Source organism: Streptomyces humicola (assembly GCF_024436035.1).
GTDB classification, from domain to species: domain Bacteria; phylum Actinomycetota; class Actinomycetes; order Streptomycetales; family Streptomycetaceae; genus Streptantibioticus_B; species Streptantibioticus_B humicola.
On the sequence record NZ_JANFNG010000024.1, the window covers coordinates 1 to 57,157 of the forward strand.

47 protein-coding genes and 5 pseudogenes (1 of these 52 cut by a window edge) are annotated in these 57,157 nt (G+C 69.7%); 29 read left to right on the forward strand and 23 right to left on the reverse strand.

All coding sequences use genetic code 11. The annotated features are described in order from the left end of the window. Window positions 1-294: 294 nt before the first annotated feature. Both NGB36_RS24360 and pntB read left to right on the forward strand, forming a co-directional pair. Window positions 295-1,854, forward strand: coding sequence for a Re/Si-specific NAD(P)(+) transhydrogenase subunit alpha (locus tag NGB36_RS24360; RefSeq protein ID WP_255922604.1), 1,560 nt, complete (start codon window positions 295-297; stop codon window positions 1,852-1,854). A gap of 6 nt (window positions 1,855-1,860) precedes the next feature. Then, window positions 1,861-3,324, forward strand: coding sequence for a Re/Si-specific NAD(P)(+) transhydrogenase subunit beta (gene pntB / locus NGB36_RS24365; RefSeq protein WP_255922605.1), 1,464 nt, complete (start codon window positions 1,861-1,863; stop codon window positions 3,322-3,324). Window positions 3,325-3,438: 114 nt separating this feature from the next. On the opposite strand, the gene NGB36_RS24370 is transcribed toward pntB, so the two are convergent. Further along, window positions 3,439-3,588, reverse strand: coding sequence for a hypothetical protein (locus tag NGB36_RS24370; RefSeq protein WP_255922606.1), 150 nt, complete (start codon window positions 3,586-3,588; stop codon window positions 3,439-3,441). Next, window positions 3,585-3,818, reverse strand: coding sequence for a hypothetical protein (locus tag NGB36_RS24375; RefSeq protein ID WP_255922607.1), 234 nt, complete (start codon window positions 3,816-3,818; stop codon window positions 3,585-3,587). The genes NGB36_RS24370 and NGB36_RS24375 overlap by 4 nt, the downstream gene beginning before the upstream one ends. Before the next feature lie 314 nt (window positions 3,819-4,132). Between NGB36_RS24375 and NGB36_RS24380 the strand changes: the two genes are divergently transcribed. The 4 genes and pseudogenes from NGB36_RS24380 (at window position 4,133) to NGB36_RS24390 (ending at window position 9,990) form a co-directional block, all read left to right on the forward strand. Beyond that, window positions 4,133-4,501 carry a WXG100 family type VII secretion target gene (locus NGB36_RS24380; RefSeq protein ID WP_255922608.1) on the forward strand — a complete coding sequence of 123 codons (369 nt, stop codon included), beginning with the start codon at window positions 4,133-4,135 and terminating at the stop codon, window positions 4,499-4,501. A gap of 41 nt (window positions 4,502-4,542) precedes the next feature. Then, window positions 4,543-5,193: a hypothetical protein gene (locus tag NGB36_RS24385; RefSeq protein WP_255922690.1), complete on the forward strand. Its 651-nt coding sequence runs from the start codon at window positions 4,543-4,545 to the stop codon at window positions 5,191-5,193. 138 nt (window positions 5,194-5,331) lie between these two features. Continuing rightward, window positions 5,332-6,612 (forward strand): annotated as a pseudogene (locus NGB36_RS33885) (DUF6531 domain-containing protein); the annotation flags it as partial. Window positions 6,613-6,708: 96 nt separating this feature from the next. Continuing rightward, a complete protein-coding gene (locus NGB36_RS24390) occupies window positions 6,709-9,990 on the forward strand; it encodes an RHS repeat-associated core domain-containing protein (protein ID WP_505016749.1) in 3,282 nt (1,093 codons plus the stop codon). Between the two features lie 480 nt (window positions 9,991-10,470). Here the strand turns inward: NGB36_RS24390 and NGB36_RS24395 are convergent. After that, window positions 10,471-11,028: pseudogene (locus NGB36_RS24395) on the reverse strand (serine/threonine-protein phosphatase); the annotation flags it as partial. 240 nt (window positions 11,029-11,268) lie between these two features. Between NGB36_RS24395 and NGB36_RS24400 the strand changes: the two are divergent. From NGB36_RS24400 to NGB36_RS24410, 3 genes are all read left to right on the forward strand, one after another. Beyond that, complete coding sequence (locus NGB36_RS24400; protein WP_255922610.1) at window positions 11,269-12,549, forward strand: serine/threonine-protein kinase; 1,281 nt, start codon at window positions 11,269-11,271, stop codon at window positions 12,547-12,549. Between the two features lie 293 nt (window positions 12,550-12,842). Then, window positions 12,843-13,049, forward strand: a complete 207-nt coding sequence (locus NGB36_RS33210) for a hypothetical protein (RefSeq protein WP_269470540.1) — start codon at window positions 12,843-12,845, stop codon at window positions 13,047-13,049. Between the two features lie 82 nt (window positions 13,050-13,131). After that, window positions 13,132-13,908: a rhomboid family intramembrane serine protease gene (locus NGB36_RS24410; protein WP_255922611.1), complete on the forward strand. Its 777-nt coding sequence runs from the start codon at window positions 13,132-13,134 to the stop codon at window positions 13,906-13,908. Window positions 13,909-14,299: 391 nt separating this feature from the next. Here the strand turns inward: NGB36_RS24410 and NGB36_RS24415 are convergent, their stop codons facing one another. Next, the gene (locus NGB36_RS24415; protein ID WP_255922613.1) at window positions 14,300-15,241 is read right to left on the reverse strand and encodes a carbohydrate kinase family protein; all 942 of its coding nucleotides are present in this window, start codon (window positions 15,239-15,241) and stop codon (window positions 14,300-14,302) included. Window positions 15,242-15,271: 30 nt separating this feature from the next. Then, on the reverse strand, window positions 15,272-16,270 hold the full coding sequence (locus NGB36_RS24420; RefSeq protein ID WP_255922614.1) for a LacI family DNA-binding transcriptional regulator: 999 nt from the start codon (window positions 16,268-16,270) through the stop codon (window positions 15,272-15,274). Between the two features lie 135 nt (window positions 16,271-16,405). Between NGB36_RS24420 and NGB36_RS24425 the strand changes: the two genes are divergently transcribed. From NGB36_RS24425 to NGB36_RS24440, 4 genes are all read left to right on the forward strand, one after another. Continuing rightward, window positions 16,406-17,404 carry a zinc-dependent alcohol dehydrogenase family protein gene (locus tag NGB36_RS24425; RefSeq protein WP_255922616.1) on the forward strand — a complete coding sequence of 333 codons (999 nt, stop codon included), beginning with the start codon at window positions 16,406-16,408 and terminating at the stop codon, window positions 17,402-17,404. A 7-nt stretch (window positions 17,405-17,411) separates the two neighbouring features. Then, window positions 17,412-18,815: a sugar porter family MFS transporter gene (locus tag NGB36_RS24430; protein WP_255922618.1), complete on the forward strand. Its 1,404-nt coding sequence runs from the start codon at window positions 17,412-17,414 to the stop codon at window positions 18,813-18,815. Window positions 18,816-19,195: 380 nt separating this feature from the next. Further along, window positions 19,196-19,498, forward strand: coding sequence for a hypothetical protein (locus NGB36_RS24435; protein WP_255922619.1), 303 nt, complete (start codon window positions 19,196-19,198; stop codon window positions 19,496-19,498). Between the two features lie 120 nt (window positions 19,499-19,618). Beyond that, window positions 19,619-19,921, forward strand: coding sequence for an ArsR/SmtB family transcription factor (locus tag NGB36_RS24440; protein WP_255922691.1), 303 nt, complete (start codon window positions 19,619-19,621; stop codon window positions 19,919-19,921). A 411-nt stretch (window positions 19,922-20,332) separates the two neighbouring features. Here NGB36_RS24440 and NGB36_RS24445 read toward each other — a convergent pair whose 3' ends face one another. Further along, a complete protein-coding gene (locus tag NGB36_RS24445; RefSeq protein ID WP_255922621.1) occupies window positions 20,333-23,188 on the reverse strand; it encodes a helix-turn-helix transcriptional regulator in 2,856 nt (951 codons plus the stop codon). Between the two features lie 480 nt (window positions 23,189-23,668). Between NGB36_RS24445 and NGB36_RS33485 the strand changes: the two genes are divergently transcribed. The 7 genes from NGB36_RS33485 to NGB36_RS24480 all read left to right on the forward strand — a co-directional run bounded on the left by NGB36_RS33485 (window position 23,669) and on the right by NGB36_RS24480 (window position 31,892). Further along, window positions 23,669-25,306 carry a methyltransferase gene (locus NGB36_RS33485; protein WP_255922623.1) on the forward strand — a complete coding sequence of 546 codons (1,638 nt, stop codon included), beginning with the start codon at window positions 23,669-23,671 and terminating at the stop codon, window positions 25,304-25,306. A gap of 382 nt (window positions 25,307-25,688) precedes the next feature. Then, window positions 25,689-26,516 carry an AfsR/SARP family transcriptional regulator gene (locus tag NGB36_RS24455; RefSeq protein ID WP_255922625.1) on the forward strand — a complete coding sequence of 276 codons (828 nt, stop codon included), beginning with the start codon at window positions 25,689-25,691 and terminating at the stop codon, window positions 26,514-26,516. Between the two features lie 172 nt (window positions 26,517-26,688). Continuing rightward, the gene (locus NGB36_RS24460; RefSeq protein ID WP_255922627.1) at window positions 26,689-27,153 is read left to right on the forward strand and encodes a group II truncated hemoglobin; all 465 of its coding nucleotides are present in this window, start codon (window positions 26,689-26,691) and stop codon (window positions 27,151-27,153) included. A gap of 521 nt (window positions 27,154-27,674) precedes the next feature. Further along, window positions 27,675-28,901: an MFS transporter gene (locus NGB36_RS24465; RefSeq protein WP_255922628.1), complete on the forward strand. Its 1,227-nt coding sequence runs from the start codon at window positions 27,675-27,677 to the stop codon at window positions 28,899-28,901. A 148-nt stretch (window positions 28,902-29,049) separates the two neighbouring features. Next, the gene (locus tag NGB36_RS24470; protein WP_255922630.1) at window positions 29,050-29,799 is read left to right on the forward strand and encodes a methyltransferase; all 750 of its coding nucleotides are present in this window, start codon (window positions 29,050-29,052) and stop codon (window positions 29,797-29,799) included. 114 nt (window positions 29,800-29,913) lie between these two features. Next, the gene (locus tag NGB36_RS24475; RefSeq protein ID WP_255922692.1) at window positions 29,914-31,371 is read left to right on the forward strand and encodes an NAD(P)/FAD-dependent oxidoreductase; all 1,458 of its coding nucleotides are present in this window, start codon (window positions 29,914-29,916) and stop codon (window positions 31,369-31,371) included. Between the two features lie 113 nt (window positions 31,372-31,484). After that, complete coding sequence (locus NGB36_RS24480) at window positions 31,485-31,892, forward strand: RidA family protein (protein ID WP_255922632.1); 408 nt, start codon at window positions 31,485-31,487, stop codon at window positions 31,890-31,892. 169 nt (window positions 31,893-32,061) lie between these two features. On the opposite strand, the gene NGB36_RS24485 is transcribed toward NGB36_RS24480, so the two are convergent. Further along, window positions 32,062-32,655 (reverse strand): flavoprotein, encoded by a 594-nt coding sequence (locus NGB36_RS24485; RefSeq protein ID WP_255922633.1) that lies wholly within the window; start codon window positions 32,653-32,655, stop codon window positions 32,062-32,064. Between the two features lie 223 nt (window positions 32,656-32,878). Here NGB36_RS24485 and NGB36_RS24490 point away from each other — a divergent pair, with 223 nt between their 5' ends. From NGB36_RS24490 to NGB36_RS24510, 5 genes are all read left to right on the forward strand, one after another. Beyond that, window positions 32,879-36,157 (forward strand): non-ribosomal peptide synthetase, encoded by a 3,279-nt coding sequence (locus NGB36_RS24490; protein WP_255922634.1) that lies wholly within the window; start codon window positions 32,879-32,881, stop codon window positions 36,155-36,157. Further along, the gene (locus NGB36_RS33490) at window positions 36,154-37,830 is read left to right on the forward strand and encodes a GMC family oxidoreductase (protein WP_255922635.1); all 1,677 of its coding nucleotides are present in this window, start codon (window positions 36,154-36,156) and stop codon (window positions 37,828-37,830) included. Before NGB36_RS24490 ends, NGB36_RS33490 begins: the two co-directional genes overlap by 4 nt. Before the next feature lie 2 nt (window positions 37,831-37,832). After that, entirely contained in the window at window positions 37,833-38,582 is a 750-nt protein-coding gene (locus tag NGB36_RS24500; RefSeq protein ID WP_255922637.1) for a thioesterase II family protein, read from the forward strand. Between the two features lie 4 nt (window positions 38,583-38,586). Next, on the forward strand, window positions 38,587-39,729 hold the full coding sequence (locus NGB36_RS24505; RefSeq protein ID WP_255922639.1) for an acyl-CoA dehydrogenase family protein: 1,143 nt from the start codon (window positions 38,587-38,589) through the stop codon (window positions 39,727-39,729). A 204-nt stretch (window positions 39,730-39,933) separates the two neighbouring features. Next, a complete protein-coding gene (locus tag NGB36_RS24510; RefSeq protein ID WP_255922640.1) occupies window positions 39,934-40,536 on the forward strand; it encodes a helix-turn-helix domain-containing protein in 603 nt (200 codons plus the stop codon). A 549-nt stretch (window positions 40,537-41,085) separates the two neighbouring features. Here the strand turns inward: NGB36_RS24510 and NGB36_RS24515 are convergent. Together NGB36_RS24515 and NGB36_RS24520 are read right to left on the reverse strand one after the other, a co-directional pair. Next, a complete protein-coding gene (locus NGB36_RS24515; RefSeq protein ID WP_255922642.1) occupies window positions 41,086-42,072 on the reverse strand; it encodes an NAD(P)/FAD-dependent oxidoreductase in 987 nt (328 codons plus the stop codon). Between the two features lie 202 nt (window positions 42,073-42,274). Continuing rightward, window positions 42,275-42,586: an integrase core domain-containing protein gene (locus NGB36_RS24520; protein WP_255922643.1), complete on the reverse strand. Its 312-nt coding sequence runs from the start codon at window positions 42,584-42,586 to the stop codon at window positions 42,275-42,277. Window positions 42,587-42,715: 129 nt separating this feature from the next. Between NGB36_RS24520 and NGB36_RS24525 the strand changes: the two genes are divergently transcribed. After that, window positions 42,716-43,006 carry a hypothetical protein gene (locus NGB36_RS24525; RefSeq protein WP_372509516.1) on the forward strand — a complete coding sequence of 97 codons (291 nt, stop codon included), beginning with the start codon at window positions 42,716-42,718 and terminating at the stop codon, window positions 43,004-43,006. Here NGB36_RS24525 and NGB36_RS24530 read toward each other — a convergent pair. The 4 genes from NGB36_RS24530 to NGB36_RS24545 form a co-directional block, all read right to left on the reverse strand. Next, window positions 42,987-43,775 carry an ABC transporter permease gene (locus tag NGB36_RS24530; RefSeq protein ID WP_255922645.1) on the reverse strand — a complete coding sequence of 263 codons (789 nt, stop codon included), beginning with the start codon at window positions 43,773-43,775 and terminating at the stop codon, window positions 42,987-42,989. The two genes, NGB36_RS24525 and NGB36_RS24530, sit on opposite strands and share 20 nt — an antisense overlap. Continuing rightward, on the reverse strand, window positions 43,772-44,779 hold the full coding sequence (locus NGB36_RS24535; protein WP_255922647.1) for an ATP-binding cassette domain-containing protein: 1,008 nt from the start codon (window positions 44,777-44,779) through the stop codon (window positions 43,772-43,774). Before NGB36_RS24535 ends, NGB36_RS24530 begins: the two co-directional genes overlap by 4 nt. Window positions 44,780-44,851: 72 nt before the next feature. Further along, the gene (locus NGB36_RS24540) at window positions 44,852-45,700 is read right to left on the reverse strand and encodes a DUF4097 family beta strand repeat-containing protein (RefSeq protein ID WP_255922648.1); all 849 of its coding nucleotides are present in this window, start codon (window positions 45,698-45,700) and stop codon (window positions 44,852-44,854) included. Between the two features lie 80 nt (window positions 45,701-45,780). After that, window positions 45,781-46,299 (reverse strand): toxin-antitoxin system HicB family antitoxin, encoded by a 519-nt coding sequence (locus NGB36_RS24545; RefSeq protein ID WP_255922650.1) that lies wholly within the window; start codon window positions 46,297-46,299, stop codon window positions 45,781-45,783. Window positions 46,300-46,523: 224 nt separating this feature from the next. On the opposite strand from NGB36_RS24545, the gene NGB36_RS24550 reads away from it, so the two are divergent. Then, a complete protein-coding gene (locus tag NGB36_RS24550) occupies window positions 46,524-46,748 on the forward strand; it encodes a hypothetical protein (protein WP_255922651.1) in 225 nt (74 codons plus the stop codon). 34 nt (window positions 46,749-46,782) lie between these two features. Here NGB36_RS24550 and NGB36_RS24555 read toward each other — a convergent pair. From NGB36_RS24555 to NGB36_RS24570, 4 genes and pseudogenes are all read right to left on the reverse strand, one after another. Then, window positions 46,783-46,947, reverse strand: a pseudogene (locus NGB36_RS24555) (SAM-dependent methyltransferase); the annotation flags it as partial. 382 nt (window positions 46,948-47,329) lie between these two features. Then, a complete protein-coding gene (locus NGB36_RS24560) occupies window positions 47,330-47,677 on the reverse strand; it encodes an STAS domain-containing protein (RefSeq protein WP_255922653.1) in 348 nt (115 codons plus the stop codon). A gap of 112 nt (window positions 47,678-47,789) precedes the next feature. After that, the gene (locus NGB36_RS24565) at window positions 47,790-49,205 is read right to left on the reverse strand and encodes an alkaline phosphatase family protein (RefSeq protein ID WP_255922654.1); all 1,416 of its coding nucleotides are present in this window, start codon (window positions 49,203-49,205) and stop codon (window positions 47,790-47,792) included. 125 nt (window positions 49,206-49,330) lie between these two features. Beyond that, on the reverse strand, window positions 49,331-49,690 hold the full coding sequence (locus NGB36_RS24570; RefSeq protein WP_255922655.1) for an SH3 domain-containing protein: 360 nt from the start codon (window positions 49,688-49,690) through the stop codon (window positions 49,331-49,333). A gap of 538 nt (window positions 49,691-50,228) precedes the next feature. Between NGB36_RS24570 and NGB36_RS33890 the strand changes: the two genes are divergently transcribed. Beyond that, complete coding sequence (locus tag NGB36_RS33890; protein WP_255922656.1) at window positions 50,229-50,495, forward strand: DUF397 domain-containing protein; 267 nt, start codon at window positions 50,229-50,231, stop codon at window positions 50,493-50,495. Between the two features lie 266 nt (window positions 50,496-50,761). Here NGB36_RS33890 and nrfD read toward each other — a convergent pair whose 3' ends face one another. From nrfD to NGB36_RS24590, 3 genes and pseudogenes are all read right to left on the reverse strand, one after another. Continuing rightward, a complete protein-coding gene (gene nrfD, locus NGB36_RS24580; RefSeq protein WP_255922658.1) occupies window positions 50,762-51,814 on the reverse strand; it encodes an NrfD/PsrC family molybdoenzyme membrane anchor subunit in 1,053 nt (350 codons plus the stop codon). Continuing rightward, window positions 51,814-52,704 (reverse strand): 4Fe-4S dicluster domain-containing protein, encoded by an 891-nt coding sequence (locus NGB36_RS24585; protein ID WP_255922659.1) that lies wholly within the window; start codon window positions 52,702-52,704, stop codon window positions 51,814-51,816. Before NGB36_RS24585 ends, nrfD begins: the two co-directional genes overlap by 1 nt. Beyond that, a pseudogene (locus NGB36_RS24590) lies at window positions 52,701-54,303 on the reverse strand (molybdopterin dinucleotide binding domain-containing protein); the annotation flags it as partial. The pseudogene NGB36_RS24590 and the gene NGB36_RS24585, both read right to left, overlap by 4 nt. A 177-nt stretch (window positions 54,304-54,480) precedes the next feature. On the opposite strand from NGB36_RS24590, the gene NGB36_RS24595 reads away from it, so the two are divergent. Then, window positions 54,481-54,642 (forward strand): CDGSH iron-sulfur domain-containing protein, encoded by a 162-nt coding sequence (locus NGB36_RS24595; protein ID WP_269470545.1) that lies wholly within the window; start codon window positions 54,481-54,483, stop codon window positions 54,640-54,642. 19 nt (window positions 54,643-54,661) lie between these two features. On the opposite strand, the gene NGB36_RS24600 is transcribed toward NGB36_RS24595, so the two are convergent. The 3 genes and pseudogenes from NGB36_RS24600 to NGB36_RS24610 all read right to left on the reverse strand — a co-directional run. Further along, window positions 54,662-55,699, reverse strand: a complete 1,038-nt coding sequence (locus NGB36_RS24600) for an iron-containing redox enzyme family protein (protein ID WP_255922661.1) — start codon at window positions 55,697-55,699, stop codon at window positions 54,662-54,664. Window positions 55,700-55,721: 22 nt separating this feature from the next. After that, entirely contained in the window at window positions 55,722-56,867 is a 1,146-nt protein-coding gene (locus NGB36_RS24605) for a YbdK family carboxylate-amine ligase (RefSeq protein WP_308288920.1), read from the reverse strand. Further along, window positions 56,864-57,157 (reverse strand): annotated as a pseudogene (locus NGB36_RS24610) (Rieske 2Fe-2S domain-containing protein); its annotated part runs 15 nt beyond the window's last position; the annotation flags it as partial. The pseudogene NGB36_RS24610 and the gene NGB36_RS24605, both read right to left, overlap by 4 nt.

The window sequence follows — 57,157 nt, forward strand, 5'->3', positions numbered from 1 at the left end:
GGGCCGCAGCCAGCCCCGACGCCGTCGCATGACTGTCAGAACGTCGAAAGTCGAGTGAACGATCCTACTCGCTGCGCTACTCAAGTCAGGGCGAACCGGAACCTTTCCGAGCCCAGCAGGCAGGCAGAGCGACGCCCCGGTGACTGTCGTGCTCCGGGGCTGGAGTGAAACTTGTCACGGCGTTGCCCCATCGGCGTGCTGACGCGGGGCGTGTAGGTTCATGCGGCAGAGGGTGAGGATGTCCCTTCGATTGCAGATCCCCCGTCAACACCTCCTCGATGAGAGACGCGAGATATGTCTGCACAAGAACCCGTACACCGCCTGCCGCAGCGCATCGGTGTCGTCGCCGAGTCCACACCGGGGGAGACTCGTGTCGCGGCGACTCCTTCGACGGTTCGGTTGCTGCTTGGACTCGGCTATGAGGTCGTTGTCGAGTCGGAGGCCGGCGCTGCCTCTGGCTTCAGCGACGAGGCCTACACGGAGGCGGGGGCGAGTGTCGGCGAGGCCTGGGCGGCGGATGTCGTGTTGAAGGTCAATGCGCCGTCGACCGGGGAGATCGCCAGGCTGCGTGACGGCGCGACCCTGGTGGGCCTGATTGCCCCGGGGCAGCGGCCGGAGTTGCTGGAGGAGCTCTCCGCGCGTCCGGTCACCGTGCTCGCGCTCGACGCGGTGCCGCGGATCTCGCGGGCGCAGTCGATGGACGTGCTCAGTTCGATGGCGAACATCGCCGGGTATCGGGCGGTGATCGAGGCTGCCCACGTCTTCGGACGCTTCTTTACCGGGCAGGTCACCGCTGCGGGCAAGGTCCCTCCGGCGAAGGTCCTCATCGCCGGTGCCGGTGTCGCCGGGCTCGCCGCCATCGGGGCCGCGTCCAGTCTGGGCGCGATCGTGCGGGCCACCGACCCGCGGCCCGAGGTCGCCGACCAGGTGAGGTCCTTGGGCGGCGAGTATCTCGCGGTGAATGTCGCCCAGGAGGCGAGCACCGACGGCTATGCCAAGGCGACTTCCGACGACTACGACCGGGCTGCGGCCGAGCTCTACCACGAGCAGGCCCGGGACGTGGACATCATCATCACCACCGCGCTGATCCCCGGGCGTCCCGCCCCGCGTCTGGTGAGCGCCGCCGATGTGGCGGCGATGAAGCCCGGAAGCGTCATCGTCGACATGGCCGCCGCGCAGGGCGGCAACGTCGAGGGCACGGTGTCCGGTCGCGTCGTGGTCACCGACAACGGTGTGACCATCATCGGCTACACCGACCTGGCGTCCCGGCTGCCCGCCCAGGCCTCGCAGCTGTTCGGCACCAACCTGGTCAACCTGCTCAAGCTGATCACGCCCGGCAAGGACGGTCAGCTCGTCCTCGACTTCGACGACGTGGTGCAGCGAGCCGTCACCGTGGTCCGAGAGGGCGAGATCACCTGGCCGCCCCCGCCTGTCGCCGTGTCGGCCGCTCCGGCCGCCACCCAACCGACGGCCTCCACAGCGAAGCCGGAGCCCAAGCAGCCGAAGCTGACGCCTGCGGCCCGTTTCGGCCTGATTGGCCTCGGCATGCTGGCGACGTTCCTGCTGACTGCCTTCGCCCCAGCCCAACTCGCCGAGAATTTCACGGTGTTCGCGCTCGCGGTGGTCATCGGCTACTACGTCATCGGCAAGGTCCACCACGCCCTGCACACCCCGCTGATGTCGGTGACCAACGCCATCTCAGGGATCGTCGTGATCGGTGCCCTGCTGCAGATCGGGCATGAGAGCTCGATTGTCACCGCGCTGTCTTTCGTGGCGATCCTGCTGACGAGCGTGAACATCTTCGGAGGCTTCGCCGTCACCCGCCGCATGCTGTCCATGTTCTCGAAAGGCTGAGCCGAGATGACGTCCACGACAGCCTCCCACGCGGCCGACCTGGTCGCGGCCCTGCTGTTCATCCTCAGCCTCGCCGGTCTGTCCCAGCATCGGACCTCACGCGCCGGCGTCGTCTACGGCATTGCGGGGATGGCGCTCGCCCTGGCCGCCACGATCGTGGTCGCGACGCAGAGCATCACCGCCGGCGCGATCGCGCTGATCGTGCTCGCGATGGCGGCCGGCGCCGCGATCGGCCTGTGGCGGGCACGGCGCGTCGAGATGACGCAGATGCCCGAGCTCATCGCGGTTCTGCACAGCTTCGTCGGCCTCGCGGCCGTCTTCGTCGGCTGGAACAGCTACCTGGAAGTCGAGTCCCACGGCTCGGCGCAGACCCGGATCGCCGCCGACCTGCTCGGCATCCACCACGCCGAGGTGTTCATCGGCATCTTCATCGGCGCGGTCACCTTCACCGGCTCCATTGTCGCCTTCCTGAAGCTGTCCGCGCGGATCAACTCCCGGCCGCTGGTGCTGCCCGGCAAGAACGCCCTCAACCTCGGTGCGCTGACCGCCTTCGCGGCGCTGACGGTCTGGTTCACCATCAGCCCGAACCTCCCGCTGATGGTCGCGGTCACGGTCCTGGCGCTGGCGCTTGGCTGGCACCTGGTGGCCTCCATCGGCGGCGGCGACATGCCCGTCGTCGTCTCCATGCTCAACAGCTACTCCGGGTGGGCCGCGGCGGCAGCCGGGTTCCTGCTCGACAACAACCTGCTTATCGTCACCGGCGCACTGGTCGGCTCCTCCGGCGCCTACCTGTCCTACATCATGTGCAAGGCGATGAACCGCTCCTTCCTGTCCGTCATCGCGGGCGGTTTCGGCATCGAGGCCCCGTCGAGCGGCGCCGAGGAGCAGGGCGAGCACCGCGAGATCCGCGCCCAGTCGGCGGCCGATCTGCTCACACAGGCCCGGTCGGTGGTGATCACCCCCGGCTACGGCATGGCCGTGGCCCAGGCCCAGCACCCGGTCGCGGAGCTGACGCGGCAGCTGCGCGAGCGCGGCATCGAGGTCCGCTTCGGCGTTCACCCCGTCGCCGGGCGTCTGCCCGGCCACATGAACGTGCTGCTGGCCGAGGCGAAGGTCCCGTACGACATCGTCCTGGAGATGGACGAGATCAACGACGACTTCACGGACACGTCGGTCGTGCTGGTCATCGGTGCGAACGACACCGTCAACCCGGCGGCGACCGAGGACCCGGGCAGCCCGATCGCGGGTATGCCCGTGCTGCGGGTGTGGGAGGCGGAGCAGGTCATCGTCTTCAAGCGCTCCATGGCATCCGGTTACGCGGGCGTGCAGAACCCGCTGTTCTTCCGCGAGAACAGCAGCATGCTCTTCGGCGACGCCAAGCAGAGCGTCGAGGAGATCCTGCACGCCCTCAACACCGACGCCGAGCGCGGCTCCGCACCCGCCGCCCAGCAGGCGACAGTGGCGGGGTAGCTACTCGCCCCCGATAAAGGGTTCGGGCTTGTGTGAGGGTCGGTGTTGCACACGGTGCTGTGCCGCCTGCTTGCATGCCCCGGCCGACACCGGCACCGCAGCGAAACCTCCACATCAGCGGTCCAAATCCGGGTTTTTCACGCCGGACAGGCGCAGGGCGAGGATCTCCGTGTCCTTGTAGCGGTCGCTCATCGGTAGCAGCCGCAGCGCGGCGAACGCGTTGGTGACGGTCAGGTAGCGAGGCGAAGCAACACGAGTGCTCATCCTGCCGCACCACCGAACAAGCCCATGAGCTGTATGGATGACATTCTCGGCAGGCGCAGGGTTCGGGAAGGCGGGGGCCGGTCGGCGCAGAAGTTCTGGAAGCGGTAGCGAGCGGTGGAGATCGCGGCGCGGTCGGGGCCGACGTGGGCGTGCTTGGCAGTAGGGCGGAGCAGATCGCGCAGCAGTTCCTTGGCCTGCCGGGCTTGGTGGATCTGTCGGCCGCAGGTCACGTTGCTGGATCGACTTTCGTGACGTCATACTATAGGTGGGGCAGGCAGGCCAGTTGAACGTCTTAAGGGGGACTGTGCGAAGTGAAGCGGCATCGCCGCTGGCACAGTGTCCGCGGTGCCGGCACCACGGGTCGTCGGTGCCAGCACCGCAGCGGTCGCGGTGCCGATTCCTTTCGCGAGCCTTCCCGGCTGTCCGATCACTGCGTGAGGGGCGCTGTTGCCCATCGTGCTCGACTGGGCCTGCTGCGTGGACAAGAACCGGTAGCCATTCCTCTGGAATTGTCGACCGGCCAATCAGAACGGCGAATCGGACTATGACACAGGGGTCCACACCCGCTCCGAACGGGGGATCCGACCGGCTGAAGGTCGATCTTGACGGGCTGGAGCAGTTCGCCTCCACGCTGGAGTCCATCCGCAAGACGATGGACGGCACGCGGAAGCTGTTCGACGCCTACGCCGCCGACTTGGGATCAGCCAAGGTCGCAAGCGCGTTGGACGACTTCGACAGCAACTGGCACGACGGCCGCCAGGAGATCGACGGCAAGCTGCAGAGCCTGTCGAAGACAGCCGACAACGCCGTCAAACAGTTCCGCCAGACCGACACCAAACTGGGCAGCGAGGTGGAGAAATCCACACACCAGGAAGGCGGCAAGCAGAACGGTTCGGAAGGCGGCACGAAGTGACCTCGACGCCCCCTGCGACGCCTTCGCCCTCCGTGCGGGTGATGCCCGTCGAGCGCGGCGGCTTCACCATCACCGTGCCGATGTCGTGGTGGGAGTTCGACATCCACCCCGCCACCCGTGAAGCCTCCATCCGCCGCCTGATGGGCCAACGCGTCCGCGAGAACCCTGCCCTCGCCGAGCACCGCAGCACGCTCTCGAAGTTCCTGAACAGGGCCGCGCGTCAGGCCTACGACTCCGGCGCTGTCTACATCGGGTGCATGGCACAGAACTTCGGCGCGATACCGCTGACGGCGACCGTCACCGTCTCCGCAGTCGGCGCTCGGACGCCCGACGGCCAACTCCTGCCCACCGACCCGGCCTCCATCGCGGCCGGACTGCACGAGAAGACCGCCCGGCGCGAAGGCGACCCGTGGCGGAAGGTGACCGCCGTCGAGATCCCCGACGTCGGTCCCGCCGCGCGCACCCACGGGATCGAAGACGTCGAAGAGCCCGGGGGCGGCCGCGCCATGCGCACAGTGCTGATGCAGACGTTCATCCCCATCCCGGACCAGCCGGAACGGGTCGCGCTGGTGTCCTGCAGCAGCGGAGTCCTCGACCTGGCCGACTCCTTCTTCGATATCTTTGACGCGGTCACCTCAACGTTCCGCTTCACCCCCGCTACGGACCAGGGCCGGGGACGAACCCGGAGATGAGCCCGGGGACGAAGCCAGAACCGAGCGTGAGGACTGACGCGGCACACGTACCCGGCCACCGCCGGCACGTGGACATCGGTCCAGTCAGATTCGCCGTTTCGAAATGTCTGAACGGTAGTTGAACCACAAAGTCACGAGGGTGGGAACCGCATGGGTCGGCCGGCGGACTGGTACGCGTTGGACCTGGACAAGGACCCGGTACCGGGCGATCCCTACGAGGTCAAAACCCTGGCGAAAACCCTCGGCGACTTCGCCGACGACGTCGCTACCGCTCTGCGCTCCATACGCGGGCTGGCCGGGGACACCGCCCTGCTGGACTGGGTCGGACTGTCCGGCGACGCCTTCCGCAAGCAGTACGGGGACCTCCCCAAGGACCTCGACAAACTCGAGAGCTCCTACCGCATGGCCAGCGGCGCCCTCGGCAACTACTGGCCCCAGCTCCAACACGCCCAGTCCCAAGCCGACAAGGCCCTCGCCGACGCACAGGACGCCCGACAGCAACTGACCACTGCCAACTTCCAGTTGTCCACCGCGAACGACTGGGTCGCCCGGGCGAGTACCGAGTCGCAGCAGTACCAGCAGGGACCCAAGCCCAACACCCCGCCACCGGACCCCGGGAAGGTCCAGGCAGCCGCGCAGAACGCCGCCAACGCGGCGCAGGCAAAGACCACCGCGCAGAACGCCGTCAACTCCGCCCAGGACAAACTCAACGCCGCCAAGCAACTCGCCGCCGACGCAACCGCCCTGCGCGACCACGCCGCCGACACCTGCTCCCACGCCCTCGGCGAGGCGTCCAACGCCGGCATCCACAACAAGAGCTTCTGGCAGAAGCTCGCCGATTTCTTCGTCCACGCTTGGCACGAAATCGTCGCCATCTGCAAGGTCATCGTCGCCGTCCTCGGCGTCGTCGTCCTGATCATCGGCGGACCGCTGGCCTGGGTCGTCGCCGCCGCGGCTGTCGTCGTCCTCGCCGACACCGTCGTTAAATGCATCCAAGGCAAAGCCAGCCTCTTGGACGTCGCATTCTCCGCGCTCGACTGCATCCCCATGGTCAAGGGCCTCACCACCGTCGGCGGCCTGTTCAAGATGGCGAAACAGGCCCCCGGACTTCTGCACAGCGGCGGAGCGCTGGAGCACATGGCCAACGGCATTCGCGATGCGGGTGACTTCATGCGCCAGAGCGGCCGCGGCATCAAGAGCCTCTTCACCTGCGGCGACCCGATCGATGTCGCCACCGGCGAGATGATCATGTCGGCGACCGACGTCTTGCACGACGGCGTTCTTCCCCTTGTGCTGGAGCGGCACCACCGCTCGGCGTACCGTGGCGGCAAGCTGTTCGGCCCGTCGTGGGCGTCCACCCTCGACCAGCGGTTGTGGATCGACGACCAGGGCGTGCGGTTCACCACCGCCGATGGCATGGTGCTGTACTACCCGGTCCCGGAACCGGAGACGGACATTCTGCCGGTCGAAGGCCCGCGCTGGCCGCTGACCTGGGACGGCATCGCGGGTGGCACGATGACGGTGGTCCAGCCGGAGGCCGGCCGCACCCTGCACTTCGAGTCGCTGCCAGACCGCGGCCCCGCTCAGCTGTGGCTCGCGGCTGTCAGCGACCGCAACGGCAACCGCATCGCGTTCTCCTACGACGACGAGGGCAACCCGGCGCAGATCACCCACGGCGCTGGATACCGCGTGGGCGTGGAGGTTGTTGATCGACGGATCGCCTGCTTCCGGCTGCTCAGCGATCCCGGCGAGCCTGTCCTGATGCGGTACGGCTACGACAGCTCGGGGAACCTGAGCGAGATATCCGAGTCCTCCGGACCGCCGTCGAAGCTCACCTACGACGGGCGCCGCGTCACCTCGTGGGAGGACCGCAACGGCACGTGGTACCGCTACGAGTACGACGAGAACGGGCGGTGCGTCCGGACTCCGGGGACGGACCGGATCCTCGATTACACCTACGCCTACGACGAGGAGTCGCGCACCACCAGCGTCACCGACTCGCTGGGCAACACCAGTACCTACGAGTTCAACGACGCGTACCAGCTCATACGCCACACCGACCCGCTCGGCAACGTGACGGTACGCACCTGGGACCGCTACGACCGCCTGCAGTCGCTCACCGATCCGCTGGGGTACACCACGTGCTACACCTACGACGCCGACGGCAACGTGGTGGCGGTACGCGACCCGGACGGCAGCCTCACCTCGATCGAATACAACGACCTGCGACTTCCGGTGGGCATCACCCAGCCCGACGGCATGGTGTTCCGGCTCTCCTACGACGCCAACGGCAACTGCACGTCCGTCACCGACCCGCTCGGAGCCGTGACGTCGTATGCCTACGACGAGCGCGGAGCCCTCACCTCGGTGGTCGATGCGCTGGGCACCGTCCAGTGCACCGCGGTCAACGACGCGGCCGGGCGTCCCCTGGAGATGACCGAAGCGGGCGGTGCCACCATCCGCGTGGTACGCGACGCGTCCGGACGCATCGTGAAGACCACGGACGCGGCCGGCGCCAGCACGCGCGTCACCTGGACCGCCGCTGGTCGGATCGCGCGGCGTGAACTGCCGGATGGCACGGCCGAGACCTGGTCCTACGACGCCGAGGGCAACCCGGTCGAACACCGAGCTGCCGACGGCCGTGTGTCGAACTACGAGTACAACCCGTTCGACCTGTGCTCCGCCCGTACCGACCCGGACGGCACACGCTACGAGTTCGAGTACGATACCGAGCTGCGCCTGGTATCGGTCACCAACCCGCAAGGCGACCGCTGGAGCTACATCTACGACGCCGCGGGCCGGCTGGTCACCGAGACCGATTTCAACGGCAGAACGCTCCGCTACGCCTACGACGCCGTCGGCCGGCTGGTCGGACGCCGCAACGGTGCCGACGAAACGTTGAGCTTCACCCGGGACATCCTGGGCGCCGTCGTGGAACAACGCAGCGCCGACGAGGTGACCACCTACGCCTATGATGGTTCGGGGAGGTTGCTTCGTGCCTCCAACTCCCACACTGTCATGGAGTACGAGTACGACGGACTGGGCCGCACGACTCGCGAGTCGGTCAACGGCCGCAGCATGACGTACGCCTATGACGCCCTGGGGCGCGTCGTCGAGCGCCATACGCCGGGCGGAATCGTATCCACCTGGACCTACGACGCGGCTGGACGCCCCGAAGCGCTCTCCAGCGCCGGCTACGATCTCCACTTCGCCTACGACGCCAACGGCCGTGAGATCGCCCGGACTTTGAACTCGGGTGTCACTCTCACCCAGGCGTGGGATCGCACCAATCGCCTGACCGCGCAGTCGGTCACTCACGGACCGGACGCGGTGCGCCCACTCATCCAGCACCGTGAATACGCCTACGGCGCCGACGGCTTCATCACCGAAATCAAGGAACTCACCACCGGAACACGCCGGTACGACCTCGATGCCGCAGGTCGCGTCACGGCCGTTCACGCTCGTGACTGGAGCGAGACGTACGCCTACGACGCCGTGGGCAACCTCACCCGAGCAGTGACGCCCGACGCGAAGGCGGCCAACGCGGCAGACGCCGCTTCGACCGCTGACACATCGAGGGAATCGACCGGCACCCTGCTTCGCCGCGCGGGCCGGACCTCCTTCACATATGATGCCCAAGGCCGCGTCATCCGATCGACCAAACGTCTGCTGAACGGCCAGACTCGCACCCGGTCCTTCACCTGGAACGCGCAGGACCAGCTCGTTGGGACGGTCACTCCCGACGGCACACGCTGGCGCTACCTCTACGATCCCCTCGGCCGACGTATAGCCAAGCAGCGCCTCGGCGACGGCGACACGGTCACGGTGGAGCTTCGGTTCACCTGGGACGGCAGCCGCCTGGCCGAGCAGACATCGAGCGATGGACAGACCACAACCTGGGACTACGTCTTGGGCACGCACCGGCCGCTGACGCAGGTCGACCGAGATCTGAGCCAAGCCGAAGTGGACCTTCGGTTCCACGCCATCACCACCGACCTGGTCGGTACGCCAACTGAACTTGTCTCGGTCGAAGGCGAGTTGGCCTGGCATCACCGGACCACTCTCTGGGGCGCCCCAGCCCCCGATCCGACCGCGGATGCGGTCGACTGCCCTTTGCGCTTCCCCGGTCAATACGCCGATCCGGAAACCGGCTGGAACTACAACTACTTCCGGTATTACGACCCGAACACGGCCCGTTACGCCACGCCGGACCCACTCGGCCTCGTGCCCGCCCCCAACCACCACGCCTACGTCGAGAATCCCCTGGCGTGGATCGACCCCCTTGGACTCGCCCCCTGTACCAGCGTGAAGTACGGCACTTTGACCAATGGCGCCGGCAGCTCCATGAAAGCCGAACTGCACCCCAACTCCAACTTGAAGGGGTCGTCCCCGACGGTGAAGCCCTCCTGGTGGCCGACGGGGAGCGGGGCCACAGCGGCCTGGTTCCAGAAGTACATGGTGCAAGGACATCTGCTGAACGAAAAACTCGGCGGGCCGGGGAACACCCTGAGCAATCTGACCCCGTTGACGAAGACTGGAAACCTTAACCACCTCAACCTCGCCGAATGGAATGTGAAGAAGGAGATTGCGGCGGGCAACGTGGTGGAGTACGAGGTCGCGGCGCACTACGGGAAGGTCACCGGGGCGCAGTTGGGGGCCACTGGTCACGTTGCCGCCGACATCGATCAGAACTACTCGTCGCTGATTCCTGAGTTCCTCTCGTGCGACCTTCAGGTGTATGACAAGCAGGGCAAGTGGTTGTACGGCGAGAACTGGCAAGTGCACAACACGAAGTGACGCCAGTATCCGGACGCCGACGAGCACGACCTGGATGCCGGCGTCGCGCAGGATCTATCGAAGTTCCGGTCAAGCGCCTCCTCCAGGGCGCCGCCGCCGACCACGTCCTCAACCCGCGGCGGTCGACAACCCTGACCTGGTCGCCTACTTCGCCCGCCTGGGAGCCGAACGCCGTCGGCAGCACGCCCGCACTCCGTCCGCGGACGACGACTCTTGCCCCGGTGGGCAGGTGCCGACCCTCTGCCGCCCGCACACCGTCGAGGGCGTCTCTTGAACATCTCCGCCTGTCTGGTCTGTCTCATCGTGTTGATCTCCGCCATGCTGGGCGTGGCCAAGATCCTGGCCCTGGGCCGATGCCTGAGCTGGCTGCCCACGTCGGCCTCACCACCGCGGCCTACCGGGCATCGGTGCGCTGGAACTGGCAGGCGCCATCGGCGTGGCCCTCGGTCCGGTCACGCCACTGTGCGGAGGCTTGGCCACGCGCCGCGCATGGCGGTAGGCGCCGATGGCGATGGTCGCCATCGCGGCGGTGTCCAGGTCACGGCCCATCGCGTCGATCACGGCCACGTGCAGGATGTTGTCGTTGAGGGCGTAGTCGAAACTGTCACCGGCGACGCGATAGGCGGGCTCCAGGAAGCCTGCCGCCTTGACCTGCGGCACGGACATCGCCAGCGGTGGCAGCAGGCTCCACTGGATCTCCGCGGACACGCTCATCGGCTCCCTGCGCCGGGCCTGGAAGAACTGGTCGGTGTAGGCGTTCTTGGTGACCAGCAAGTCGGCGACCAGGCCGGCGAGCCTGCCGAGCAGGCGCCGGTCGTCGTCGCCGACGGCATCCAGGGTGAGAGCCATCACCCCCATCTGGTCGCTGCCGTCCAGCACCGGCAGGTACAACCGGACGTCGCGGGCCCGCGGCACCTCGACATCCTCCGCGCGCAGGCAGGCCCGTCCGGCGGGGGAGTCGGCCACCGGCTCGGGCTGGCTGACGTGCAGCTTCTTGCCTGACAGCGGCACCAGCAGCTCCTGCGCGTAGTCCTGGAGCTCTCCTCGTCCATGGCCCGGTTCGCCACTTCTCGCCCGCCACCACCCCGGACACCGTCTGTCCACAAGATGGCGCGGGACGCACGCCCGAGCGGCTCATTACGCCAATGCGCGGCATGGCGGCCCACGCTGTCCGCGTCGTTGATGGCGGTGGCGAAGATGACGGGTCCATGTCGAGATCCTGCGTAGTGACCTTGTGTGAGAGACTCCTCTGCGGTCGTCGCGGGAGGGAGTTGGGACGTGCTGATCGCGGACCGGTACCGGCTGGAGGAGGTGCTGGGCAGTGGCGGGATGGGCGAGGTTTGGCGGGCCTTGGATGAGCTGCTGGGGCGGTCCGTGGCGGTCAAGCTGCTGTCGGTCCACAACAATGACGAGGCCGCCGTTGCACGTTTCACGATGGAGGCCCAGACCGCGGCGCGCTTGAGCCACCCGAACACGGTGGCCGTATATGACTTCGGCGCCTTTGATGGTCGGTTGTACTTGGTCATGGAGCTGGTTGAGGGATACAGCCTGGCGACCGAGATTGCCGCGTTCCACCGACTGGATCCGCAGCGCGTCGTCGACCTTGCCGCGCAGGCTGCCGCGGGACTGGCCGCAGCCCACCAGCAGGGCATCGTGCACCGGGACATCAAGCCCGCCAACCTGCTGCTGAGCTCGGACGGCGTCGTGAAGATAGGTGACTTCGGGATTGCCCGATTCGCCCACGACGCCACGGCCGGAGTGACCAGCACCGGCCAGATCATCGGCACCAGTTCCTACCTGTCCCCGGAGCGCGCGCTCGGACGCCCATCCGGGCCACCAGCGGACATGTACGCAGTCGGCTGCGTGATGTACGAAATGCTCACCGGCCGGCCACCGTTCCGTGCCGATACCGCGGCCGCGGTGCTGTACCAGCACGTCGAGGCCGCCCCCACCGACATACGCCAGCCCCGGCCCGACGTCCCCGAGCCGCTGTCCGCGCTGATCCGTCACCTGCTGGCCAAGGACCCCCAGGCCCGCCCCACCGCCCCGCAGGTCGCCGCCTGGCTGGCCACCCCTGCCTGGCAGACCGGCCAGCCCCCAGCCCCCAGCGGCCGGAGCGAGGAGCCCGACTCCGCGGAGGGCGCTACCCGCCCGCTTCCACCACCGGCATCCCCACGGGCGACCGGGCCACTACGGCGCCGCCGTCATCTGCTGGCCGGGGTCGGGGTGGCCGCCGCAACGGCAGCCGCCTTCGGCCTGTCCACAGCGTTCGACAGCACAGGCACACTCGCGCCGCAGCAGAGCACTGCCCCTCCGAACCCCACCCCGACCAAGACGGTTGCCACTGCAGCCGCCACCTCACCTCCCGCAAGGGCGGCGAGAGCGGTGCAGCCCGCCATCGACCACAACCGGAAACCCACCGCCAAGAAGACCCAACCAGCCCCGGCTCCGCACGCGCGAGCCAAGAAGGCCGCCGCAGGTCCTCCGCCAGCCAAGAAGGCCGCCGCAGGTCCTCCGCCAGCCAAGAAGGCCGCCGCAGGTCCTCCGCCAGCTTCTTGACCACTTTGCCAAAGAAAACGATCACCGCCGATCAAGCGGAATGCCGACCTGTACTGGCTCCCGGAACTGCTCCGCGATGACGGAACCGACGATTCCCGCTACACCGACCAGGTGTTGCACATCGCCGCCGCCTACGCGCCGCCGACCAACCCGTAGGCGCGGGCGGAATGTTTCGCGCGCCCACTTGGCAGGCAGCGATCGCCATCTCCTTCGCCCGCGTCCAGATCAGAGGCCCTTACCAATGAGGCGGCGACGGCCCCGCCCACGGGGCTACCGCGTTCGACCGCTCAGGGCTGACCCAGACCGCCTACGCCGCAGCCGGCATCCGCCTGCCGCGCGTGGCCCAGGACCAGTACAACGCCGGTCCCGTATTCCCGACGAACCCGAGCGCTGGCGAGCCGAACCTGGTACTCGACTGCCGCACATCCCACTCGCCGAGGGCACGGACGCAGGCTCCTCGACCCTCGATCTGGTACGCGGTGGACGCCACGTGCTCCTGATCGGTCGACAGGGCCGAACCTGGGAGGAGGATCGGATGCCGGTGCCGGTGCCCGCTACAGCGACCAGGAGCGGAGCCCCCCGATGAAGCCCGCCACGCATCCCCAGTACCCGCAAGGGAGTCCGCAGCCCGGTGCGCAGGTCCCGTGGGCCGGTCGACCGGCTCGGTTCGGGTGGCAGCGCACCCCGTGGCTGACGGGGGTGGTGTTGCTGGTCACGGCGATCCCCAACGTGGCCCAACTCGCGGTACCTGGGCTGGAAGGTCGGTGGGATCGTTCGCCCGCTGAACTGCACGGCGAGCGGTGGCGGATCGTCACGGCGTTGTTCGTGCAGGACGGCGGGGTGCTGGGCACGATCTCCAACCTGGGCTTCCTGGTGGTGATCGGCGCTCTGGCCGAACAGGTGCTGTCCCGTCCACGCTGGCTCGTGCACTACTTCGGGGTCGGCATGGTCTCGGGACTCATCGGCGACCTGTGGCAACCCGTCGGTGCCGGCAACTCCATCGCGATCTGCGGCTTGACAGGGGGTGCCGCGCTCGCGCTGTGGCGCGCGGATATCCGACTGCCCAGCTACACGCCCCAGGCGATTCTCATCTGGTGTGGCGCACTCCTGGCCACCTTGTCCCACGCCCTGTACGCACCCATGATCATCGCCGGTGTGATACTCGCCGCCGGGACACGCGCCGCCCAGGAGAAACACAAGCCGGTCCAGCGGGCGACCACTCTCGTCGCCGCAATCACCGCGGTCGTGCTCACCGCCGCCACCAACATCCACGGCCCCGCGCTGCTACTCGGAGCCATCCTCGGCACCCTCACCACCCAGACACGCCGGCAGCTCCGGCCAACCCCATCGCGGCCTTGATCGCTACTCTCCAACTGTCGCGCCGCTTCCCCCACTACCCGAACCAATCGCCATGCCAGCGCAGATCAAGGATCTTGAGGTCCGGCGACGAGACCGCCTCGGAGGAACCCTGCACGAGTACCAACATGTGCCTGAGCAGGCCGGGATGATTTATGGCACCCGCAGAGCTGCCCAGTCATCTGCGAGTGGGAGCCGGGGCAATGCGGAAGAAGGACGCCACTGGCGGCCACACACGGTAACCAGCTGAGCCGTTGGCAAGAGGAATATCGCCCGCCCGATCACAGACTCGGTACTCGTTTGGTAGCCGTGGAGGAGGCCGCCCCAGAGGTTCAAGCCTTCGTGTGCCGAGATGGCTCACGTCGAATGCCTTGCACCACTTGCTCCACCGGCACTACCCGTGCGCTGCCAGTTCGGCCGCGTAAGGCGGTTGGGCACCCGGGCGGGAGCAGGTGAGGGCAGCTGTTAGGGCGGCGAAGCCCAGGACGTCGTGCCATTCCTCCGCCTCGAGGTTCCCCACGCCTGACGCAGAGAGTGCGCTGTGGGTGTCCAGCCGATGGAGCAGCGCGGCGGTGATGGTGTCGCCCGCGCCGATGGTGTCCACCACCTCAATCCGCCGTCCCGATTCGGCGAACTCGGCTCCCTCGCGGGTCAGCACGGCCAGTCCCGCACTTCCCCGGGTCAGTACCACCGCTGCGGGACCGGCTGCCAGCCATGCCTTCACCGCGGTCCGCAAGTCGTCCGACTGCGCGATCCATGCGGCGTCCTCTTCCGAGAGCTTCAGCAGGGTCACGTGGGGGAGCCAGGAGTGGAAGCGGGCCCGGTAGGCGTCCGCGTCGGCGATCAGGCCGGGCCGGACGTTGGGGTCGAGCACGGTGAACGTGCCCCGCGCCGCCTCGTGCCGCATCAGTTCCTCGTACGCGCTGGCGCCCGGCTCCAGCACCAGGGAGCAGGTGCCGAACGACACCGCCCGGGTCTGTGGTGGCAGCGCGTCGGGCATGCGGAAGAGGCGGTCCGCGCTGCCGACGACGTAGAAGGTGTAGTCGGCCGAGCCGTCATCGCTGACGTGCGCGACGGCGAGTGTGGTGGGCTCGTCGCCCCGCTGGATCAGTCGGGTGTCCACCCGGTCGGCCTGCAGCCCGCGCAGCAACGCGTCACCGAAGTGATCGGTCGACAGGCGGGAGCAGAACGCGACGTCCGACCCCAACCGGCCGAGCGCCACAGCGGTGTTGTACGGGCCGCCGCCGCGCCGGGGCATGAGCGCAGGGAGGTCGCCACCCGCGGAGGCATCGACGGGAACGAGGTCGATCAAGGCTTCGCCGGCGACCACAATCATGAAGGGGAGTCCTTTCCAGGGGGCGAACCGTCAGTGCGCACAGCCGCACGAGGTGCGCTGCACATAGGAACAAGAGAGGCGAAGGGTGCGCGGCGGGCGATCCGGACCTTTGAGCCGGTCGATCAGCAGCCGTACCGCGGCGGCGCCCATCTCTCGGCTGGGCTGGGCGACTGCGGTCAACCTCGGTTCGAAGAAGTCGGCCCAGGAGAAGTCGTCGAAGCAGGCGAGTGCAACGTCGTGCGGGACTCGGAGCCTCATTTCGCTCAGGGCCTTGAGCGTGCCGATGGTCATGGCGTTGTTCGCCGTGATGACGGCAGTGGGCGGCTCACTGAGCGAGAGCAAGCGGCGGGTGGCGTCTCGGGCGCCCTCCACCTGCGAGTTACCGCTCACCAGCAGTTCGGGATCGTACATAAGCCCGCTGCGCTCCAGCCCCTTCCGGTAGCCTGCGATCCGCTCGCTGGTGGTACTCAGTCCGGGCAGGCCGGCCACCATGGCGATCCGGGTGTGGCCGTGCTCGGCGAGGTGGCCGACCAGGTGCTCGACAGGGGCCTGGTTCTCCGCGCAGACCTGGTCATGCGCCGCGCCCACGAGCCGGTCCAGGTAGACCGTGGGCACCTTGTACCGCTCGAGATAGTCGACCAGCGTTCTCGGGTCCGCTGACGGTGCGATGATCATCCCGTCCACCCTGCGCTCGTGCAGGAGCCGGGCGACCTTGAGCTCGTGTTCTGGGTCGTCGTGCGGATCGGCGATCAGCAGGCTGTACCCCTGCTCGAGAACGCTGGATTCGACGCCCTGCAGGATCTCGGTGAAGTAGGGGTTGCTGATCGCGGAGACGGCCAAGCCGATGGAGTTGGTACGCGAGGTCACCAGGGAGCGGGCGAGTGTGTTGTGCGTGTACCCCAGCGCCTCGATGGCCTCCAGCACAGCGTCACGCGTCTGCGGTCGTACCGTGCGCGTCCTGTTGAGCACGTGCGAGACGGTGGCCACGGATACGCCCGCTCGCCGGGCCACATCGATCATCGTCGCCATCTGTCGTCCTCCCCGCACCTACTCCTTGGCATGAGGAACCTACCTCACACCAGAAGGTGACGTAAACGATTGCGTAAACGTTTACATCTGGCTAACCTCCCCTCACTCGCACACGGAAATGGAGGAGAGGACCCCATGCGCGCAGTCGTCGTCACGGAGCCGGGCAGGACCGCCGTGGTGGAAATGCCCGATCCTCTGCCGGGACCGGGGGAGGTGGTCATCCGTGTCTCGTCGTGCGGCCTGTGCGGCACTGACATGCACATCGTCGGTGGAGAGCTGCCCTCGGTGCGCTACCCGGTGGTACCGGGCCATGAGCTGGTGGGCGATGTCGTCGCAGTCGGCGAGGACGTCCCGGGTGTCGCTGTCGAGACCCGGGTGGCCGTTGATCCCAATATGCCGTGTGGCTCCTGCCACTACTGCCGGATCGGCCGTGGAAACCTCTGCGACGACTACAGCGCGGTCGGCGTCACCCAGAATGGCGGCTTCGCCGAGCTGATGACCGTGCCGGCCCGTTGCTGTCACGTCCTGCCCGACTCCCTTTCCGCGGCCGCCGCGGGGCTCGTCGAGCCGCTGTCCTGCGCGGTCCACGGCCTCAACCGGCTGCCACGCCGCCCCGGCGAGCATTACCTCATCTACGGAGCCGGGACCATGGGGCTGATGATGGCCGCCGTCGTGCGCAACGCCGGGGCGGCCTCGGTCTCCGTCGTCGACCTCAACGAAGAACGGGTTGCCTTCGCGCGCTCCTTCGGCGTCGACTCCGTCGCGACCGAGGCAGCGGCGCTCGACCGTCCACAGGGCTTCGAGGTAGTCATCGACGCGACCGGTGTGATCGCCGCCATCGAAGACGGACTGGGGAGGGTGCGCAAGGGCGGCACGTTCCTGCAGTTCGGCGTGGCCGACCCGGCGCGGACGGCCGACTTCTCGCCGTTCCGTGTCTACAACCAGGAGATCGACATCATCGGCTCCATGGCCGTGCACAACAGCTTCCAGCCCGCGATCGACATGCTCGCCTCCGGCCTGGAGCTCGACGCGCTGGTGAGCCACGTCTTCGGCCTCGAGGAATTCGACGAGGCCCTCGCCACCTTCCGGGCGGGCGTCGGCCGCAAGATCCATATCGCCCCGCAGAAAGGCTGATCCGGACGTGCAACCGCGTACCAAGAACGCCCTGATCTGGGTCTTCGGCGCCCTTGGCGGCATCCTGTGGGGCTATGACACCGGCGTCATCTCCGGCGCCATGCTCTTCATCAAGAAGGGCATCCACCTGACACCACTTCTCGAGGGCATGGTGGTCAGCGGACTGCTTGTCGGGGCGATGCTCGGCGCCGGTGTCTCCGGCAAGCTCTCCGACTCCTGGGGCCGCAGAAAGCTCATCCTGGCCGCCTCCGGAGTCTTCATTCTCGGCACTCTCGGCGCATCAATGGCCTCCGACGCCTGGATGCTGATCGTCTTCCGGTTCACCATCGGCATAGGCGTCGGCATCGCCTCCGTCGTCGTCCCGCTCTATCTCACCGAGCTGGCGCCCAAGCAGGCGCGCGGTGGCCTCGCCTCGCTGATGCAGCTGCTGGTGACGGTCGGCATCTTCCTCGCCTACGTCGTGGACTATCTGTTCTCCCATGCCGGAGCTTGGCGCTGGATGATCGGCATCGGGGCTGTCCCTGCGACCATCCTGGCGATAGGGATCATCACCCAGCCGGAAAGCCCACGATGGCTCGTCGGCAAGGGCCGTAACCGCGCGGCCGGAGAGGTCCTGGCCCAACTTCGCGGCGACGCCGCCGCGGCCGGCGCCGAGCTCGCGGAGATCGAGGAGACCGTGCGCGCCGAGCGGAAGCAGGCCGAGCCGCTCAGCCTCAGGGCACTGCTGTCCCCGCGGCTCAAGCCGGTCTTCGTCGTCGGGATGCTGCTGGTGTTCTTTCAGAACTTCGTCGGCATCAACACGATCATCTATTACGCGCCGACTCTCCTGACCAACATCGGCTTCGGGTCGAGCGGCGCGATCCTCGCCACCGGCGGAGTCGGCCTGCTCAACATGCTGATGACGTTGCCCGCGATGAGGCTCATCGACCGTAAGGGCCGCAAACCGCTGTTGCTGTTCGGGGCGCTCGGCATGTGTGCGGCAATGACGCTGCTTGCCGCCGTCAACCTCTCCGGGCTCGGCTACGGAGTCCTGCTGTCCGCGTCCACCCTCTTCGGCATCGGGCTGTACATCGCATCGTTCGCCGTCTCCTGGGGCCCGGTCCAGTGGGTGATGCTCCCCGAGCTGTTCCCGATGCGCATCCGCGCGGCCGCGGTCAGCCTGTGCGTCATCTTCAACTGGCTCTTCAACATGATTGTCGCGCTGGTATTCCCCTCGCTGCTGAACGCGTGGGGCGCCGGAGTCAACTTCCTCTTCTTCGCGGTGATGACCTTTCTCGCGTACCTCTTCACTCGGAACCTGTTGCCCGAGACCAAGGGCCGCAGCCTGGAAGAGATCGAGCAGGATCTCCTAGGCCGCGACGCGATAGAGCAGCTCGGGCCGGAAAGCCAATCCGCGTTCCAGCGAAGCTGAAGCCTGTCGATCCGGCGCATCCTGCTCGGCCGATGTGTTGGGCGGCACAACTCTAGGCGACGCCGCGGGCTGGGCCAGTGCACCAACGACCCGCTGCACACGGGCGCGGGGATCTGGGGTGCCTAGCCAATGATCTTGAGTCGCGATCAAGCCTGTCCCCTTCGGGGATGATTTATCGGCACCCGCAGAGTCGGTGGAGGGTGGTGGGGAGGAGTGCCCGCCCGTGGCACTGCGACGGGAGGACCCAACAGTCCCGCACGTCACACTTGCCAACACATGCAGATATAGCTATATGCTGACGCCTGTACGCGCAGTGAACAGCCGTGCCGCTGTTGATGTACGTCTTCCGGCAGGTGTGGCACCACGAGAGGGAGTCCCCGATGTCTGCCGCAACGCTGCACCGCACCCACGAAGACCATCCCCACACCCACGGCGAGGGCTGCGGGCACGTCGCGGTCCCCCACGGTGATCACGTGGACTACGTGCACGATAGCCACATCCACCGGGTGCACGGCGACCACGTCGACGAGTGCGCATCCGGGGAACACGCGGTCCACCAGGACCACGAACACCGCCACGGGGCGGGGTGCGGCCACGTGGCCGTGCCGCACGAGGACCACGTCGACTACATCCACGACGGACACCGCCACGCCAGCCACGAGGACCACTGGGACGACCACTGACGGACAGGGCATGACAAGGGCGGGCCGGGGGCGATGCCCCAGGCCCGCCCTTTGCGGCCTCCGGGACTCACCGAACGCGAATCGATTTCCATTGCCATGTACTAAGTTATGCATGTGGCGATGGATTCAAGCCCCGATGAACCACTGGCCGATCTGCAGGCTGCCGGTGAACTCCTGCGTGCGCTGGCTGCGCCCGTCCGTCTGGGGATCGTGCGCGAACTCGCCGACGGACACCGGCGCGTTTACGAACTCGTCAACGCGCTCGGGGTGAGCCAACCCCTGGTCTCCCAGCACCTGCGGGTGCTGCGCGCCGCGCGGATCGTCAGCGCCCACCGTAAGGCCCGCGAGATCGAATACTCCCTCACCGACGAACACATCGCCCACATCGTCCTGGACGCGATCCGCCACGCCGCCGAGAGCTGAACCGCCCCATGCCCGCCGTCACGGAAGCCACCCATCCAGCCGGGCTCCCCTGGCGGTGAGGGCGACCCGTCGGCGGACGAGCGGCCCATCGACGGCTGCTGGGGGTCACGGCGGCACGGAGCGGTTTGGGGTTGCCGTGTAGGCAGAGAAGCGGCTAGGCGTTGCAGGCGGCCAGTTCGGCGTCGTCGTCGCGGACGGCATTGCGGTCCGTCCCACCTGCAGCTGCACACTGCATGGTGGTGCGCCTCCTCCGCCAGACCGTAGAAGACCTCGCCGTAGCCTCGAAAGGTCGTTCTCCCGCTGTGCCTTGTGGTATGTGGAAGCACCGCCGAGCCCGCCTGACCGACTGCCTGCGACGAAGCCAGAGGTCGGCGCCCCGCGGCGGGACGGCGGCCGACGAGGCGCCGCCCGTCACCCCGTCCGCAGCTGCTGCAGCTGGGTGAGCGTGGCCTGGTGCTGGTGGATCAGCACCGCGGCTTGGGCGGGCTCCTCCTCGGGTCGAAAGAACTTGGCGAGCTCGTGCCGACCGCTGATACGCAACTTCCGGTATGAGTGCGTGAGATGGGACTCGACGTTGCGCAGGCTCACCTTCAGCAGCTGGGCGATGCTGCGGTTGCTCATACCGCGCGAGGCGAGTTCGGAGACCTGCCTTTCGGTGGGGGTGAGCAGCGACTCCGGGGAGTCCTTGCGCGGGTCGGGCCGGCCGCCCGCGCCCCTCAGCTCCCGCTGCACTGCCTCCACCAGGCCGTCAGCGCCGAGCGAGATGCCGACCTCGTTGGCACGGTGGAGCAGTTCGCGGGCGCGCCCGGCCTTGTCGCTCCGCCGGTGGGCGCGCCCCGCCGCGTACAGGGCGTGGGCGAACAGCAGCGGCGCCGGGACCGGTTCGAGGAGTTCCACGGCCTGGGCGGCGAGCTGGAGCGCTTCGCGTCCCGAGCCGGCCGCGGCCTGGGCGACCAGGGCGCGGCCCAGGGCGAAGGGGGCGTTCCAGCGGCGGGCCAGTTCGGCCTCCTCCTTGGCGATGCGGCGGGCGCTGGCCGCATTGCTGAGTGCCATCTGGAGCGAGGCCCGGGTGGAACGCCAGGGCAGGATCGCCGGGTTGACTATGCCCCGGCGTTTCAGCTCCTCCTCACAGTGGGCGATCAAGGCGAGGCCGCGCCGTGCCTCGCCGAGCCGTCCCAGGGCCCGCCCGGCGCTGTGCAGGAGGTGGAGCCGCCACCAGGTGACGGGCTGTTCGCCGGGGAGCGGCGGGGCCTCGTCGAGGAGGGCGCCGGCTCCGGCGATGTCGTCCTTCTCCAGGGCCACGTCGACGAGGACGCTGCGGGCAAGCGCCCCGGTGTGGTAGCGGTCGGCGCCGATCCTGGTGAGCAGGTCCATTGTCTGGCAGGCGTCCTCCTCGGCCTCCGTCAGCAGGCCGCGGTGGAGCTGGACCAGGCCGCGCACGGCCACGGCCTCGGCGATCCGGGTCACGGTGCCCTCGGCGCGGGCGAGCCGCACCTCGGTGTCCATGTGCCGCTGGGCCTCGTCCGCATCGCCGGCCCAGAGCAGGGCGAGGAGTGCGTAGTACCAGGTGGGCGAGCCGGAGGGGGCGCGGGGCACGGACAAGATGCGGTGGGCGATCCGCCGTACCGCAGGCGCCGAGTCGCCGGCGGCGGTACGGAGCAGCAGCACCCGCTCCAGCCGGTCCTCGTCCCCGGCCCCGGGCCGGTAGGTGCCCTCGTGGATCCGTACGTGGGTGAGCCCCCGGCGCAGCCGCGCGGCGGCGGAGGGGTCCCGGGCGCTGATCTCCCGCTGGGCGTCTTCCAGGACCTGGCGGGCGCGTGCGGGTTCGTCGAGGCGGAGGAGGATGTCGCAGAGCCGCAGCGCCTGGCGGGTCCGCTCGGCGGGCCCGGAGGCAACGGCGGCATGCGCGGTCAGGGCGCGGGCGGAGGCGGGCAGGTCGAGGCCGGTGAGCGCCTGGATCCGCAGGTCCTCGGCACGTGCGGCCAGCTCCGCCGGTACGCCGTGCAGAACGGCCTTCTCGATCAGGCAGCGGGCTCCCGCAGGGTCGTGGCCGACCATGCCGTGGGCGATGTCCAGCAGCAGCCGGATCATCCACGGCTCGTCCAGGCGGTGGGAGCGCAGGAGGTGGGTGGCGATGTCTTCGCAGGGGGCGCCGCGCAGCCGCAGACAGCGGGCGGCGAGGTGGTGGAGTTCGGCGCGCTCGGCGCAGGGGATGTTCTGGTAGAGAAGCTCGGCCAGGAGGGGGTGACGGAACTTCAGGTCGTGGGGGCACAGCAGCCCCGACTCGGTGAGGCGGGTGAGACAGCGGCAGGCATCTTCCATGGGCACGCCGCACAGGTCGGCGAGGAGGGCGGCGTCCACCGGGGTGCCCAGGATGCAGGCGGCGCTGGCGACCTCCAGGCCGTTGGGGTCCAGGCGCCTGAGCATGCACAAGACGCGCTCCTTGACCGCCTGGAGGCGCATCCGTCCATCCGGCGGGTCCGCCGGTCCGCGGCCCGCGAGGGCGTTCGCGGGGTGCCCGTGCCCGGTGGGGCCAGGAGGACCGGTGTGGCCTGCGGGCACGGTCCGTAGCTGCTCGGTCAGCAGATACGGGTTACCGCCGCTGTCAGCGATCAGGGCGTCCACGGACCCCGGGCCGTGGCCGCAGAGCGCGGCGGCGAGGTCGAAGGCGGCGCTCGGGCTGAGGTCGTGCAGATGGATATAGCGGTCGGGGCGGATGCCCTCCATGAACTCGACCAGAAGGTGCTGGTCGCTCGCCGGTTCGCCGCAGCGCTTGGTGACGAGCAGCACAACGGGGAGGTTATCCAGACGGCGACTCAGGAAGCCCAGCCACAGCAGGGACTGACGGTCGGCATGCTGGACGCAGTCGACCGTCAGCAGGATCGGGGTGCGCTGCGCGGCCCTGCCCAGGCATGCGCACAGCTCCGCGAGGAGCGGGTAGTCGGGGTCGGCCGGCTCGCCGTCACCGTGGGACGCGCCGCACAGCGCGAAGGCGCGCTCCCATCCCTCCGCCGTCTCGGGCAGCCTCCCGAGGAGCTGGTGCACGACCCCCAGGGGAAAACGCTGTTCGGTGGGGCACGCGGTGGCCGAGAGCACGACCATACCCTGCTCCCGGGCGATCTCCCCGGCCCAGCGCAGGAGTGACGTCTTGCCGGTCCCGATGATTCCCTCCACCAGCGCGACCGCGCCCGCGCCGGCTCTTACGGAGTCGAGCAACTCGGTGATGATCTTCGATTCCTCGCTCCTGCCGAACAGTTCCCGGGGCACCGCCCCCACACCTCCTGCCTGAACAGTGAACGACCTGGGTGACGAGGAAATCGAATGAGGCGCAGGAAAACCAGGGCCTGAAAACATACGAAACCCACGCCGTCAAGGGCGTTTTCCGGTCATGGCGGAGCCGTCGCTGCCACCGCAGGAAAGGGTTCTTCAGGCGGCGTGCGAGGCACGTCTGTGATCCCCCCTACCCTCGAACAGCGGTGAACGGCGTACACATCTGCTGCGTTCAGACGCTAGCACGACTGGCCATTGAACATGTACAGCCGTTTTCCGCCCGACGGTTCCCAAGCGTGTTCCTTCGGCCAGTGCTTCGGTCCGACCGTATTGATGTCCGTGGGTACCGCACGGGTACGGTCGGCGCGGCTCGGGGGCGGTGACGGTGCCTCGCGGCGCGGAAAGCGGGCGCCGCGTATCCCGGCATATTCACCCCCGACCTGTTGGAGGAGATCTGGCGGAAGGAGCGGTACTCGCGTGTCCGCGATCAGTGAGGAGCTTCGCCCCTTGGGACCGGTCCGCCCGGCCCTGTCGCTGCGGCCGGACCACGTCCCGCCCCGCGGTGGCCGCACCGAGCACTTCGTGCTGTCCTTGACCGGCGTCCTGCCGTATGTGTACGAGCAGGCCTGGCAGGCCGTCCTGGACGGCACGCCGCTGTGCCGCACGGCGTTCCACCGGTTGCCGGACGCCGGGCTGCGCCGCACGGTCCGGCCGGAGGCCCGCTTCCGCCTGCAGATCGTGGACTGGCGGGCGACCCATACGGAGGTGCAGGACGCCCGGCTGGCCGAGCGGCTGGCCCGGGAGTCCGGCACCGGACTCCCGCTCGACCAGGCGCCGTTGATGTGCGCCACGCTCATCCGGCGCGACGACCGGACCTGGACCTTCGCCTGGCGGTACGCGCGGGAGCTGATGGGCCGACAGGAGGGGTTCCGCCTGCTGGAGTTGGCCGCGGAAGCGTACGAGGTGTTGCTGCGGGGCGGCACCCCGCGGCGCGCTGAGGCCCGGTTCGGTGCGGACACCCGGCCACTACTTCCCGCTCACCGCCCGATGGCAGCTGCTGGAGACCTTCAGCCGGGACCTGATCCGCCCTCGGGCCGAGCGCCGCGCGCCGTCGGCGGCGGCCGCGCCGGCGTACTGAGCGGCCGGGGCCCGGAGCCGTTCCGGAAACGGCAACAAGAATTGCCCGCCAGGCGCGGCGTCCACATGCTGGGCGCCGGAGGTGACCGTATGACCACACATCACACCGAGGACCTCGACGGTGACGCCCTCGGCGCCGAGCTGGAACTGGAGGCGGAAGTGGACTCCGGCTTCCTGGCGGAGGCGGCCCACTGGCTGCGGGGCCTGCTCGGGCCCGAGGACCGGGTGACGGCGGCGGTCCGCCGGGTGTTGGACGTGGGCAGCGGACCGGGAGTGGCCTCCTGCGCGCTGGCCCGCGCCTTCCCGCAGGCGGACGTGGTCGCCGTGGATCGGTCCCCCTCGCTCCTCGCACGGGCCGGGGTCAGGGCCGCAGAACGCGGGCTGACCGGACGACTGACCACGCTGCAGGCCGAACGGCCCGAGGAGTTCGGTCGGTTGGGACCGACCGACGTGATCTGGACCGGCAACGTCTGCCGCCACCTGGGCGACCAGCAGGCGACCCTGCGGAGCCTGGCGTCCGCCCTGCGGCCGGGCGGGCTGCTCGCCGTCTGCGAATGCGGTCTTCCTCCGCGCTTCCTGCCTCGCGACATCGGCATCGGGCGGCCCGGCCTCCAGGCCCGGCTGGACGCTGCGCTGGAGGACCGTTTCGCCGCCCGGCGCGCCCGGCTGCCCGGTGCCACCTCCGTGATCGAGGACTGGCCGTGCCTGCTGGCGGCAGCCGGGCTCGTCCCCACCGGCACCCGCACCTTCCTGATCGACTTCCCCGCCCCGTTGGGCCTGGCCGCGCGCCGGTATCTGCACACCCGGCTGACCCGGCTGCTCGCCGAGATCGGCGAGCAGCTCGACCTCGCCGATCGGCTGACGGTGGAGCAACTCGTGGACGGGGACGCCTGCACCGGCATCCTGTGGCGGCCCGACGCCTTCTATCTCACGGCGGTAACCGTGCACACCGCACGGCTGTGCGGAGCCCGCGCCTGAGCATCCCGGCGGACGGCTCCGCGACCGCACCGCCGTAGCGCAATACGCCGGCGGCATTCACCGCACGCCGGTGTTCCGAAGAACACGTCCTCTTTTTGTTTCGGCCGCACCGAGGACGTGCCCTTCGGCATGCCCGGATTCCGTGGAAACCACCGTACGCCGTTCTCGCCACCTTTTCTCCCGCCGCACGAATGGCACCCGGCGTTCATGCCGGGGGGCCGTATCGGCATGCCCGCCCTCGGTACGGCGCAGATTCTTCGGTCAGCCCTACGGTCCCACCGTATTGAGGCCCCCACCCCCGCACTCCTACGTTCCTTCCGTGGCCGCCGCCACGAGGAATTGAAGAAATCGGGCACGGCACGGCGTGAGTTACGGAGGACGCGTGAAGATTCAGGTTCTGGGCCCGCTGCATGCCGAGACCGGCGCAGTTTCGGCCGTCCCGACGGCGGGGAAAGAGCGGAAGATTCTGGCGCTCCTCGCCCTCCACCCGGGGCAGCTCGTGCCGGTGACCACGCTGATCGAGGAGATGTGGGGTCCGCTGCCGCCGCGGAGCGCGCACACCACCGTTCAGACGTACATCCTGCGGCTGCGCCGCACCCTGGCCGCCGCCCTCGGTGGTCCGGACGGCCCGGCCCGCGCTCGGGAGCTGCTGGCCACCGGGCACGGGGGCTATCTGCTGCGAATCGCCGAGGAGGACATCGACGCGTTCGCGTTCCAGCGGGCGGCGCAGGCCGGTCACGCCGCCTTCTCCGACGGCGACAGCGAGCTGGCGGCCCGTCTGCTGCACAACGCGCTGGCGCTGTGGCGGGGACCGGCGCTGGTGGACGTGCGGGCCGGAGGCGCGCTGCGGATCCAAGCGGCACGCCTGGAGGAGAGCCGGCTGCTCGCGACGGAGCGCCGCATCGACGCCGAGCTGCGACTCGGCATGCACAGCCAACTCCTGGCCGAACTCGCGGAGCTGACAGCATGTCACCCTGCCAACGAGCGGCTGCACTCGCAGGCCATGGTCGCGTTCTACCGCTCGGGGCGGCAGTCCTCGGCGCTGGAGCTGTACCGCGGACTGCGCCGGCGGCTGATCGAGCAGCTGGGCCTGGAGCCCTCTCCACAGCTCCAGCGGCTGCACCAGGCGATGCTCTCGGTCGATCCCCGGCTGGACATGGTCGCGCAGGGCGGCAGACCGACGCCGACCTTCGACCTGTACGCGGTTTGAGCGTGCCCCGGCAGCCGGGCACCGGCAGGTCCCGCTTGCCACGGACACACGTCGCGCTTCACGGACACACGTCGCGCTTCACGGCACACACCGCGCTTCACGACAGACCCCGAGCACGCACAGACACTTGCCCCGCCTCTCCGCACAGGACGGCCGAGCGAAAGGTGACACAGTGACGGATCAGGTTCCCACCCTGTACGAGTGGGCTGGTGGCGCCGAGGCGCTGGAACAGCTGACGGAGGAGTTCTACGCGCGCGTCCGCAAGGACGAACTGCTCGCCCCGCTCTTCGCCCGCATGGCAGACGACCACCCCAAGCACGTCGCGACCTTCCTCGGCGAGGTGCTCGGTGGTCCGGAGCGCTACACCGAGCACCATGGCGGTTACCGGCACATGCTCTCACGGCACCGGGGCCGGGCCATCAAAGCCGAACAGCGGGCGCGGTGGGTGGAGCTGATGCTGGAGGCCATGGACGTGGTGGGACTGCCGGACGACGCGGAGTTCCGCTCGGCGTTCATCGGCTACATCGAGTTCGGCTCGCGCCGCGCCATGGCCAACTCCCAGCCGGGCGCGGGACCCACGCGTCGTACGACCATCAAGAAGTGGGGCTGGGGCGAGGCTCTGCCCGGTGACGAATGATCCGGCGGCCGGCAGGCAGGGATAGGGGCCGTGGTTCGCGGTCCGCCGCCCAACTCCCCCCTCACGGCACCCGCCGTTGGGGTCGGCTGTCCTACCCGTCGGCGGGCCGGGCCCGGCCCCGGGAGCGGCCGGAGCGCATTCCGCCTCCGCGTTCCCGGTATCGGCAACGAATGTTGTCCGTCCGCCACGCCTGGTTTCAGCATGGGGGCCAGTGGTGATCACCACGATCACGCGGATCGCCGAGGCATCGGTGCTGCCCAGCACGCGGCTGCGACGGGGAGCCAGCACAGGCATCCCGGCCGGTGCCGCTGCGCCATCGGCGCCGCCTGCTGGACGAGGACGCCGGCCGGGGCGTTCGGCGGCGCCGCACTCCCACCGCCCGGCAGGCCGCGGCGCACCCGCCCTGATCCGCACGCCCGAACAATCCGAACAAGGAGTTCGCCCATGCGTTTGACCACTCCTGGGCTGGTGCACAGCGTCACCGCGCAGACAGGTCCCGAGCAGGCCGAAGGTGGCCGCCGATGAGCGTCCAGACCGAACAGCAGCAGGCGGCTTCCCGCAAGACCGCCGACAGGCTGCCGCTGGGGGTCTACCTGCTCGCGTTCAGCCTGTTCGCGATGGGCAGCGCCGAGTTCCTGCTCGCAGGGGTCCTGCCGGACATTGCCGACGACCTGGGGATCTCCCTGTCCTCTGCCGGCGCGTTGATCTCATCGTTCGCCATCGGCGTGGTGATCGGCGGCCCGCCGCTGGCCGTCCTGACCGTACGCTGGCCGCGGCGGACGACGCTGGTGACCTCGCAGGCCATCTTCGCCGCCTCCGTGGCGGTCGGCCTGCTGACCGACAACTTCACGGTGTTGCTGGTCACCCGCTTTCTGTGCGGCCTGGCCTATGCCGGGTTCTGGGCGGTCGCCGCGGTCACCGCGATCGGCCTCGTCACCCCCGACCGCACCGCACGCGCCTCCGGCGTGGTCGTCAGCGGACTCAGCGTCGCCATGGTGGGCGGCGGCCCGGCCGGCACGCTGCTGAGCCACTTCACCAGCTGGCAGGGCGGGTTCTGGGCCGTGGTCGCCCTCACCGCCGTCGGCGCGGTCTCGACGCTCGTCGCTGTGCCCGCGACCCGGGCGGCCGAGGAACCCAGCGTGCGGCGGGAGTTGCGCACGATGAAGCAGCCGCAGCTATGGGTGGTGTATGCCGCAACCCTGCTGAGCACCGCCGCCTACATGATCTCGTACAACTATCTCGCGGCTTTCCTCACCGGCATCACCAGCATCCCTTCGGTGTGGGTGCCCGCGATCCTGACTCTGTTCGGCATCGGTGCCTTCATCGGTCTGTCCATCGGTGGCAGGATCGCCGACGGGCGCCCCCATCACGCGCTCCTGATCGGTGCGGCCGGGATCCTTGCCGCGTCCGTCCTGCTCGCACTCCTCGCCCGGTACGCCGTGGCCGTCGTCCCCCTGGTCCTGCTCCTGGGAGTCGCGGGATTCGTACTGAACCCGGCCATCTACGGGCGGGTGTTCACCGTCGCGGCCCAAGCGCCCACCCTCGCCGGGGCCACCGCCGTCTCCATGTTCCAGCTCGGCATCAGCCTCGTCCCCGTACTTGCGGGAATCGCCCTCGGCGCCGGCGCCGGTCTGACCTCCATCCCCTGGCTCGGCGCCGGCCTGGCCGTGCTCACCATCCCGGCCGTCCTTGTAGACCGGACCATGGCCCGTAACCGGGCGCAGAATTCTCAGCCCGGCGACAACTGACCCGCTTCCGGCTCCCCGCACCTCTTGCCCGACTGCATTCCAGCCGCGGCGAAGGCGCCGCTGGGCGTGGCCGGCAGCATTCCACCGACGAGAGCCGCAGAGAAATTCTCGACAGAATTTCTCTGCGGCTTCCCCAAGGGAGGATCGAATGGACAACAAGCTCGGTTACGAACTCGGGAACTGGGTCGTGGCGCAGATCCAGAGCCCGGACCGTCCGACGCAGACGACGTTTTCGCTGCTCGGGATGGAATGGGACCTGCTCCCCGATGTGTTTCCCCCCTACACGGACCCGGGCCCCGGCCTGTTCGCCTCCTGGGTGCCGTGCGAGAAGGGCAGCCGGTTCCTGGAGATGGGCTGCGGCGCGGGCATCGCCGCGGTGATCGCCGCGCAGCGTGGCTGCGAGCGGGTGGTGGCGCTGGACATCAACCCGGCGGCGGTGGAGAACACCCGGCGAAACGCCGCCCGGCACGGGGTGGCCGACCAAGTGACGGCGCTGCACAGCGATCTGTTCGACGCCCTGGACCCGACCGAGATGCTCGATGTCGTCTTCTGGAACACCCCGTTCATCGAGGCGCCCGAGAACCGCCCCTACGGCAGCCAGACCGAGCGGGCGGTCTTCGACCCCGGGTACGAGCTGGTGCGCAGGTTCTTCCGTGACGTGGTACCCCATCTGGCGGCGGAGGGGCGGGTCTACCTGGGCACCAGCGAGGCGATGGGAAACCCGGAGAAAATGCTGCGGGCCGCCGCCGACGCGGGTTTCGAAGGCCACCGGTACCGCAGCGAGTCCGTCGAACTTCCGGCGGCGGACTTCGGTGACTCCCCGGTGGTCAAGGCACACACCAACGAGCGCGGGATCGTGGACATGGACTTCACGATGTATGAGTTCCTGCGCCGCTGACCTCGTACCGCCTGGCCAAGGAAAACCCCGCACGACGCTCACCGAGCCACCAGTTCCGACCGGATTCAATTCGATTCTGGGCGATACGACAGCGTCCCGGAAGATTGGAATGTGATGAACGCGAACGGGAAGACGGACGGCACCGGCTTCGATGTGGTCATCGCCGGAAACGGAGTCCTGGGGCTGTCGCTCGCATGGGGCCTGGCCCGGCGAGGACAGCGGGTCGCCGTGCTGGGCCGGCCGCACCGCCCCTGGGCCGGCTCGGCCGCGGCCGGTGCCATGCTCGGCTCTTTCGGCGAGGTCACCACCTCCCTGCTGGCCAGCGAGTACGGCAGGGCCAAGCTGGAACTCGGCATCCAGGCCACCGGGTTGTGGCCCCAGTGGCTGGCCGAGCTGGAAGACCAGACCGAGGGCGCCCCCGTCAAGACCGCCGAGGGCACCACCGTCATCCTCAACACCATCGGCACGGCCGAGATCGACGACGCCAACTACAACGCCATCCGTGCCGAACTGACCCGCTACTCGGAACCCTTCGAGGACATCGAGCCCACCGACCTCGATTGGGTGGACGCCGAACCGATCTCCCGCCCGCTGAAGGCCTTCCACATACCCGGCGAACACGCGGTCAACGCCGCCGCCCTCCTCGAGCGGCTGGAATCGGCTGTCGTCCGGGCAGGCGGCACCCTCGTCCCCGAACCCGCGACCCGCGTCGAGCACAAGGGCGAGCGGGTGACCGGGGTCGTCCTGGCCTCCGGGGAGCGGATCAGTGGCGACCACGTGATGCTGGCCGCCGGAGCGCGCACCCAGGAACTCCTGGACAGCCTGCCTGTCGGACCCCGCATCCCCCGCCTCGTCAGCGGCTACGGCGTCTCCTCCCTTATCAGGACTGTCGACGGAACCGCACCGGACAGCGTCATCCGCACCCCGAACCGCTCCTTCGCCTGCGGACTTCACGTCCTCCCTCGCGGCGACGACCACGTCTACCTCGGCGCCACCAACGTCATCTCCGTGGAGCCGCGCGACACCGCCGAGATGCGCGACCTGGTCTTCCTCCTCCAGTGCGCCCACCGCCAGGTCCGCCGCAACCTGTGGAACAGCGATGTCACCAAGATCCAGGTCGGCAACCGCCCCGTGTCCATGGACGCCTTCCCGCTGCTCGGCGAGGGCGGCATGACGGGCCTGTGGATCATGACCGGCACCTACCGCGACGGCCTGCACCTCTCTCCGCTGCTGGCCCAGGACTTCACCGCCCGGATCCTGGGCGAGCAGCCCCAGGCCGACCTGGCACGGTTCACCCCAGTACGGCAGCCCCTCCAGGCAGGGACCCGCGAGGAGATCGTGGACGTCCTCGTCGACCACCAGATGGGCATCGGATACGAGCAGGACTGGACCATTCCCGTCGAGTGGCACCAGTGGATCGAAATGGACCTGCGGCCGGCCACCCTCAACTGGGCCAACGAGCTCGATCCCGAGTTCACCCCGCCGGCCGAGCTGCTCTTCGCGTCCCGTTTCGACCCCGAACTCGTCAGCGTCCTGCGGAAGTACTACGCCACCTGCCGCGAGCACAGCTGACCGCAGGGCCCGCACGGCACCGCCACGAGCTTTCCCCCAGAACCATCACGATCACCGTACGGGCAGGCACAACGGCGCCTGCCCGCAGGCCACCTTCGAGAAAGGACGGAGCAATGGCTGTTGAGACGATCGACCCGCCAGGCCTTCCCAAGCCCGACGGATGGCGGCAGCTGGCCGTCGGCACCGGAAGCCGGATGGTGTTCCTCAGCGGCCAGGTCGCGCGCACCGCCGCCGGTGAACCGGTGGGAACGGCAGACCTGGCAGCACAGACCGAGCAGGCCTACCTCAACATAGCCACCGGTCTGGCCGCGGCCGGCGCCACCTTCGACGACGTCCTGCGCCTGACCATGTACGTTGTGGACTGGTCGCTGCCCAAGTGGGCCGATATCACCGCGGGCGCCGAGCGCGCTGCCGCCCAGCTCGGCGCCGACGTCATCCGGCCCACCACCCTGATCGGAGTCGCCACACTCGCCGAACCCGACTTCCTCATCGAGATCGAGGCCACAGCCATCGTTTCCTGACAGCGAAAACGCTCATGAGCGGCTCCCGGCCGGGAACCTCTTCGTTCCCGGCCGGGGGCCGCTTCTCGTATCCGGGACGGAGCGAGCGGAACAACGACAAGCGCGCCGCCGCCTGCCGCATGTGCGCGGGAAGGCGGCGGTGCGCTTGTCGTTGCGGTTGTTCAGGGACTTACGCCGGTCGGCGCCGCTCCGCGAGCAGATCGCCGATCACCTTGGCCACGGTGTCCGGCGAGGGCAGGGCGGGGTGGTGGCTGACAGTGGCCGTGGACGGGTCGAAACCGTCGTGCCACTCAGGCTCGTTGACGAGCCCCCCGTCCTCGCGGATCTGGGCGATGTTCCGCTGGACCGCTGGCTTGTGCCACATCCGGGCGCCCATCACTGGGAAGTAGACGACAGGGTGGTCCACCGACAGCGCCACCGTCATCAGGCGGTTGGGCGCGGCGCCGGCCGCGGCCGAGGCGAGGGTGTGGGCGGTGGCCGGCAGGACGGAGAGGATGTCGTGGTCGGCAGCGAGCCGGGACGGCTTGTCGGTCGGCCAGTCCGCCGGGGATTCCCCGCTCACCACCCGCTCGGCGAAGAGCGCGAGACCCTCGGGGGGAATGAACGATGTAGCGGTATGCGTCAGCAGGACCGTGAACGTGCTGCCCGCGATGTGCCGACGCATCGCCTCGATATACGCCGGAAGCCGGGTCACCGCGATCGATCCGGTAGCGCCGATGAGTATGCGTTTCCCGGCTGTCTCCGGGGAGTTCTGAATTCCCATGCGCCGATGATGTCGCCGCCGTCCGACCATCGGTCAATGGCGGATAGGAGGCCGCCAGAGGGAGTCCGCCGATAGTCCAGCGGCGGTCCAGCGCGGGCTAAATCCTTCGGTCGTCCCTTCGGCCGGACCGTATGGAGACCGTATGTGCCACTGCCTAACGTCCCGTTTGCGCAAAACAATTCGAAGGCCCGCCAGGGCATCTGACGAAAAGGGGCGGACGTCGATGGAGGATCTCTTCGCGGAACTGCGCGGCCGTGACGGCCACCGTCAACTGGACGAGGACCGGCTGCCGGATCTCAAGCCGCAGCCGGAGCGGCGTCACGAACCGTTCCCGCTCACCGACATCCAGCAGGCGTATCTGATCGGCCGGCACAAGGGCCTGGAACTGGGCGGCATCTCCAGCCAGTACTACCTGGAGTTCGACTGTCCCGGTCTCGACGTGGACGGGCTGACCAGGGCTCTGCGGAAGGTCGTCGCCCGGCACGAGGCGCTGCGCACCGTGGCCGGGTCCGACCAGACGCAGCGGATCCTCGCCGACGACGAGCTGGAGTCGTATCTCATACGCACCACGGATCTGCGCGGCCGGCCCGCCGGGGAGCAGACGGCGGAGGTGGAGCGGATCCGCGCCGAACTGACGGAGCAGGTGCTGCCGGTGGACCGGGCACCGCTCTTCGACATCCGCGCCACGCTGCTCGACGGCGACCGCGTGCGGCTCCACCTGGCCATGGACCTGCTCTACCTCGACATGCGCAGCCTCTTCCGGCTGCTGGAGGAGTGGCGCCGGTACTACGACGACCCGGCGTGGCGGCCGGAGCCGCTGGAGCTGTCGTTCCGCGACTACGTGCTGGCGCAGGAGGAGCTGCGCGGCGACAGCCTGGGCCGGGAGGCCGCCGCGTACTGGGCGGACCGCCTGGACACGCTGCCACCCGCGCCCGAGCTGCCGCTGGCCGCGGCGCCCGAGCAGCTCGGCACCCCGCGGTTCGTACGGCACCGGGCGGTGCTTGCCCCGGAGCGCTGGGAGACGCTGCGGGCGGCGGCCGACCGGCACGGGCTGACCCCGTCGGGAATGCTGCTCGCGGCGTACGCGGAGGTGGTGCGGACCTGGTCGCGGCGGCAGGAGTTCACCCTGACCGTCACCCAGTTCCACCGGCTCGGGCTGCACCCGCAGGTCGAGGAGATCATGGGCGACTTCCTCTCGCCGGGCCTGCTCGCCGTCGGCGGGCGGCCCGAGGAGACGTTCGGGCAGCGGGCGAAGGACCTGCAGCGGCGGCTCCTGGAGGACCTGGCGCACTCCACACACGGCGGCATCCGGGTCCTGCGCGACCTGGCACGCCGGAGGGACGACGGCCGGGCGTCGATGCCAGTGGTCTTCTCCAGCACGCTCGGCGGCGGGGAGGGCGTGCCCCAGGCCAGGGCCCTGGAGTCGTTCGGGGAGCTGGTGCACGACCACAGCCGGACGCCGCAGGTGTGGCTGGAGAACCAGATCCTGGAGGTGAACGGCAGGCTCTGCGTCAAGTGGAACGCGGTCGAGGGCCTCTTCCCACAGGGGACGCTGGAGGCCATGTTCGACGCGTACGTTGCGTTGCTGGAGCGGCTGGTGGACGACGAGTCGGTGTGGGGCGCCACCCGCGGGATCGTGCCCCTGCCGTCCGCACAGGCCGAGGAGCGGGAGCGAGCCAACGCCACGGCCGAGGACATCCCGTCGGCGCTGCTGCATGAGCTGGTTGCCGCCGCGGCCCGGCGCCGCCCCGACGCGGTGGCGGTAATCACGCCCGGCGCGGGGACCACGTACCGTCAACTGACCCAGGCCGCACACCGGATCGCGCACCGGCTGCTGCTCAGTCCCGGTGCCGGGCCGAACCAAATCGTCGCGGTGTCGATGCGTCCGGGAGCCGCCCAGATCTCCGCGCTGCTCGGGGTGCTGCACACCGGTGCCGCGTATGTGGCCATCGACCCGGAGCTGCCCGAGGAGCGGCGGCTGAAGCTGCTGGCCCGCAGTTCCGTACGGGCCGTGGTGACCGAGCCGGACCTGCGTGACGCGCTGCGCTGGCCGGAGGGCGCCCAGGTGGTGACCCCGCAGGACGAGGCCACCCTGGAGTGTTCCACCGAGGCGCCCGAGCGCCGGCAGGGCCATGACGACCTGGCGTACGTGATCTTCACCTCGGGCTCCACGGGCGAACCGAAGGGCGTGATGATCACCCACCGGAGCGCCGCCAACACCGTGCAGGACATCAACCGACGCTTCGGCGTCGGCGAGGAGGACCGGGTGATGGCACTCGCCCCCACCGGTTTCGACCTGTCGGTGTACGACATCTTCGGCGTCCTGGGCGCCGGCGGCACCGTCGTCGTGCCGGACCCGGCGCGCGGCAACGACATCGCGCACTGGTCACAGCTCATCAGCCGCTACGGCGTGACCATCTGGAACAGCGTGCCCGCGCCGATGCGCATGTGGATCGACTCACTCGGCGACGGGGGCGTCCCGCGCGGCTGCCGGCTGCGGCTGGCCCTACTGAGCGGCGACTGGATCCCGGTGGACCTGCCGACTCGGATCCGGGAGAAGATCCCCGCGATGCGGGTGATCAGCCTGGGCGGCGCCACGGAGGGCTCGATCTGGTCGATCCACCACCCGATCGAGACCGTGCGGCCGGAGTGGTCGAGCATCCCGTACGGCGAGCCGCTGGCCAACCAGACCATGCATGTGTTCAACCAGTGGCTCGAGCCGTCCCCCGTCGGGGTCACCGGCGAGATACACATCGGCGGAACCGGCGTGGCCCAGGGGTACCTGGGCGACCCCGAGCGCACCGCTGAACGCTTCCTGATCCACCCGGTCACCGGGGAGCGCATCTACCGGACCGGCGATCTCGGCCGGTACCTGCCCGGCGGCGACATAGAGATCCTGGGCCGCGAGGACTTCCAGGTGAAGATCAATGGCTACCGGGTCGAGCTGGGCGAGATCGAGGCCGCCCTCATCCGCCAGCCGGGGGTGCGCACCGCGCTCGTCACCGCGCCCGCCCACGCCCGTACCGGACAGCGGCAGATCGCCGCGTACGTGGTGCCCGACGCCGGGGCGGACCCGGACCCGGCCGCGCTGCGGGAGGCGCTGGCGTCCCTGCTGCCCGGCTACATGGTGCCCAGCCGCTTCCTGACGCTGGAAACCCTGCCCCTGACGGCGAACGGGAAGATCGACCACAAGGCACTTCCCATGCCGTGGAACGACGACTCCGACACCGGCGACGGCCGCACGGCGCCCCGCAGCCGGCTGGAGGAGCGGCTCTTCGCCCTCTGGTCGCAGCAACTCGGCCACAGCGACTTCGGTGTGGAGGAGGGCTTCTTCGACATCGGCGGCGACTCCCTGCACGCCGTCGGCCTGCTCGCGCTGCTGCGCGCGGAGTTCGGCATCGGCGCCGACGCGGAGCAGGAGATGGTCGAAGGGCTGTTCATGAACGCCTCGATCGCATCGTTCGCCGAACTGATCGCATCCGTCGAGGAGTCCGCAGCGTGACCACCACACCTGATCCCGTCGCGGCGGTCCGCGAGTGGGAGTACGTGATCGTCGGAGCTGGCTCGGCCGGAGCCGTGACCGCCGCCCGTCTCGCCGCCCGGGACTCCGGGAACGTCCTGCTGCTGGAGGCCGGCTGCGACCAGCCATGCCCCCGGGACCGGGCCCACCCCCTGGCCGACGCCGGCCGGCTCGTGCTGGCCGGCTACAACTGGGACTACCGGGCCAACCTGCGCACCAGCAGCCGCTTGGAGGACCTGGTCCGGGACGCCGACCCCGCCGGCGCCCTGGGCCGTACCGGAGAACCGGACGCCACGGGAGCCGCCGGCGGCCGGACGGCGGCCCGGGCCCTGTGGGAACGCTTCCCGTACCAGCTCGGCAAGGTCGTCGGCGGCGGCTCCGCCGTCAACGGCGCCATCGCCCTGCGCGGGCTGCCCCGCGACTTCGCCGCCTGGGAGGCGTACGGCAACCCGGACTGGTCGTGGGAGCGGGTGCTGCCGTTCTACAAGGACATCGAGAACGACACCGACTTCCCCGGCCACCTCCACGGCGACAGCGGCCCGCTGCCGATCCGCCGCACCCCGCACGACCAGGTGCACGAACTGGACGCGGCGTTCTGGCAGGAGTGCAACCGGCAGGGCGTCGCCGACCTGCCGGACCTCAACGCGGGCGACGGGGCCGGGGTCGGCCCGATCCCCGGCAACTCGGTGGACGGCGAACGCGTGGACGCCGCCACCGCGTTCCTCGCCGGCGCCCGCGACCTGCCCAACCTCCGTCTGCGCACCGGGGTGCGGGTCACCCGGGTGCTGTTCGAGAAGAACCGGGCCATCGGCGTGGAGGCCGAGACGGACGGCCGGCTCACCACGATCCGGGCGCGGCACGTCGTGCTCAGCGCTGGGGCCGTCGGCACCCCCGTCATCCTCCAGCGCTCGGGCGTCGGCGGCGCCGGGCTGCTCCGCGCGCTGGGCATCACCCCCGCGGTGGTGGACCTGCCCGGGGTGGGCCGGGACCTGGTGGACCACCCCTCGGTCGTCATCTGGTCCCAGCCAGCCGACGGGGTGTGCACGCCGGGCCTGCCCTGGCGGCAGGTCGCGGCCCGGATGAGCAGCGGCTTCGACGACGACGTGGACATCCAGGTGGGGCTGCTCAACAACGTGGAGAGCCACACCATCCCCGGCTTCGCGGACCGCCTCGGCTGGCCGCTGGTCGTGGGCGCCTCGGTGATGCTGATGCGCCCGCGCTCCCGGGGCCGGGTCTTCCTCGACAGCGCCGACCCGTACGCCGCGCCCGTCATCGAACTGGGCCTCGGCACCGACCCCGAGGACGTGGAGCGACTCTGCCACGGCGTGCGCCGGGCCTGGAGCTTCCTGCGCTCTGACGGCCTGGCGAGCCGGCTGACCCGGACCCAGTTCTGGAGCGACCGGATGGTCGCCAGCGACGGGGTGGTGCGCAGCGGTGTCCGCCACATCATGAACCCCGGCTGGCACGCGGCCGGTTCGTGCCGGATGGGGCCGGAGACCGACCCGTGGGCAGTCGCCGACCAGGAGGGCCGGGTGCACGGCACGGAAAACCTGCGGATCGCCGACGCCTCGCTCTTCCCGACGATCCCCAGCGCGCCCACCAACCTGACCACCCTGATGCTGGCCGAGAAGCTGGCCCGGAGCACGAAGGAGTGACCGTGCAGCCTGTATCCAGCTCCCCGGTGCGGCTCTACTGCTTTCCGCACGCCGGGGCGACCTCGCTGGTCTACCGGGGCTGGCAACCGCTGGGCGAGCCGCACCTGTCGGTCCGGGGCGTGGACGCGCCGGGCCGCGGGACGCGCCGCCGGGAGCGCAAGGCTGCCGGCTTCCACGCCCTGGTGCGGTCCATGGCCGAGCAGGTGGTGGCCGACCTGCTGGCCGAGCGGGAGCGGACGCCCGGCCTGCGCTGGGCGACCTTCGGGCACAGCTTCGGCGCGACGATGAGCCTGGCGGTGGCCGCCGCGGTGGCCCGCCAGGCGGGTGCGGCGCCGGTACGGGCCGTGCTGTCCGGGGCGGTGCCGCCCCGGCTCCAGCGGCCCGGCGAGCTGCTGGCCTCCGTAACCGACGAGGAACTACTCACCCGGACCGCCGCCGACGGGGGGACGCCGCCCGCGGTGCTGGCCGACCCGACGATGAGCCGCATCCTGCTGCGGATGCTCCGGGAGGACGATGCCGTGCGGGCCGAGTTCGCCCAGGAGGCCGCCGGGCTGCGAGTGGACTTCCCGCTCACCCTGATCGCCGCCCAGGAGGATGTGCATGCCCCGCCGGAGAAGGTCTGGCCGTGGTCCGCGCACAGCTCGGCCCAGACCTGCCGGGTGGGGATCGAGGGCGGTCACTTCGCGGCTGTACAGAACCCCAAGGACACCCTGACGATCATCGCCGACGCCACCGGCGCCGGGGAGAGGTGACCGCATGGCGCGCAAGCGGTACGAGGCGGAGCACGAGCAGTTCCGGGACGCGTGCCGGGAGTTCCTGACCCGGGAGGTGGTGCCGTACCACGCCCAGTGGGAGCGGAATGGCATCGTCGACCGCGAAGTGTGGCGCAAGGCCGGGAGTGCGGGGCTGCTCGGCATCGGCGTGGACCCCGAGTACGGCGGGGGCGGCGAGCCCGACTTCCGCTACCCGGCGGTGTTCGCGCAGGAGATCATGTGGGCCCGGGCGACGGCGCCGGGGTTCGTGGCGCACAACGACGTCATCGCCGGCTACCTGGCCCAGCGGACCACCGACGAGCAGCGCAAGCGGTGGCTGCCCGGGCTCTGTTCGGGCGAGCTGATCGCGGCGATCGCGATGAGCGAGCCCGACGCGGGCTCCAACGTCGCCGACATCCGCACTACCGCGGTCCGCGACGGGGACTCCTATGTCCTGGGTGGGCAGAAGACGTTCATCACCAACGGCGAGAACGCCGACGTCGTCGTGGTGGCCGCCAAGACCGCCCCCGAGCGCGGTGCCCAGGGCATCAGCCTGCTGGTGGTGGAGCGCGGCACGCCGGGTTTCACCCGGGGTCGGCGGATGGAGAAGCTGGGCTGGCACGCCAGCGACACCTGCGAGCTGTTCTTCGACGACTGCCGGGTGCCGGCGGAGAACCTGATCGGCAAGGAGAACGCCGGGCTGGCCTACCTGATGGCGGGGCTGCCCCGGGAGCGGCTGAGCATCGCGACGGTGGCGGTGGGCGCGGCCGAGCGGATGCTGGCGGACACCCTGGAGTATGCGCGGACCCGGCAGGTGTTCGGCCAGGCCATCGGCAGCTTCCAGCACAACCGGTTCCAGCTCGCGACGATGGACACCGAACTGACCATCGCGCAGGTCTTCCTGGACCACTGCGTCACGGAACTCAACGCCGAGCGGCTGTCGGTGACGGACGCCGCGAAGGTGAAGTGGTGGACGACGGAGTTGCAGGTGGACATCGCCAACCGGTGTCTGCAGATCCACGGCGGTTACGGCTATCTGAAGGAAAGCGCGATCTCCCGGGAGTGGGCCAACAGCCGGGTGCAGACAATCTACGGCGGTACGACGGAGGTGATGAAGGAGCTGATCGGCCGCTCCCTCGGCCTGTGACCCGCGCTCCGCCCCGCTGGAGCGGCACATCACGACCGCCCATCGGTAGGCGGCACCGCCCCGCCGCGCCACGGCACCGTCCGCCCGTCTCCGGCGGACGGTGCCGGCGTGTGCCTCGGAGGACGCCGAGTGCGGGGGAGCGGGCGCGGTCCGAAAACGGCACCCGCTGTTGCCAATTGCGGGACAGGCCGGTGTAATGGCGGCGTGGAACAGTCCCCGACTATCGCCCAGGCCCTCTCCGAGGTCGGTCCCCGGCTCAAGCGGCTGCGCACCGACCGCGGTGTCACCCTTACCGCGCTGTCGGGGGCCACCGGAATCTCCAAGAGCACGCTGTCGCGCCTGGAGGCGGGCCAGCGCCGTCCCAGTCTGGAACTGCTGCTGCCCATCACCCAGGCCTACCAGGTGCCCCTCGACGAGCTGGTAGGCGCCCCGGAGGTGGGCGATCCGCGTGTCCGGCTGAAGCCGCACCGGGTGAACGGCAACACCGTGCTGCCGCTGACCCGCCAGCCTGGTCCGCTGCAGAGTTACAAAATGGTCCTGCCAGCCAGCCGCAAAACCCCGGAGCTGTGCACCCACGAGGGGTACGAGTGGCTGTACGTGCTCTCCGGGCGGCTGCGTCTCATCCTGGCCGACCACGACCTGGTGCTGGGCCCCGGCGAGGTGGCCGAGTTCGAGACCCGGCTGCCGCACTGGTTCGGCAGCACCGGCGAGGGCCCGGTCGAGGTCCTGAGCCTCTTCGGCCGCCAGGGCGAGCGAATGCACGTACGGGCCCGTCCGACAGCCCGCACGCCGGTCTCAGGCACGTGAACCGGGGCGGGCGTGGAATCGAGGCTTCGTCGGTCCGTGACGTACACCCGGGGCAGGGTCTGCCAGTTGGCGGTCGTGCCGGCCGGGTCCTGGGCGGTCGGGTGGTGGCGGTGCAGGGTGCCTGCCGACAGGCCGGCGCCGAGCGAGACGACTGCTGCCACGGCACCCGGCCGATGGATTCGATGCCGAGTCGGCCCCGATCGCCGACGCAAAGCAGTGGCGCCGGTGTGATGCGGAGCCGCATCGACGAGACGCTGGTGGCGGCCGGCCAGAGTCGGCACGTCACCGGCGAGGACGAACACCCGGGTTGACGAGGAACCCGGCCAGGCCACCAGGAACACCAGCAGCACCGTGGGCGCCTGGGACGCCGGCGGCCCGGCGAGGGCCACGTAGGTCACGAGTGCTCCCGCGGCACCCGTGTACAGCGTGCCGAACCCGGGGGACGCGGGAACCCGGGAGACCCGCGGAACCCCTCCCCACGAGGCGACGTCAGGCGCGCGGAGGGAACCCGCGCAATCCCTGGCGACGAGGGGACGTCAGGCGCGTGGGTCAGGACGCGGGGGTGGGCGACACGGACCGGTCGGCGGCCCGGTACTCGGCGAGGGCGCGTTCGATCTCCTCGTCCACCAGGTCGTGGTTGAGGGCGAAGGCGGCGGCCGCCCCCATGCCGGCCGCGGTGACGGCCTGGGCGCGCGAATCCACCACGTTGCCGACGGCCCACAGGCCGGGGCCGCTGGTGCGGCCGGCCCGGTCGGTGACGAGCCAGCCGTTGTCGTCCTTCTCGCAGCCGAGTCCGTCGAAGGCCGCATCGTTGGGGGTCATCCTGGGGAAGAGGAACACCGCGGCGCAGTCCAGCGTCCGCCCGTCGGCGAGTTCCACCGCGTGCAGCCGCCCGTCCTTGGTGAGCATGCTGGACACAGGGCCCTCGGCTACCTTCACCCCCCGCGCGTCCAGGCGCTCCCGCTCCTCGTCGGTGAGCGGCTGGCTGTGCGGAACGTACACGACGTCGTGCGACCACTGGCGCAGCAGCAGCGCCTGCCCGGCGGAGGCCGGGTGGACACCCAGCACGACGAGCGGCTGGTCGCGGACCTCGTATCCGTGGCAGTACGGGCAGAAGATCACATCCTTCCCCCACAGCGCGCGAAGGCCCGGGATGTCGGGAAGTTCGTCGCGCAGCCCCGTGGCGAGGACGACGTGACGGGCGTCCAACGCTGCGCCTCCGGCCAGCCGAACCACGTACCCGCCGGTCTCGCAGGCCTCCACCTGGTCTACCTGACCGTTCATCAGGACGGCGCCGTAGCGGGCGATCTCGGCGCGGCCGGTCTCCAACACGCTGAGCGGGGGGACCCCGTCACGGGAGAGGAAGCTGTGCATGTGGGCCGAGGGGGCGTTCCGGGGCTCCCCGGCGTCGATGACGGCGACGGTGCGACGGGCCCGGGCGAGGACAAGCGCGGCGTTCAGTCCACCCGCTCCGCCGCCTATCACGATGACGTCATACGAGGTTCGTTGGGTCTTGTCGTTGAATGCGCCGGTCATGGCGATCACCTCCGTCGTCAGGGTGCGGTGGGGTGGCATCGCGAGCAAATTTTGTTGCCGTTTCCGGAACACGGCCGGAGGCGCGGAGCGAGGGCTCAGCCGGTGTCGCCGTCGAGGAGGTCACGGTGGCGTGGCAGGCGCGGAGGGCGCGTAGTGCTCCAAAAAATCTTCACCGGGCCTGAGCTGGGGCTTCGGTATGCGGTCAACCGATTCTGCGGTGCTCGCCGATGAGGCCGACGACGGCCTGGCGGCGTTCAATCCGTGCCGCTGGCAGGGGAATGACGGTGGGGTCATCGTTCGGGGCGAGCTGGCCGCGGCCCTGGTGGAGCCTGTGGTCGTTGAAGTGGTCCGCGTATGCGCGCAGGAGCTTCTGGGCGTGGCCACGGCCGAGCAGCAGGACGCGATCGGTGCACCCCTGGCGTACTGGGCGTATGGACCGTTCCGCGTGCACATTGCAGTTGGGGCTGCGCGGCAGCCGTTGCGCTGCGAAGCTGCCGGCGTCGTGGTTCGGCAAGCTCGCCCTGCACCTGCCGCCTCGACCCGCTGACGTACTCCCACCCACCACTGATCAGTCATGCGCAGACCGTAGGTGCCGCTACTGACACCTGGGTTGCGGGGCCCACTGCTCTGCGGGAACAGCCCGATGCCCGGGTCCCTCGGCTCATCACGCACACCGGCCAACCGAAGCGAGCTGGGCCTGGCCGGGATCGCGTCCGGCGGCACCTCCGCCGTACGGCTGATCGCGCCGGCCGAACGGATATGGGTGCAGCGCGAGTTCCAGCCTACGATGTCCGCGTCCCGGGCCCGGCGGGCGGCCGAGAACGCGGACGGGGCGGCGTACGCCGACGCGGTGTCGGAGTACGCCGCCCTCGGGCAGGACGAGCTGCGGGAGGCGGCCCGTGCGGTCGTCTCGGCTACTTCGGATCGCGGTTGAAAACCGCCTTCGACCAGAAGTAGCCGAGCGCGGAGAGAGCCAGGCACCAGGCGACCGCGAGCCACCCGTTGTTGCCGATCTCGCTGCCGAGCAGCAGGCCGCGCAGGGTCTCGATTGCCGGCGTGAACGGCTGGTACTCGGCGATCGGCTGGAACCAGCCCGGCATCGCGTGGATGGGGACGAAGGCGCTCGAGATGAGCGGCAGGACGATCAGCGGCAGCGCGTTGTTGCTGGCCGCCTCGGCGTTCGGGCTGACCATGCCCATCCCGACCGCGATCCAGGTGAGCGCCAGCGCGACCAGCGCCATCAGCCCGAACGCAGCCAGCCACTCCAGGGCCGTGGCATGCGTGGCCCGGAAGCCGATGGCGACGGCGACGGCACCCACGAGTGCCACGCTGGCGACCGACTGCAGCACGCTGCCGATGACGTGCCCGATGAGCACCGCGCCGCGGTGGATCGCCATCGTGCGGAAGCGGGCGATGATGCCCTCGTTCATGTCGTTGGAGACGGACACCGCGGTCCCGACCACGGTGCCTCCGATGGTCATCATCAGGATGCCCGGCACGACGTAGGCGATGTACGCGGAGCGGTCGGCGCCGCCGCCCATGCCCGCGCTCATCACGTCACCGAAGATGTAGACGAAGAGCAGCAGCAGGACGACCGGCGTCAGCAGCAGGTTCAGGGTGAGGGACGGGTAGCGCCGCGCGTGCAGGAGGTTGCGGCGCAGCATCGTGGTCGAGTCGCGCACGGCGAGGGTCAGGGAGCTCATCGGACAGCCCTACCTTCCTGCTTGGGCTGGTTCGGGTGGTTGGAGCCGGTCAGGGCGAAGAACACGTCGTCGAGGTCGGGGGTGTGCACGGTCAGCTCGTCGGCCTCGATGCCGGCAGAGTCCATCCAGTCCAGGATGGAGCGCAGTTCGCGCTGGCTGCCGTCGCTGGGGATCTGCAGCGACAGCGCCTCGTCGTCCCGGGTGACCTCGCGCAGCGCGACGGAGGCGCTCTGATAGGCGGACGGCTCGGAGAAGCGCAGCCGCACGTGCCCGCCGGGGATGAGCCGCTTCAGCTCGTCGGCGGTCCCCTCGGCGGCGATCTTGCCGTCGTGCAGCACCGCGATACGGTCGGCGAGCTCGTCGGCCTCCTCCAGGTACTGCGTGGTGAGGAAGACGGTGACGCCGTCGGAGACCAGCTCGCGGATGATCTGCCACATGTTGTGGCGGCTGCGCGGGTCGAGGCCGGTGGTCGGCTCGTCGAGGAAGATGATCCGCGGGTTGCCGACGAGCGTCATGGCGATGTCGAGGCGGCGCTTCATGCCGCCGGAGTAGGTGGAGGCGGGCTTCTTGGCGGCTTCCCCCAGATCGAAGCGCTCCAGCAGCTCGGCGGCGGTGCGGCGGCCCTCGCTGCGGGAAAGGTGGTGCAGGTCGGCCATGAGGAGCATGTTCTCCTCGCCGGTGATCAGCCCGTCGACGGCGGAGAACTGCCCGGTGACGCCGATCGCGGCGCGCACCCCGTCCGGTGACGTGGCGACGTCGTGGCCCGCGACCTGGGCCTGGCCGCCGTCGGCGGTGATGAGCGTGGACAGGATCTTCACGGTGGTGGTCTTGCCGGCGCCGTTCGGTCCGAGCAGCGCGAACACGGACCCGGCTGGGATGCGCAGATCGATGCCGTCGAGGACGGTCTTGTCGCCGTACGACTTGCGCAGACCGACGGTGGAGACGGCGGCCGGCGACGGGTGACCGTCGGCCCGTCTGGACGTGGGCATGACAGAAGAAGGCATGGGCCCTCCGTTCGAAGGCTGAAGTGGCAGGGGAAGTGGGCGCGTTGGGGGTGGTGCGGGGTATGGAGGCGCTCAGGCCTTGGCGCGGCGGATGTCGATGTTGCCGTGCCGGGTGCGGGCGCGGACCTTGACGGTCTCCTCGGTCTCCTCCGGGGCCTCAGACGGGGTGAGCGTGTTGCGCACCTGGCCGGAGCCCGAGCTGACGTCGAGCCAGGCGGACGTACCCTCGCGGACGCCGACCTCGATGGCGCCGTAGGAGGTCTCCAACTGGGCGGTGCCACGGGCCACTTCACCCAAGCGCAGGGTGCCGTGGGCGGTGGTGGCGGTGACCGAGTCCTCGGCGCGCCGGATCTCGATGTCGCCGTTGGCGCCGCTCACCCGCAGCTCCCCGGTCGCGGCGCCGACGGTCGTGGTGCCGTGAGAGTTCTTCAGGACGGCGGGGCCGTCGACGAGACCGACGCGCAGGCTCCCGGAGCTGGTGGTGATCTCGGCCATGCCCTCGACCCGGTCCACGGTGATCGAGCCGTGCGAGGCGGTCAGCTTCAGCGGGCCGGTGGTGTCGAGGCGCACGTCGCCGGACGAGGTCTTCACGCGGACCTCGCCGAGTCGGCCCTCGCCGAGCACCTGGGTCCAGGCGCCGGTCATGTCGATGCGCGAGCCCGTGGGCAGCTCGACCGTCACGTCGACGGTGCCGGTGCGCCCGAGGCCGAACAGATTGGGCTTGGGTGTCCTGACGGTCAGGACTCCGCTCGCATACGTGACCTCGGTCTGGTCGGCCGTCCGCACATCCTGGTCCTTCTTCGGGTCGCGGGGCCGCACCTCGACGACGGTGTCGAGGCGGTCGCCTGCGGTGAACTGGATGGAACCGGCCTCCACGCGCGCCGTGGCCGAGATCGGTTCGGGAGTGTCGAAACAAGGCATGGCTGTCCCGTCCTCTTGGGTCTTGGGGTGTCCCCGCTGGTGGGGGGTGGTGTGGGTGAAGTGGTGCGGGCGGGGCGCGGCTAGCGCGCCCAGCCCGTGAAGCTCTGTCCGATGGTCTGGGTCCTCTCCGGCGTACGCGGCCGGGTGCCGCCGTCGACCGCGGCCGACACAGCGCGCACCAGCCACGCGTTGACGGACAGGCCTTCGCGGCTCGCGGCCTCCTCGGCGCGGGCCTTGAGGTGGGCCGGCAGACGCAGGTTGACGCGGGCGGTGCCGCCCTCGTCGCCGTCGGCCGGGGCCGGGGTCTTGAACGGTTCGACGGGCGCGGCCGGCTCCGCGGGGGCGCCGCCGTCGGCGGGCGGCGGTGTCACCACGAAGTCGGGGTCCAGCCCGCGCAGCCGTACGTCGACCGAGCCGGGGGCGAGCTCGCGGGTGATCTCGTCCATCGCGGCGGAGAGCACATTGAGCATGGTCAGACGGGTCGCCGACTCCAGAGGAGCGGTGAGCCGCTCGGCCAGTTCGCGGGCATCTTCCCCGCCGGCTTCGGCGGCTACCGCGAGTTCGCGGCGGAGTGTGTCGACATACGGGGCGAGGTCCATGGCGTCATGATGGCATCACTATGACGCCATACGCAAGTCCGGATGGCGCCTTGTGTGAGGGTAAGCTCCAGAGTGGCCGCCCTGAACTGAGGAGATATGAAGAGGGCGACCTGAGTCATTGCGGCGCCGTGCGTGCTCATGCGCTTTTGAGGGGTGTGGAGTGGCGCCGAGTGGCGCCGGATGGCGCCGAGCCGGTGCCACTCGGCGCCATGTATTGCCATGTGATGTCGCAAGAGGGTGGTCTGCCGCGCCTCGCGGCCTGCCGCTGGGCCGAGCCCACCCGAGGCGGCACGATCGGGCCCGCCCCGCCTGGCCAGGGCGTGCTGAGGTCGCGATCAGACGCGCCGACCCGGATCCCCCCAGGTGGACCCGGCGCATTCGGCGACGCCGACGCGGTGGGAGGCGCCATGACCAGCCTCGCCGCCACCGGTCTGATCATGGACGGCTGACCACCACGCTGCGAAGCCGACGCATCCTCGCCCCTCAGCTCACGGGAACGAGGGTCAGGTAGGCCAGGCCCATGACGCCGCGATAACCCCGGAGCCACATGCTGCGGTGGTGGTCTACGCGGTCGCGGGTCTCCTTTGCCAGGGGGTGGTCGGGCCGGGCGGCGAGCCATTCCGCGACGTCGGACTGGTAGGCGGATTCGAGGGCTCAGCTGTCGGCGACACCGGTTTTCCGTGCGGCGGTGCCAGTGCGGCCAATCTCCCCTTTGTCTTCGATCGCTTCTACCGCTCCCCGACCGCCCGCTCCCTACCCGGTTTCGGCCTCGCCATCGTCCGCCCAATTGCCGAGACCTACGGCGGCAGCACCACAGCCGAACCCTGGAACACGCAAGACGGCTCCGCATGACCATCCCACCCCTCACCTAAGCCAAAGGCCACATGGCCAGCACTGGCAGAACCCGCTGGTGACCTGGCATGAACGGCTCAGAAACGCACTGAACGGGCCGTGGAATGCCCTCCGGGCCGGCGGCTGGGTGCAATTCGAGACCTCTTCGCCGAGCATCAACGATGGTCGGCCTCATGGGTCATGCGGGGCCGCCTTGCGGCCGCTGGACCCCGAGCACCTCCGCCAGGCCGAAGAGGCGGATCAATTTCACCACGGTCGGCGCAGCCACCCCGGTCACCTGGAAGTCGATCCCGGCACGTCGGGCCTGTCGCCGTCCACCCAGAAGAACACCCAGGCCACAGCAGTCACAGAACTCCACCCGCGTAAAGTCCACGACGATCCGGCCCGGCCGCCTGTCCAGCGCGGCCTGCAATGCCTGTTTCAGGCACGGGCCGGTGGAGACGTCGATCTCTCCGGAGATGGTCACAGTGACCTGTCCTCCATCTGAGGAGACGGCGGTGCCGAGCCCCCCTTCGGCGGCGGTCATCAGCGACCCTCCGGTAGCAGCACCAGGCTGGATCTCTTGCTACGACGATAGTCCCCGTTCGCTTCGCCGTCACCGGGATCCCGGCCGGTTACCAGCAGCGGCGGCCGGCGGCTCACCGTCGCCGGCGCCGACCGGATTCCTGGTGCGGCAGGCCCTGCCGGGCGGCAGGGACGACCGGCTTGGGCAGGGTGGCGGCATCCTGTTGGACCTGCGTCAGTAGCCGGGCGGTGTTCTTCGGCAGCTGCGGCGGGTGCCTCATCGGCGCATCGAAGCTGAACGCCGAGGTCAGATCGCCGAAGGTGCGGCGCCTCCACGCGCTGATGTTGGGTTCCGCCACGCCGGTGATGCGTTCGAGGAACCGCAGGCACGAGGTGTGGTCGAACGCCTCTCCCGATATCCGCCCGCCCACGGTCCAAGGGGAGACGATGATGCACGGCACCCTGAAGCCGGCGCCGATCGGCCACCCGCCGATGAACTCCTGCGACGTACCAGGCACGGGCGTGGGTGGTAGAACGTGGTCGAACAGACCGTCGTTCTCGTCATAGTTGAGGATGAAGGCGGTCTTGTTCCACACCTGCGGGTTGGAGGCGATCGCCTCGATCTTCGAGGCGACGTAGTCGGCGCCCGCGGCCGGCAGGTAGTGGGGATGCTCGCACTGGTAGCAGGGGGCGATGATCCAGGAGACCGTGGGCAGGCGGTCACGGCGCGCGTCGTTCTCGAAGGCGCCGGCCGGCTGGAAGGCCATGCCGTTGTCGTAGAGGGGGTTGCCGGGTTTGGCGTCCTGGAACCGGGCGAAGTTCGCCAGCATGTTGCAGCCGTTGTTATCGACCTGCTGGTACACCTTCCAGCTCACGCCCGCCGCTTGCAGCCGTTCGGCATACGTCGTCCAGGTGCACCCGCCGGCCGGGGCGGCATCGCCGAGGATCGGCCCGCCGTGGCGGCCGTTCGGATCGATCGTCCCGGTCATCCAGTACATACGGTTGGGCCAGGTCGGCCCCATCACCGAGCAGAAGTAGTTGTCGCAGACGGTGAAGGTTTCGGCCAGCGCGAACTGGAACGGGATGTCCTGGCATGTGTAGTAGCCCATGACGTACGGGGCGTCCGCGCCATCGGCTGCCCAGTGCGCCGGCAGCCAGTTGTCCATCTTCCCGCCGTTCCACGCCTGGTGCTGCACCTGCCAGGCGTGGCTGGTGGACGGGATGGCCTGGGCGCTGGTGGTACGCGTGTCGAGGTGGAACGGGAGCAGATAGCCATCCGGATTCTGCGGATCTGGCTGGTGGAACACCGGCCGGCCAGTGGGCAGGACCAGGGGGTGTGGATCGTCGAACCCGCGTACCCCGGGCATGGTGCCGAAATAATGATCGAACGAACGGTTCTCCTGCATCAACAGCACCACGTGCTCGATGTCCGCCAACGACCCGGGGCGCCGCGGTCCGGCGACGACCGCTTTCTGGACAGTTGGCGGCAACAGGGACAGGGCTGTGCCGCCGACCAATCCCAGCAGACGGCGCCGAGTGATATCGGACATTTTCATACCTGCCCTTCCCGCCGCGGCCTCGTAGCATGGGCCGAGCCTCCAGGTGGATCTGGTGACGTCCGGCCCCGCCCGGCGCCGCGCCGGGCGGGGAGTGCATGGTTTTTCGTCACGGTGCGTCAGCTGTTGCACCATGGGACGTAGTCGTAGTTGTTGACGTAGTAGGCGGACACCCAGCCCTGGTCGTCGGCGAGCTGGTACCAGCGGTCGTTGCCGCCGACGTTGGTGCCCTCGGTCTTGCACGTGATCCACACGTGCATGCCGTTGTTGACCGTCCCGGTGATCCAGTGGCCGGTGCCGGGCCCGTAACGGACGTTCAGCGGCTGCGGAGAGACCACCCGGCCCTCCACCGACTGTCCGTAGCCGTAATCCGCCGACGTGGTCGCCGAGGCACCCATCGCCCCGGCCAGCGTGCCGGCCGCGATGCCACCGGCAAGGACAACCGCGGCAGCGGTCCTGCGCATGGAGTGACGATTCATCATGACGCTCCTTTCGCCAATACAGGCACATACAATGGGATTTGCGGCTTTGCCCGTATTGCTACGGAGATTCTGCCCATGTGATGATCTGCGCCACGCCGCTCGATGGAGTGAAAGACTGGGTAAGGCCCTTGACTCATCTCACAGTTAGCGCATAGCGAACGAAGGGCCAGGAAGGCCCTCGCGAAGGGAGCCGTCCCGCGTACATGTTTGATCGAATTCAAACTCGGCGTCTGCGACGGAGCCTGGGGCAAGGGGAATGTATCGGCCTAACAGACCGTGTACCGGCGGCGCCCGTCGGGTTCGTCAAGCCAGCCCGTGCGGCCGGTGGCCTGCAGGCAGACGTGGATCTCCCTCACGGCGGGGCCCCAGAGCGTTGCACCGCGATCCCTGGCGAAGCGGAACGGTCCAACAGCTCGTCGGCCTTGGTGAGACGGCCGGGGGAGGGCACGAATGCTCAGGGTTTTGACGGGACCTCAACCCGCTGGTTATAACGTTGAGTTCTGCGGGGGGACGCGTCGAGTCATGGGGTTCGTACATGTCCGCACACGCAGTCATCGCACGGCCTGGGCGGTACCCGGTCTCTTTGATACGCACAGTAGGCTCGCCACCTCTGCGGTGGATCGCCTCTTCTTACCAGTTGCCGGGCGAGGAGAACGGCGGCGTTGCCGTGGCCGCCTGCGCCCACGGTGTGGTAATCGCTGATACCGGTTCGCCCGTGTCACCGGTCCTGGTCTTTCCCGACAGTGTGTTCCGCCGCTTCGTCCACGCCGCGGCCTGCAGCAGCCGGATCTGCCGGGATTGAGCACTCGGGGGCCCATCACCGGCCGCTCTGTCGGCGTGTCTGCCGGAGGCCAAGATTGCCCGATTTTGGGCAACGTCAGAACAGCCGTCGCCCTGGCGGCGGTGCTGGCGCCCTCCTCCGGGGAAGGGTTCGGCATCGCCTGCTTCTCCGGCGGCGGGTTCGACAGCCTGGCCGGCAAGCAAGACGCTCCGCCATGCGGGCCCGCTCCAACATCTCGGCCGGACCGAACTCCTCACTCGTGAGGAAGCAGCCGTAGGTGGTCACGATCACTTGCCTTCCTTGCGTCGATCGCGGGGCTGCTCGTCGCCCCCCGCCCGGCGGCGACGCTCTTTCCGACGCTCGCGCTGGGGTACGACGGTGTACTTGGGGTCGCGCGCCGACTCCATCCCGGCATGGAAGATCCCGAACCGGGTGCAGGCCGAGGCGGCGAGCAGGCAGGCGCCGCAGACCGCGCTCGCGGCGCGGCCGCGGCGACCGAACAGTGCGGCGCCCGCCGCTCCGGCGAAGGAGAGCGCCTCGGCGGCCCGCATCAGGCGCCCGGCGGTACCGACCTCGTAGGCCTCGGCGACCATGCCGAGGCGGCGGCGCATCGCCCGCGTCGCCGCGGCCTCCAGCGTCACTCCGAAGAGCGCGGCGCTGCGCGCCAGACTGTTCTCGGCGGTCGGCGCGGCCAGCAGCGCCATGCCGGATGCGGCCGTGGCCGCGGAGCCGGCGAAGACGAAGGGCAGTTCGCGATAACCGTCGTGCCAGGCGGGCACGGCGGTGTCGGCGGCGAGCACCGCCGTATAGGTGGAGACGAGCGGACCGAGCGAGGCGGCCGTGGTGGTCGCAGCACGGCCGGTCCGCGGCAGGCGGCCGGCGGCTTCCAGCGCTGCCGCGGCGCCCGCCATGGGACCGTAGGCGGCGAGCAGCCAGGAGCCCAGGTTCATCGGTGAGGTGGGCTTGAACACCCGCAACATGTTGACGAAGCGTTCGGGGCGGCCGAGGTCGTGGATGAGGGCAGCCACCGAGCCGGTGACGGCGACGGCCGACGACGCCTTCAGCGCTCTCGCCGTACGCTCTCGCCCCGTCAGCTCGGCGGCGGCGAGAACGGATCCGGCGCCGGCGAGACCGCCGAGGAAGAAGTAGCCGGCGATGTCCCGGGCCTGCCAGGTGGGCGGGTTGAGGACCGGCTTGCCGTAGTACGAAGTGAACTCGGGGGCCGGAACCATCGCCTGTTCGCCGCCGCCTCCGCGGCGTCGGGTGCGGGTGCCGGTGCCGCCGGATGCCTGGCGGCCGGGGCGCTCGCCGCGGATGCCCCGCCTCGTCACATCGCTCATCACCGGCTCCTTCCGGCGGCCGCGGCGGCCGCGGCGACCCCGCCGAGGAGGCCGGCGGCCGCGGCCGCCGCGTACCGCCACATGGCGGGCAGGTCGCGCGTGGTGACGACGGGATCCGGCGGCAGTCCGTACACCTCGGGCTCGTCGAGGAGGAGGAAGAACGCCCCGTCGCCTCCCACCCCGTCCTCCGGATCCTGCCCGTACAGGCGTGCGCCGGGCACGCCGTCGTCGTGGAGCTGGTCGACCCGCAGCGCGGCGCGTTCACGCAGTTCATCGAGCGGACCGAACTGGATCGAGTCGGTCGGGCAGGCCTTGGCACAGGCCGGCTCCTGCCCGGCGCCGAGCCGGTCGTAGCACAGGGTGCACTTGAACATCCGTCCGTCGTCCGGGCGTTGGCCGATGACGCCGTACGGGCAGGCCGGAACGCAGTAGCCGCAGCCGTTGCAGATGTCCTCCTGGACGATGACGGTGCCGAACTCGGTGCGAACGAGGGCGCCGGTAGGGCACACGTCCAGGCAGGCGGCGTGAGTGCAGTGCTTGCAGACGTCGGAGGCCATCAGCCAGCGCAGCTCCGTCTCGCTGTCACTGTCGGGCGGAGCGCTCGGGTCGGGAGCCCCGACGGGGCGGGTCTGCTCCACGAAGGCGACGTGCCGCCAGGTGGAGCCGCCGAGGCCCTGGCTGTTGTCGTACGACATGCCGGTGAGGTCGAGGCCGTCCTCGGGGATGGCGTTCCACTCCTTGCAGGCCACCTCGCAGGCCTTGCAGCCGATGCAGACGGACGTGTCGGTGAAGAAGCCGACGCGCTCGGGGTGGTCGGCGTGGCCGGCGTCGCCCGCGGGGTCGGGTTCGGCCCCCGCGAGCAGGTTGCGGCCGATGAGGGAGTCGGTCATCCGCGGACCTCCGTTCCAGTCTGCCGGGTGATGCCGGCCCTACGCTGGTAGTCGTGGAGGAGGTCCAGCAACTCGGGACCTCGGGGGCGGCGGCCCGGACGGATGTCGACGGTGAGCGCCTTGACCTCCTGGATGTGCACGTTCGGGTCGAGGGCGATGGAGGCGAGCTCGTTGGCGGCGTCGCCGCGTGAATGCCCGTTGGGTCCCCAGTGGTAGGGCAGCCCGATCTGATGCACCGTGCGGCCGCCGACGGTCAGCGGGGTCATCCGCTCGGTGACCAGGACCCGCACCTCGATCACGCTGCGGGCGCTGACGATCGTCGCCCAGCCGGCGTGCGCCAGGCCGCGTTCGGCGGCGAGCTCCGGGGAGACCTCGCAGAAGAACTCCGGTTGCAGCTCCGATAGGTAGGGCGACCAGCGGCTCATGCCGCCGGCGGTGAAGTGCTCGGTGAGCCGGTAGGTGGTCACCACGTACGGGTAGACCTCGCTGCCCGGCTCGTCACCGCTGGGGTGGTAGAGGTTGTGGTCCCGGCCGAAGACCTGCCGTACCGGACTGCGTTGCTGACGGTGGTAGATCGGGTTGGGTACGGGCGAGTCCTGCGGCTCGTAGTGGGTGGGTAGCGGTCCGTCGACGAGCCCGGCCGGGGCGTACAACCATCCCTTGCCGTCGGCCTGCATGATGAATGGGTCGTTGCCGGCGAGGGCGTCAGGGCCCGTGGCGTCCTTCGGCGGCCGGTGGGAGGGCGGGCGGTCGGGGACGTCGTGGCCGTCCCAGCGGCCGTGGTCGGCGTCCCACCAGATCAGGGCCTTGCGTTCGCTCCACGGCTCGCCACGCGGGTCGGCGGAGCAGCGGTTGTACAGGATCCGGCGGTTGGCCGGCCACGACCAGGCCCATTCAGGCGCGACCCAGCTCTGCTCGGTGTGCGGTTTCTTGCGGGCGGCCTGGTTGACACCGTCACGCCGCAGTAGATCCAGCAGCCGCACGAGGTCGAGCCGTCGTCGCGCAGTTCGGTGTAGGCGCTCAGTGGGGCGCCGTCCGGTCCACGGCCGTTGATCTCGGCGAGCACGGCCTCGGCGCTGGGCTCCTCGACGGCGCCCTCGGTCGGGTAGTCCCAGGTCAGGTCGAGGACCGGCCGGTCGATCGGGTCCTCCGAGCCGGCGAGGCGCTCCTTGCCTTGAGCAGACTGACGACGTACGAGCGCATGTTGCTCCAGAAGCCCTTGTCGGCTTTGACCGCCTGCACGAAGGAGTCCAGGTCCTCGTGCTGGTGGGCGTGGGGCATGGGGATGTATCCGGGCAGCAGGTTGAACAGGGTGGGGATGTCGCTCGAGCCCTGGATGCTGGCGTGGCCGCGCAGCGCCTGGATGCCGCCGCCAGGGCGGCCGATGTTGCCGAGGAGCAGTTGGAGGATGGAGGCGGTGCGGATGTACTGGGCCCCGACGGTGTGCTGGGTCCAGCCAACGGCGTAGACGAACTCGCTGGTGCGGTCCGGGCCGGAGTTGTCTACCTGGTCCCGGCAGACCTCGTGAAAGGTGTCGCGCGGTATGCCGCAGGTGCGCTCGACCAGTTCGGGCGTGTAGCGGGCGAAGTGTGAAGGCAGCCGTCGTGGACAGGGTCGCCGAGCCGTTCGGGCCGGTGATGCGCAGCCAGGCCCCGTTGCTGCGAGCGCGTGGGCTGCTTTCGGCGCAGCAGACGTCGGAGGAATTGGTGATCATTCGTGCCGACCGAGCGTAACGCCCCTGACCTGCGGCGGGTCAGGCTCGTCAAAGACGGGCCCATGCTGGTCGACGGCCCGGTCGAGGTAGAGCTTGAGGACGGCACGAGGGTGACCTCCGACCGCTTCGTCGTCGCGGTGTGCCGGTGCCGGCGCAGTGCTTCCTACCCCTGGTGCGACACCAGCCACCGGCGGGGACGCCGCCCGCGGGAGTCGCCCGGGTGAACCGCCGCTGCCTCGATGGTCACGCCACGGCGGGCAGCGGGGTGAGCAGGGAGGTCATGCCGTAGTGCCACGAGCCGAGCAGATGGTCTGCCAGCCGGGCGTCGAGCATGGAGGTGGCCTGGATGCCGAACACGGCGTCTTGGGTGAGCCCGGGCTCCTCCGCCAGCAGGGCGCCGAGCACATCGTGGCGCATCACCTGTTCGTGGACGGCATCGGCCTCGATGTGTTCGCTGTAGAAGCGCCGACAGGGTTCGGGGGCTCCGAGCCGGTCGAGCGCGCGCACCATGCGCTTGGCGCTCGGCGGGTTCGCGATCTCGGCCGCGGTGAAGTGCCCCACCAGAGCACCCCGCAGAGCGCGGTGCAGGCCCAGATACGACATCAGGTTCACGGTGGCCAGGGTGACGGCGGGTGCCGTGTCGAGGTAGCGGCCGTACCTCGCTTCCAGGCCGGCTGCGACCAGAAGATCGGCGAAGAGGTGGGCGTGGACACGCTCGGCGTGGCCACCGCCGAACTCGTCGTATTCGACGGCGACCAGCGCGGCTTTGGCCAGCCCGCGCAGTCGCGGGATCACCCAGGCGTGCGGATCGGCTTCCTTGAGGTGGTACAGGGATCGGTGGGCGAAGAACTCCCGCATGTGCCACCAGGTGCCCTCGTCTGCGAGGAAATGGGAGACTCCGACCGCGGGCCTCGGCTCGGTCAGTAGCGCGGACAGCTCGCCCTCGATGTCGTCCCCGCCGGCGACCCCGTTGAGGAGCTCCATGTGGAAGGAGCGTTCCAGTGCCGCCCGCAGCTGCAGCAGCTCGGGATCCCACTCCCACTCCGGGTCGACGCCTTCGAACCCTCGGTAGTGCAGCTCGTAGCTGATGTACAGCGCCAGCTGGACGTCCTCGCCGAGCGGGTCCTCCCACTCGACGTCACCACAGGCCAGGGCACCAGCACCGGCACCGGCTCGACGGGCGAGCGCATCGACAATGGAGGCCGAGACCGGCCCTCGCGGCCGGGGGAGACGCGGTTCCTCCGCCGCCCTTCTGATCTGCGTGCTGGTCCTCGCGGTCATGGCTTCTCCGCTTGCGCGATGTTCACTTCATCGTCCGCCGCACCGGCCCGGTCTGCACCTCGGCGTGCGCTTCGTCGGGCTGGGACGTCTGCGCGACGAGCATGTCGACGACCGCCGCCAAGCCACCGGCGGCGGCGCGCCGCTGCCGGACGGCACCGGTCCCACGCGCCCTGAGTCGGGCCAGGGCGGTGCGCACCATCCTCAGGTCGCCGCTCTCCTCGAGCGCCGGAGCGATCCGGTCGATCATTTCGGCGACCAGTCGGCGTGTGGGCACCCGGCGTTCGAGCACTGGATGGACGGCCGCTCCGGAAAGGCCATACCGGGCCGCGGACCACACGGCGGCGGCCGCCACTTGGTCGCTGGGCCGACAGGCTTCCCGTCCGGTGCCCAGGTCGGCGAGAGCGGTCCGGACCAGGGCACGGACCAGGGCGGCCTGCAGCATGGTCTCCCAGACGCAGCCGAGCGCGTCGGCGGCGCGTACTTCGACGGTGGGCCAGCGCGGTGAGGGCCGTGCGTGCCAGAAGGACGTCGCGTGGTCCATCAGGGTCCCGCACACCACCAGCCGTTCCACCTCGGCGTTGCAGGCGGCTGCCGAGTCGAACCAGGGCGGGACGCCGGCGCCGGGGAAGCGTGCCTGCTCCAGGATGCGCCAGCTGGCGTAGCCAGAATCCCGGCCCCGGTCGAAGGGCGAGTTCACCGACAGCGCGAGCAGCGTCGGCAGCCAGGGACGCAAATGGTTGACTACCGCGACTGCCGTTTCGCGGTCCGGCACGCCCACGTGGACGTGGCAGCCGCACACTTGGTAGTCGGCGGTTTGACCGGCGTACGCCCGGCCGATGCTCGCGTAACGCCGGCCGTTCGTGAGGTCGACGCGGCCTTCGAGAACCGGGGTGCCGCTCGACACCAGGCACGCCCCCTCCGTATGTGCCGCCGCACCCAGCAACTGCCGCCCGGCATTCACCTGGGCGGCCAGGTGGCCCAGGTCGGTGCAGACCCCGGTCGTGGCTTCCACCTGGCTCCGCATGAGCTCGGGATGGACGGTTACTTCCAGCGTGGCCGGCCGCTCCTTCTCCGCCCGCGCCAGGACCTCAGCCGCGCGCGAGAGAGCGGCGCGAGTGCGGGTCGACGAGGAGAAACTCCTCCTCGACGCCCATAGTCCACCCCTCAGCGGACGTCGGCATCACGCGGCTCAAGCGGCGATGTGGCCGGACCATGCAACACCGCGCCGTCGACGTCGAAGCGGGAGCCGTGGCAAGGGCAGTCCCAGCTGCGTTCGGCGTCATTGAACGCGACAAGGCACCCGAGGTGGGTGCAGACGGCGGAGACTGCGTGCAACTCCCCGGCGTCGTCCCGGTGGACTGCACAGGGGCGCCCCTTCAGCCGTACGACGGCGCCCTCGCCCGGCGGGACCATGGCCACCGAGCCGACCCGGGGCGGGCGCAGCCGGTCCCCGACGAA

Excerpts from the sequence above, each read along its gene's own strand:
- NGB36_RS24360 (WP_255922604.1), top strand. The coding sequence starts at position 295 with ATGTCTGCACAAGAACCCGTACACCGCCTGCCGCAGCGCATCGGTGTC.
- pntB (WP_255922605.1), top strand. The coding sequence starts at position 1,861 with ATGACGTCCACGACAGCCTCCCACGCGGCCGACCTGGTCGCGGCCCTG.
- NGB36_RS24370 (WP_255922606.1), bottom strand. The coding sequence starts at position 3,588 with ATGAGCACTCGTGTTGCTTCGCCTCGCTACCTGACCGTCACCAACGCG.
- NGB36_RS24380 (WP_255922608.1), top strand. The coding sequence starts at position 4,133 with ATGACACAGGGGTCCACACCCGCTCCGAACGGGGGATCCGACCGGCTG.
- NGB36_RS24385 (WP_255922690.1), top strand. The coding sequence starts at position 4,543 with ATGCCCGTCGAGCGCGGCGGCTTCACCATCACCGTGCCGATGTCGTGG.
- NGB36_RS24390 (WP_505016749.1), top strand. The coding sequence starts at position 6,709 with ATGACGGTGGTCCAGCCGGAGGCCGGCCGCACCCTGCACTTCGAGTCG.
- NGB36_RS24410 (WP_255922611.1), top strand. The coding sequence starts at position 13,132 with ATGAAGCCCGCCACGCATCCCCAGTACCCGCAAGGGAGTCCGCAGCCC.
- NGB36_RS24415 (WP_255922613.1), bottom strand. The coding sequence starts at position 15,241 with ATGATTGTGGTCGCCGGCGAAGCCTTGATCGACCTCGTTCCCGTCGAT.
- NGB36_RS24420 (WP_255922614.1), bottom strand. The coding sequence starts at position 16,270 with ATGGCGACGATGATCGATGTGGCCCGGCGAGCGGGCGTATCCGTGGCC.
- NGB36_RS24425 (WP_255922616.1), top strand. The coding sequence starts at position 16,406 with ATGCGCGCAGTCGTCGTCACGGAGCCGGGCAGGACCGCCGTGGTGGAA.
- NGB36_RS24435 (WP_255922619.1), top strand. The coding sequence starts at position 19,196 with ATGTCTGCCGCAACGCTGCACCGCACCCACGAAGACCATCCCCACACC.
- NGB36_RS24440 (WP_255922691.1), top strand. The coding sequence starts at position 19,619 with ATGGATTCAAGCCCCGATGAACCACTGGCCGATCTGCAGGCTGCCGGT.
- NGB36_RS24465 (WP_255922628.1), top strand. The coding sequence starts at position 27,675 with ATGAGCGTCCAGACCGAACAGCAGCAGGCGGCTTCCCGCAAGACCGCC.
- NGB36_RS24470 (WP_255922630.1), top strand. The coding sequence starts at position 29,050 with ATGGACAACAAGCTCGGTTACGAACTCGGGAACTGGGTCGTGGCGCAG.
- NGB36_RS24475 (WP_255922692.1), top strand. The coding sequence starts at position 29,914 with ATGAACGCGAACGGGAAGACGGACGGCACCGGCTTCGATGTGGTCATC.
- NGB36_RS24480 (WP_255922632.1), top strand. The coding sequence starts at position 31,485 with ATGGCTGTTGAGACGATCGACCCGCCAGGCCTTCCCAAGCCCGACGGA.
- NGB36_RS24485 (WP_255922633.1), bottom strand. The coding sequence starts at position 32,655 with ATGGGAATTCAGAACTCCCCGGAGACAGCCGGGAAACGCATACTCATC.
- NGB36_RS24490 (WP_255922634.1), top strand. The coding sequence starts at position 32,879 with ATGGAGGATCTCTTCGCGGAACTGCGCGGCCGTGACGGCCACCGTCAA.
- NGB36_RS24505 (WP_255922639.1), top strand. The coding sequence starts at position 38,587 with ATGGCGCGCAAGCGGTACGAGGCGGAGCACGAGCAGTTCCGGGACGCG.
- NGB36_RS24515 (WP_255922642.1), bottom strand. The coding sequence starts at position 42,072 with ATGACCGGCGCATTCAACGACAAGACCCAACGAACCTCGTATGACGTC.
- NGB36_RS24525 (WP_372509516.1), top strand. The coding sequence starts at position 42,716 with ATGCCCGGGTCCCTCGGCTCATCACGCACACCGGCCAACCGAAGCGAG.
- NGB36_RS24530 (WP_255922645.1), bottom strand. The coding sequence starts at position 43,775 with ATGAGCTCCCTGACCCTCGCCGTGCGCGACTCGACCACGATGCTGCGC.
- NGB36_RS24535 (WP_255922647.1), bottom strand. The coding sequence starts at position 44,779 with ATGCCTTCTTCTGTCATGCCCACGTCCAGACGGGCCGACGGTCACCCG.
- NGB36_RS24540 (WP_255922648.1), bottom strand. The coding sequence starts at position 45,700 with ATGCCTTGTTTCGACACTCCCGAACCGATCTCGGCCACGGCGCGCGTG.
- NGB36_RS24545 (WP_255922650.1), bottom strand. The coding sequence starts at position 46,299 with ATGGACCTCGCCCCGTATGTCGACACACTCCGCCGCGAACTCGCGGTA.
- NGB36_RS24550 (WP_255922651.1), top strand. The coding sequence starts at position 46,524 with ATGTCGCAAGAGGGTGGTCTGCCGCGCCTCGCGGCCTGCCGCTGGGCC.
- NGB36_RS24560 (WP_255922653.1), bottom strand. The coding sequence starts at position 47,677 with ATGACCGCCGCCGAAGGGGGGCTCGGCACCGCCGTCTCCTCAGATGGA.
- NGB36_RS24565 (WP_255922654.1), bottom strand. The coding sequence starts at position 49,205 with ATGTCCGATATCACTCGGCGCCGTCTGCTGGGATTGGTCGGCGGCACA.
- NGB36_RS24570 (WP_255922655.1), bottom strand. The coding sequence starts at position 49,690 with ATGAATCGTCACTCCATGCGCAGGACCGCTGCCGCGGTTGTCCTTGCC.
- NGB36_RS33890 (WP_255922656.1), top strand. The coding sequence starts at position 50,229 with ATGTCCGCACACGCAGTCATCGCACGGCCTGGGCGGTACCCGGTCTCT.
- nrfD (WP_255922658.1), bottom strand. The coding sequence starts at position 51,814 with ATGAGCGATGTGACGAGGCGGGGCATCCGCGGCGAGCGCCCCGGCCGC.
- NGB36_RS24585 (WP_255922659.1), bottom strand. The coding sequence starts at position 52,704 with ATGACCGACTCCCTCATCGGCCGCAACCTGCTCGCGGGGGCCGAACCC.
- NGB36_RS24595 (WP_269470545.1), top strand. The coding sequence starts at position 54,481 with ATGCTGGTCGACGGCCCGGTCGAGGTAGAGCTTGAGGACGGCACGAGG.
- NGB36_RS24600 (WP_255922661.1), bottom strand. The coding sequence starts at position 55,699 with ATGACCGCGAGGACCAGCACGCAGATCAGAAGGGCGGCGGAGGAACCG.